Here is a 55,069-nt window from a genome sequence, read left to right as displayed (position 1 = left end):
GTGGACTCTTATTTCATGCCTTATGGAATCGAATGTGATCAGTATAATGTTCTTGGTGAGATTCTGGACATCATGAAATTTAAGAATATCCTGACAGGTGAAGAAATCTGCCAGATGACTATTGAGAGCAATGATATACAGTTTGATATCTGCATCAACAGCAAGGATCTTCTCGGTGAACCGGCAGTTGGACGCCGCTTCAAAGGAACAATCTGGTTGCAGGGTCAGCTGCACTATTAAGTTTTCGAATTTTGAATTAATTCTTGTAATTTCAAAATAAATATAGTAAAATAATGGTTGTGAAACTTTTGGAAGTGTTCAAAATGTTTCACAACCATATATGTCCATATAGCTCAGCTGGATAGAGCACTCGCCTCCTAAGCGAGGGGTCGGAGGTTCAAATCCTCTTATGGACGGGCTTCAAAGCGTTCGAAAATGTTAGCTGGATTAGCTGACAACGAACGCTTTTGTTATTTTCTAATCACGTTCGTGACACGAAATTCCATTCAAAATAATCCATTTCCAGCTAACACAATCCGATTTTTGTTAGCTGACAGCTAATCAAAATCACCGGTTTGCAAACATGGTTTTTCAAGAGTCCAGCTAACATTTGGGTTCCGCTCTGTTGTCACCCCTTATTCGGGGATGTAAATTAGAGAAAAGGCGGGAAAAGAAACAATCTCTCCGAAACCTGCAAACATAAATTAGCTGAAACAGTATTCAATTCTATTAGCTACAGCTAATGGTCAAACAGCAATGTCTGTTTGGAACTTTACCTACAACAAAAGTTCCAGGCAGGCATTTTCTATTTCCTGAGTCCTGGAGGAAAGGAGTCGAGATGGTTGAGGCAAACAGACAATCAGGAGAAAACGAAGAAAGAATCATAGAAATTGAGATTGAACGTCTCCGCCCTTTTAAGGAACATCCCTTTCAAGTAAAAGATGATAGTTCTATTCTTTTATATCTTTTCTCAATACTTCTTTTGGTGGTTCAATCTCTTTTGCCAGTGTATGTTCTGTCAATTCCGACAGAATTTTTAATTTCTTATTTATGAGTGGTCTCATGCAGTTTGGAACGTGTTCCTGATGTGCCCGATGTATTGCCACGCACTCTTTACAATTTCCATGATATCTGCAAGCTTTCAGACATGGACAATGGTCTTTATCTACATATTCCTTCCTGAATTCCGATGCAAATTCTTCCTGGAGTTTTAATCCCTCTGACCGGTTTCCTTTGTGAAATTCTTTCATTGCAGCTATTTCTTTTTCGTTTCCCTCGATTTTCATTTTATTCTCTCCTCGTATAATATCTTTTAGATACATAAATACATGTATCTTAGTTACCAAATAAATATTGTTCAATAGGCTTAGTAAAGCCCATGATATAATTGTCCTAGAGCGTGTTTGAAAAACATTTTGAGTTGTTCATTTTAACCAAATTAATATTGAGACGATGCATACAAAACCCAGAAAATTGGAAGCAAGTTTATCATAACGTGTCGCTATGTTGTGGTCAAGCTATTCGGCGAAACACTTTTAATTTGAGAAAGTAGTTTTCTACTAAATCTCTCTCTTTATAAAGCCACCAATCACAATGACGGTCAAACTTTGCTCCTTTTCTGGAAGAAATCGTTGGTTCTCCACCATGAGAGTAGATATAAATATCATTACGTTGCCCTTCACTAATCATAAAATATACTGGATAGGATATGAGGAACCGGATGATCTTCGAATCACACTGGCAACGATCATGATGGATGTCATCAACGAAGAAGAAATCAATCTGGAAGATGGTATCTTACATCATCAGGAAAATGTAGATCTGCTTCCGGCAAACATTGAGTTTTCCGCACTGGAAGTGACGATGAGAAATGTTATGAGCAGAGAAATGATCATGAAAGAATATATCGATGCGATAAGATCCCGATACGATTATATCCTGATCGACTGTATGCCGAGCCTTGGTATGATGACAATCAATGCACTGGTTTCCTCTGATTCTGTTTTGATACCAGTACAGGCCGCATATCTGCCTGTTAAAGGACTTCAACAGCTGATCAAGACCATTCTTACAGTAAAGAAAAGACTGAACCGAAAACTGGCGATTGAGGGCATTCTTGAATTTAAGGAGGATATGAAAATGAGCGAAAACAATGATTTTATTCAGTTACCACCACTAAAAAAAGATACACCATCCGCTGTGGTAGCATTCATCTGGGAGTACATGAAAATACCGGAGAACTCAAGAGAAAAAGTTAAGGATATGATCAAAGAAGTACATGAAAATGGCATGAAATTAGATTATAAAGAGCCAAAACTGTATGATGTTGTTTCAAAAGAAGAAATCGCTGAATTTGAAGAGGTCATGCGTAAAACCATAGCTGACATTGTATCAGAAGCCAGTGGTGTTGCCTGTTGGGTATATGTGCAGAAATATGTGAAGCATAAGACCTTGGATGAGATGCTGCAAGAATGGTCAGGAGCAGGCCAGTTTATTCTTGCTATGGATACTTGGTTTGAAAGACTGATGGCGGATCAATAGAAGCTGTGATAGAATGAAGAAAACGATTTGATGTGCAAATCGGAACTTTTTGAGGAGTTTTGAGGAGATAGATATAAAATGACCTTCCAATTAGTTTGTATAGAACCAAAAGAATTAACGCAATACAAGTCGGATATGCAGGAAGCATTTCAGAAAGGTTTTGAAGATGTTTTCGGGAAAACAGATGCTGTTATTCTGCCTGAAAAGGACATTGACCAGTCGGTGAATGCGGAGGGTTCTGCTGTCTATAAAGCTGTTGTCGATGGAGAAATGGTGGGCGGTGCAGTTGTTATTATCAATGAGAGTACACAGCATAACCATCTTGACCTGCTTTTTGTAAAGAACGGAGTTCAGAGCAATGGTATTGGTAAGAAGATATGGTTTGAATTGGAACGAATATATCCGAACACGAAAGTATGGGAAACCTGTACGCCGTACTTTGATAAGCGCAACATTCATTTTTATGTGAATGTCTGCGGCTTTCATATTACAGAATTTTTTAATGAAAAACATCCTATGCCAGATACACCGGACGATTTTGTTGGTGATGGCAATGAGGGAATGTTTGCGTTTAAGAAGCAAATGCGTTTATGAACTTCCAGTTTGTTGAACTGAATCCGAAAAGCATTAGGGCGCACAGGAGATAGAATCCTTTGCGTAAAAGACTAACGAACATATTTAATGAAACATCGGAACCATCTTCTTTTTGTTGTTTACCTATAATAACGATTGGAGTAGTCGATTATAGACACTGCAATCAAAAAAATCTGAAAATATATTTATCAACATTACATAAAAGTGTGTAGATGCACATAAAATGGGAATACATATTAAAATTCAGGTCATTCTGTGATAGAATCTCATTACTAAAAAGTGTGCAGATGCACGGAAATGGGGAGTGTAACGATGGAGATTAAAAGAGACGCTTACCTACAGCAGCTGATCGAGCGAAAAGATAATGGAATGATAAAGGTGATTACCGGCATTCGTAGATGTGGCAAATCCTTTTTGCTGTTTACCATCTTTAAGAGATACTTACTGGAGAACGGCGTTGATGTTGATCATATTATTGAGATTGCATTGGACGGTATTGAAAATGAGGAACTAAGAGATCCTAAGGTGTGTTTCAAGTACATCAAAGATGCAATGAAAGACGATGGCAAATACTATCTGCTTCTTGATGAAGTGCAGTTTATGTCACAATTTGAGGAAGTGCTGAACAGCCTGCTCCGCATGAGCAATATTGATGTATATGTCACCGGAAGTAATTCCAAGTTCCTGTCCAGCGACATTGTGACCGAGTTCCGTGGCAGAGGTGATGAGATTAGAATCTATCCTCTCTCCTTTGCAGAGTTTTATTCTGTCTATGACGGCGATTATGATGATGCCTGGGATGACTACATGATCTACGGAGGATTGCCGCAGATCGTAAGTTTCCAGAGCGAACGACAGAAAGCGGACTATCTGAAGAACATCTTTGCAAATGTCTATCTGAAGGATGTTATTGAAAGAAATAAGATTCAGAACGTGGATGAGATTGGGATTCTGGTTGATGTGCTTGCATCTGCAATCGGCGTACCGACCAACCCTTCAAAGATTGCCAATACCTTTGCCAGTGAGCGCCAGATGACTTATGCTAATAAAACCATCTCCAAGCATATCGACTATTTGACAGATGCCTTTTTGATTTCCAAGGCAAGCCGATACGATATTAAGGGCAGAAAGTATATCGGTGCAAATCTGAAATACTACTTTACGGATCTGGGACTGAGAAATGCACGTCTGAATTTCAGACAGCAGGAGCCTACTCATATCATAGAGAACATTGTTTATAACGAGCTGCTGATCCGTGGCTACAATGTTGATGTGGGTGTCGTGGATATCTTCGATAAGGATAAAGAGGGCAAACGTGTTCGCAAGCAGTTGGAGGTTGACTTTGTGGTGAATCAAGGAAACCAGAGATACTATATCCAGATTGCATATGACATGACTTCGGAAGAAAAACAGACGCAGGAGTTCAATTCTCTGCGTAATATCCCGGACTCTTTCAAGAAGATCGTCATTGTAAATGGCAGCAAAAAGCCTTGGAGAAATGATGAAGGTTTTGTCATCATGGGAATGAAGTATTTCTTGCTGAATGCGAATAGTCTGGAATTTTAAGTCGATTTGAGTTGTTGCTGTGGTGTTGTTCTATTTCAAAAAAGAGTGAAATGATATAAATAAGGCCAGCCGATGTGGTAGCATTTATGTGGGAGTACATGAAAGTACCGGAGGATTCAAGAGAAAAAGTTAAGAATCTGCTTAAAGATGCAAATGAAAATGGAGTAAAAATAAGTCATCAGGCACCAACACTGTATGATGTTGTTCCGAAAGAAGAAATTGCTGAATTTGAAGAGCTTATGCGCAAAACCATAGCTGACATTGTATCAGAAGCCAGTAGAGTTGCCTGTTGGGTGTATGTGCAGAAATATGTGAAGCACAAAAACCTAAACGAAATGCTGCAAGAATTGCCAGACGTAAGTCAATTCATCCTAGCTATGGATACCTGGTTTGAAAAACTGATGGAGAAATAATCTGGGAAAGTAGTTTAAAGTTTACATGTTATGATCATGTATGAAGTTGGAACAAAATAAAAGAATTGTGCTCTACTATTGTTTAAGAAAAAAACTCATTGACATATTTCAATCTATTTAGGAGGATAACAGGATGATATTAAAGTTATTGAAATAAAAACTTACTAAATTTCTGATTATCTTTTCATAAGTTGGTAAATGCCGATATATCCCGTATTTTAGGGCTTTATCGGTATTTTCTTTTTGGAAGATACCTTGCATAAGCTGGCATTTACCAGCATGAAAATGCAACCAAAAGTAGTAAATGAGTAGTAAATATAAGCTCCGATATTAACAAGCCAGTCTTTCCAGTTCTGCTTTTGCAGATTGAAATGTACCGTGTGCATAATAGCCAAGTGTCATGGTTATGTTAGCGTGTCCCATAAGATATTGCAGGGTGTTTGGGTTCATTCCTCTGTTTGCCATATTCGTACAGTAAGTATGTCGGAATGAATGTGGTGTGATGTTCGGTAACTTGTCCGTGTGATACTTGTTATACTTCTTAATTAGTCCTCGCACCATGCCCTCATAGTTTCCTGCAACTTTAGGTAAGCCCTCACGGTTCAAGAATAGGAAATTGCTATAACCACCTACAATCAACGGTTGTGCCTTTCCTCTGTTCTTTAGTATTCTTTGGATTGCTTGATAAGCCCGTTCTGTCAATGGAAGTTCTCGTTTTCCGTTTTTGGTCTTTGGCGTTTCAATATAGTAGCCGATTTCGCTGTCTTTCAATAACTGGTGGTCTATATTGAGTATTCTGTTCTGCATATCAATATGCGTCGTTAGTCCGCAAAATTCAGAAATACGAAGTCCCGTTTCCAGCAGAAGCACAACCTCATCATAATACTTGCTGTAAATCTTATCCTTTTCCATAAAGGCAAGCAGGCGTTCTTCCTGCTCTGGTGTAAGGATAACTTTCTGCTCCGTATCATCTTCCAGAACATCACTTAGCTTAAATTCAAACGGGTTCTTTCTGATACAGTCGTCTTGTATCGCCATGTAAAATGACGCTTTCAAGGAACGCTTGTAGTTATCAATCGTTTTATAGGCGTATCCTTTTTCGCTCATTCTGATAGCCCATTCTTTAGCGTCCGACTGCTTAACAGTATCAATCGCCCTCATACCCAATGGGTCATTTTTCAGAGCGTTCATAAGATACTGTCGTCCTTTTTCAGTAGCCCTCTTGATGTTCTTTCTTTGGCTGTTCTTCTTGTCGTAGAGCTGGCAGACTGTCATTTTACCGCCTGCTGTATCGATACCGTCGTTAAGGTCTTTTTTAATCTGTGTTTCTTTTTCCCTCAACGATATATCATCACGCTTTCCAGCAGGTGTCTTGTCTGTCGGTACAAGTTTCCAAGAATAGATAAATTGTGGCTTTCCGTATATATCGGTATATTTATAAACGTATCTTCCGTCTTTTCGCTGGCTCTCTCCATTACGCAAATTGCGATTTTTACTGTCTTTTCGTTTTACATTAGACATAGTGTAAAGCTCCTTTCCGTCATGGAACGAGCCGTGATACGCTATATTTATTATACCATATCTACGGCTCAATGACATTAGATTTCGTCCAATGTATCTATGATTTTTTCAAATTGTTTTCGCTTAATCTGAATACGGTTGCCGTTCACGATAACCCAGCCAGCGTCAAGATTTTCTTCGGCTAATTTACGCAATTTCTTTTCGCCAATGCGGAAGTATTTGGACGCTTCTTCAACCGTCAGCGTATATTTTTCCCAAATAGGCACATCAGTATTGTTCATAATCTATGCACCCCCCTTTACTGTGTGTCGTTTTTTACAAGCAGGCAGACGGCTTTGGAAAGCTCCATTAGTATCTCAACTATTCCCATTCTTGTGGGCAGAACCGCACCATGCGGACGTATCATTATTCTGTGAGGATAGGTCGTGGCAAAACAACTTTTCCAACAGTCGCTCTCGGATCACTGCGTGGGTCGCTCGCTTTCTTTTGAAAAGGTCGTGGCGTACAGTCCCCGTGGCTCGCCATCTCACAAACGTATCTGTCTGCTTTATTCAGTTGTCAAAGAGCTGTGGTGAAAGCGTGTTGCTTTCATATAAAAGCAGGTGGCAGAGCAGGAAAGAGGGGGATATTAAATCATGCTCCGCTAAAAACTGCTTATTCTTCTGGTTCTAAGTCCATATCTTCAATATCAAAACCTAAAATCATTTTGATAAGTGCTTCTCTGATACGTCCTTTTAATTCCATATCTACAACGATATAAACATTGCCGTATTCATCATAAAGTGAACGCAAACAGCACTTTGATATGTAAGGGTCATAAAATGCCAGTAATTTTTCAATCGCTTTTTCGTTTCCGTCCATAGCTGATGAAATCAAGTAATAAGACGGTTTCTTAAATAACTGTTTCATTTTCTAATGTTCCTCCTTGAGTATTTTTTTCATAGTTTCCAAAGCGTGATGTCGGTTTCTAAATACACCGCTTTGCGTGATTTTCTGCAAGTTGGCAATTTCACTTTCTGTCATTTCCAAGAAGTAATACATCAACAGAGTATTGCGTTTTCTTTCTGGAAGTTTCTTCAAGGCTTCTGCCAATTCATCATCAAGGACACGAATATCAATGCCACATACTGAAAAGATTGTATAATCTGTTTCGTAGTCGTCCCAAACAGCCATTTTATCAACAAGGACATCTGGCAATTCGCTGAAAGATATTTCTTTATTCTTACGACGGTTTAATTCCTTGTAATAATCTTTCACGACACTACGGACAACTTTCTTTAAACAACTTTCAAAACGACATTGAACTGTTTTCTGGAAGTCAGACGGTTTCATCAATCTCACCTCCTTTCCTTTATGATTTGAAAAGTGTTTATCCCTCTTTCCGCACCATATAAGGACAGCTAGGTGTGATTTAATGACCTCTTTTGAAAAATTTTTTAAATTTTTTCGGGTATGAAAAAAGCCCGCACAAAACATATAGTCTGTACGAGCCTTTAAAGCTAAAACATAGTAATATTGTATCATTAAGAATCACAAATCACAAGTGATTTGTGATTAATCACTTGTGATTTGTGATAAGTGATTTGTGATTAATATATAAAAGCCCTCTTTAAAGGGCTTTTCAGACTGTAGACAAAGCCCTGCTTTTGCAGGGTTTTGCTATTTTGTTGGAACCGCTTTTCTGATATAATAAAAATCAGAAGGGCGGTGTTTTTTATGATGAGAAAAAATGCAGATAAAAAAAGAGAACAAATGATGATGTTCTCCATGGATGACATGGTACCTCAAAACCATATGCTGCGATTGATTGATAAAGCAATCAATTGGAACTTTATTTATGATCTGGTTGAAGAAAAATATTGTCCGGATAACGGTCGCCCCAGTATGGATCCGGTCATGCTGATAAAGATACCATTTATCCAATATCTCTATGGAATAAAAAGCATGCGCCAGACCATAAAAGAAATCGAAGTAAATGTTGCATACCGCTGGTTTCTCGGACTAGACATGTTAGATCCAGTACCTCATTTCTCCACATTTGGAAAGAATTATACCCGCCGTTTCAAAGATACAGACCTTTTTGAGCAGATCTTTTCAAAGATTCTGGAAGACTGTATGAAATATAAGCTTGTAAATACAGAACAGATCTTTGTGGATGCAACACATGTAAAAGCCTGTGCAAACAGTAAAAAAATGCGTAAGCGGGTTGCGCACGAACGGGCTCTCTGGTATGAAGAGGAATTAAATAAAGAGATTGAAAAAGATCGTCTGGCACATGGAAAAAAGCCGTTAAAGAAAAAAGATGATAACCAGCCGCCAGCATCCGGTGGAAGCGGAAATGATAAAGATTCTATATCTGAAGAACTTCCTGAAGATGTGAAAACACAAAAATGCAGCATCAGCGATCCGGAAAGTGGATGGTTTCGAAAGGGTGAACATAAACATGTTTTTGCATATGCAGTAGAAACTGCCTGTGATAAACATGGCTGGATCCTCGGATATACAGTACATCCTGGTAATGAGCATGACAGTCGTACTTTTAAAGCATTATACGATAAGATATCTAAACTGAATCCACAGATGGTAGTTGCAGATGCAGGATATAAAACTCCGGCAATCGCCCATCAGCTGTCGGAAGATGGAATTCAACCACTTTTTCCGTATACCCGTCCCAAGACCAAAGAAGGATTTTTCGGAAAACACGAATTCGCATATGATGAATACTATGATTGTTATATATGTCCGGGAGCACATATACTGACATACAGTACAACAAACAGAAATGGATATAAAGAGTATAAAAGCTGCGGTGAGCATTGTGCTGAATGCCAATATCTTTCAAAATGTACAGAAAGCAAAGATCATGTAAAACTGATCACACGTCATGTATGGGAAGAATACATGGAAGTAGCAGAAGACATTCGGCACACGATCGGAAACAGACAGATCTACCAGTTAAGAAAAGAAACCATAGAGCGGATCTTCGGTACAGCGAAAGAACAGCATGGATTTCGTTATACGCAGTATGTAGGAAAGGCGCGGATGGAAATGAAAGCCGGGCTTACCTTCGCATGCATGAATTTGAAGAAGCTGGCAAAGATACTGGAAAAACGTGGCTGGAATATAGCCGGATTTTTGTTGATTTTGAAGAAAATAAAAAGAAAAGAAGTTTTAAAAGAAAAATGGTGCTGGATATAACACCCAACACCAAGTTTGTCTACAGTCTGAAAAGCCCTCTTTAAAGGGCTTTTATGTTTATTTTGAAAAAGAGATAAAATCAATATATCCCTTTTCCCCAATTTTTACAACGGCATTGTAGGGCTTTTTCTCTTTGTTTTTGATTCCTTTTACCAGGGTTTCTTTTCCCTCCAGTAATTCTTTTACATTCGTTTTGGTTAGTTTTTTCTTTCTAAAATGTTCAGCTAAAGTAAACTTACATTCAGGATAATTTGAACAACCATAAAACGATTTTTTTAATACAATATTGTTGCCACACTTAGGACATTTTCCTACAAGCGCTCGGGACCTCTTTAGCTTCTTGGAAGCTGTCAGTAGTATATCTAATAATTTATCTCCATTCCCTTTAGTAACGTGTAACTTTCCAAATTTAAAAAAGCGACTCATAGAATTATTTCCTCCCGTTAAATAATAGATAACTATTAAAAATAGACAATACTTGCTCATAAGTAATGGTACTTAAATTGTTTACTTTGGCGTGTTTCATTGCTTGATGAAACTGATTTTCAGTAAACAGTTGACGATATTCTCGATTGACCCATTTTGAAACAAAGTACGTATATAGCTTCCAATATTTATCTGGAACATCTGTGGTATGGCGGGTAAGTTTTATTAAGACACTGTTTACTTTTGGTTTAGGATGAAAGCATTCCGCTGGCAGCTTAAGCAATTGCTGAATCGAGACTTGAGTGTGCAAGAGCAACCCTAGTGTTCGGTGAATATCCAAGGTACGCTTGTAGAATCCTTCTTCAACAATCAGATAGATGTCAGACGCACGGCTTTCAAAAACCACTTTTTTAATAATTTGTGTGCTTAAATGGTAAGGAATATTCCCAACAATTTTATACCTCTGTTTGTTAGGGAATTGAAACTGTAGAATATCTTGGTGAATTAAAGTGACACGAGTATTCAGTTTTAATTTTTCTGACGATAAGTTGAATAGATGACTGTCTAATTCAATAGACGTTACCTGTTTACTTATTTTAGCCAGTTTCGTCGTTAAATGCCCTTTACCTGTTCCAATTTCGTAAACGGTATCGGTTTCTTTTAAATTCAATTGTTTTATTATTTGGTTGAGTACTTTTTCACTCGTTAAAAAGTTTTGAGAATATTTTATATTTTTGTTCATGTAATCACTCCTGAAGTGATTACATCTGTAAATAAATACAGAAGTTAAACGATTTGTTTGTAATTTTAGTTATCTGTTTAAAAAGTCATAAGATTAGTCACTGGTAGGAATTAATCTAACGTATTTATTTATCTGCGTAATCACTGTTTTTAGTCTGTTTCAAAACAGTAGATGTTTTATCTACATTACGCATTTGGAATACCAACATGACGAATCCCTCCTTCTTAATTACAAATTTTTAGCATCTAATTTAACTTCAATTCCTATTATACAAAATTTTAAGATAACAGTCAAGAACATATCTGCACAAGTTGTAGATATACCATAAATGCTGATAATCAACATGATTACGCTTACCATCAAATAAGTAAGTGTTTCTTGCTTATTAAAATTATCCATAGTACAACGTGAATTCCAGAGAAAAAGAGAAATCGCACCAAGAATAATACTTAAAACAAAAATGACATTTCTTTTTTTACTGTCACGGAACATTTTCTTTTCATTTTGTTTGTCAAAATAAAGAAAATCACGTATCGTCATTTTACTTATTCTTCTTAATAGATTAAGCAAAACCAAAACATAAATAGTTAAAAAATAAATTATCAATAGTCCAATAGAAACGAAATTCAAAGAAATAAAGAGAGTTTTTGGAATACCCAGTAAGTTTACAATTACTAACGACACAAACTGGCTGAATAAAAAGCCAATAGGAATAGCTAATACAAATGCTAAAATTCCCAACAGTATATTTTCAATTACAACTAAGTGGGCAATTTCTTTTTTCTTAATGCCAAGAAGCATATATGTTCCTAATTCTTTACTTCTTTTTTCAAACATAAATTTCGTTGTATAGTTGATCAAAAAGCATATCACAAAAATAATAAGAATATTTACAGCGAACAATGAATTCTTAAATGCATCCATACTGGAACATAACTTTACAATTTCATCAGAATTTGCCACCAAATTAAAAGCAAATATAAGAGAAAAGGATGCAGTAACGGTTATCAGATAAATCAAATAATCTTTAATATTTCTTTTTGTATTTCTATACGCTAACTTACCTAACATTTCCCACTTCACCTCCGAGCAAGGTTAATATATCCAGTATTTCATTGAAGAAATCTTTTCTGCTTTTTTCCCCTCTGAAAATTTCATTGAATATTTTACCGTCTTTCAAGAACAAAATACGTTCACAGAAAGACGCACTAAACGGGTCATGTGTTACCATTAAAATAGTAGCCTGCATTTTCTTGTTGATTTCAGACATTGTTTCCAGTAATAATCTGGAAGCTTTTGAGTCCAAAGCTCCCGTCGGTTCATCAGCTAAAATCAGTTTCGGTTCATTGATTAAGGCTCTAGCACAAGCACAACGCTGTTTTTGTCCGCCAGAAACTTCATAAGGAAATTTCGATAAAATATCACGAATACCCAATTTATCGGCGATAGCATGAACTCTTTTCTCAATATCAGTAGGGTTCTGTTTGTTGATAACCAATGATAAAGAAATGTTTTCTCCAATCGTTAAAGTATCTAAAAGGTTGAAATCTTGAAAAATGAACCCTAAATTTTCACGTCTGAAATCAGCAAAATCTTTATCCTTGATTTTGGTAATATCTTGATTATTGACTGTAATGTGTCCGCTGGTTACAGTATCAATCGTAGAGATACAGTTTAATAGGGTAGTCTTTCCAGAACCACTAGCTCCCATGATTGCGACAAATTCGCCCTTATCTACATACATAGAAATACCGTCTACTGCCTTTGTGATATTTCCAGAGTTACCCCCGTAGTATTTTTTTACTTGCTCTAAATTTAAAATGTGTTCCATTAAAAATCGCTCCTTTCTTCCTGCCACATTTATTTGTTTTGGAATACAATTAAATTATAGCAAGGGCAGTATTCAATTACACTTACAGTTTTGAAAGTAAACAGAGAGTAAAAGAGCCGTGATAATGCAGATCACAATTTTGTGAAGCATTTCCACGACCCTTTTATTATAATTTTGCCTTTGTCTTTTTCGTAATGATATAAATATATTCTTCTGGTGTAGGGCGTTTATTCCCAAAATACTTTTTGAAATTTGCCTGCACCTCTGGGTCGGTGCTATTCATAGCTTCATCAATCGTAGCTTCAATATCCGCCCGAACATCAGCCAATGATACACCGCCAGCTTTTGCACCAGCTTTCAATGCCTTTTTTATATCTCTTTTGTTCAGTCCTATCATATTCATACCTCAATTCTACTTTTTAAAGCTAATAAGTTTTCCATTGTATTTTACAATGATGAATATGATATAAAACACTCCTACAACAATCAAAATAAGACCTATGTAATAGCCTAATTCAGAATGAGAGATTAAATTGATAATCGGCATAACAAGAATACCAATACTAACCAGTAAAGTGCCTATTCCTATTTTTTTTGTAAACACCTTTTTATCTTTAGGGTCAAGTTGTGTATAATGATAACCATGTAATAAAGTAATATTCTCTTTTATACCTATTTGATAAGATGTAAAAAGTAAAAACAATCCTATAACTATTTCAACAATCAATTCCTCTAATTCCATAATCGTTCTCTCCTTTAATCAAAATAAAATAATTCTTCAAATTTTTTATCTAAAGCTATACAAAGCACTAATGCCAATTTTGCTGTTGGATTAAATTGTCCAGTTTCAATAGAACTAACTGTATTCCGAGAAACCCCGACTAGTTCAGCTAATTCTGTTTGTGATAATTTTTTTTCTTTTCGTACAGTTTTTAATCTGTTTCGCAAAATTAAATGTTCGTCCATTCTATAAACCTACCATTAAAAATTTATAAAAGTAATACCCCATAAATAGAAAAAAGAATAAAGCAATAACAAATTTGGATTTATTTTTTGAAATATGTGCTTCATAACCCATAGAGCCAAATGCCACAGACCCAATAATTGTCATTATGTCATAGTAAGGTTCTTTACAAACTGCTTTAATGAAAAGAATTAAAATGCAGATAAATAAAACAAACATTAAGCCAAAAGATTTCCCTTGAAGTTTAATATGTTTTTCGTATTCATCAAGATATAGATTCTCTTTTTTGTTTTGTGATAGTATTTTTTCTTTATCCATTATATAACGCTCCCTTCAAATAATACCAAGTACACTTGTCATTTATATTATAGCATTCGGTCATTACAAGTCAATATTTTTGCACAGTTTTCTTGTCGTTTTGTAAAAGCGTGCAAATCTGATAGGAAATGCACGCTATATCATTTATCCTACAATCTTCCAGTTACTATCCTTATGTAGCACAAGCTCATACTGCGATACCTGCGTCGCTTTTGTCTGATTATCAATGAATTTTACCGCAACCTTGACTTTCACATTGTCGCCGTCCTTTATAAAGATAGGGTTTACCAGTTCAGAATAAAGGTAGTCCCTGCCGATAGGTTCAATCACATTTCCCAATACATAGTAAGCAAGCTCTTTTTCCGTCGCTGTTGGGTACAGCTTAAAGAATGTTTCCAGAAAAGCGGTAGCGTCATTTACCGTATCAGCGTCCACGCTTGCGTCTGCTTCTGGTGTCTTAGGCTCATAGTCTGATTTTTCAACTGCTGGTGCAAGGGTAGGGTTTTGAACGATTACCATATCCCCGTCTGCGTCCACATAGACTTTTACAGTATAGGTTGCTTTCACATTGCTTGTCTGTTCTCCCTCTTTTATCTGCTGATCTACTTCGTAGGTAGCAGAAAAAGTGTCCGCTCCCGATTGCTCGATATGCCATACAATCACATCTGTAACCGTGGAGCTGGTCGGTATATCGGTTCTAATGGTGTCTACATTTAAGTCCTGCAATTCCTTTGTCAGATAACCGCTGATTGCCTGCGTCCTTGCTTCGATAGCTTCTTTGCTGTTATCCCATGTGTAATAGGACTTCGCAAAGTTTTTCACGAAATTTTCTATCCCGTTGGTGTCCTGCAAGCAAAGTTCAATGATTTCTTTTTCATGGGTGGTGTGCTGGTCGATAGCCGTAAAATTCTTATACACCCCAAAGCTCACGCTTGCGACAAGCACCACCCACAACGCAATCACGGTTTTCTTATGTGTGCCTACCTTGACAGTACGCACCTTTTTTTCTTTTGGTTCTTTGATAGTTTCTGTCTGTTTCTTATTCTTCTTAAACATATTTTTCAAGTCCTTTCTATTGTTTTACTCGTCCTGCACCGATTAAGTGCTGTTGCCAGTAACTACTACTTAGGTCTGCATATCCTATCGGGTCGCCTGCGTGGTACATCTGTGTCGGCGAAACAAGAATACCGACGTGTGTTACATACGAACCAGCGTTATAGGTGGAATGGAAAAACACCAAATCGCCTGCTTTTGCCTGCGAGAGTGGCAGATGTTGGGTTGCGTCATACTGTGCTTGTGCTGTTCTCGGTAAGGAGATACCAGCTTTTCCATAGCACCATTGCGTCAATCCCGAACAATCAAAGGAAGTATTCGGGTTACTGCCACCATACACATACTTCCAGCCTTGATATTTCAACGCTTCATTCATTACCTTTTGTGCCAGTTCTCCCGATACCTGCGGAACTGCTAAATACTGATTGACTACTTCCACATAGAACATATTTCCATAGCCATACCGCCAGCCCCCATTCTTAGCAACGGCTATCGGGTTGGTGTAGGTTACTTTCTTTCCACCCGATTTCTCACGGGCGAAGCTCTCTGCAAGATTAAAAGTGTGTTTTTTTCCTTTTCCTGCCACATATCCCACATAGCCACCGCCATAGTTATAAGACTGTATCGCTACATTCAAGTCGTCGATACCTTGATTTTTGCAGGAAGAAAGCAGGGACGCAAAATACTTACACCCCTGCTTGATTGAGCTTTCCGTATCTAAGGAATTAGGCGGTAAACCAAGACTTTCCGAACTCTGCATAACATCTTCTGCCGTACCGCCACTTTCTACTTGAATGATAGCAAGTAACACATTGACATACTCGGAGATACCGTTTTCTCTGGCGTATTTTTCTACCATAGGCTGATGTTTCAAGACTTCTGCGGATAGGTTCATACCCGTAATGCCAGAAGAAAAATTGCTGTTCTCGTCGTCGCTGTCCGCACTAATGAGGACGCCAAAGAAAAGCACCAGAGAAAAGAGGATAGGAAACAGACTGCCAATGATAGCGATATGTTTCAGTTTCATTTTTTCTTCTGTCCTTTCTTCGTTACAAGGTTACGGGTTTTCTCTATGGTCTGCTGGTTCTTCTGGACGCTCTGGGTCTGCTGAACCTTTATCCTGCGGTCTTTGGTGTCATTCTGGCGTGTTTCCTGCGATACCACTTTTTCTACATTCTGCCTATGTACTGTCTGTGTAGGCTGGGGTGCTTTCTTATCAGAAGCACCAGAAGATAACGGACGCTCTTTGATAACATTTGTCTTGACTGGCTCACTTGCTTTCGGAGTTGGAGCTGTGGCTGGGCGTTTGACTTCCTGCATTTTTTCAACACTCGGCTTTGGAATGGTTGAAGCTGTGACTGGTCGCTCATGGGGACGGGTAGCTCCCGTTGTCGCTGATCCGTCAGCCTTTCGCTGTACCTGCCTTGCTTCTTGTGCCTTTTGAAGCTCCATACGTTTGTCAGCGATATTTTTCTTACGCTGTTCCTGCTTTTCCAAGCGTCCCGTCTGTCTGGACTGCTGTTCCTGCACCATGCCACGCTTGAAGTCGGACACGCTGGACTTTGCCTTTTCCTTTGCGGAATACACCGCATAAGCGGTCTGTGTCGGCATATCCTTGATATTCTCTTTGACAGCGTTTGCCTTGTCTTTCACTTTATTTTTCGTATCTAAAACAGCACCGACTTTTGAACCTGCACGCTGTCCCATGCTGGAAGTGGTATTGCCCCGATTTTCTTTAGAAGCCGTATTTTTTCTTTCGGCTCTCTTGCCAGCAACGGCACTTCCAGCCACCGCACCAGCTACACCGCCCGAAATACCGCCAGCACTTACCGCCCTTGCAATACGGTGTTCCATACGCCTAGCCCGATGTCGCATAAACAGATACGGTCTGCGGAATATGCGTCGTCCCATGCTTTGACTGTCGCCAGCATTAAGTGAGAACATACTCATTAAGTCGCCCAGCTTCATGTAGATACCAGCGAAACATACTATCTGCAAGAACGCCACCATAAAGAATGGGTAGTCTGTGGAAATGTTGTAAAACATACTGGAAATACTAAATGCCACCGTTACAATGAGCGTTATTCCTGCCCGTGTCATTATGGTATTAAATACTCTCACGATTGCCTGCTTTGCCATGCTTTCATAGCTCGGTATCATGGAAAGTAAAAAACTGATAGGTAAAAACATTGCAAAGATAATAAAAAGTATCTGGCTGAACAACATCATGCCCGTAAGCAAGAATACAAATATCGTGATACCCAAGTTAAAGAACAAGAGGAAGAACACCATACCCAAACGGTTCACGACCTGCGGTATTGTCAGATTGTTATTGTCGTTGTCCTCGATTTCTGTTTTCACGACTTCCTCTCTGGTTTTCCCGTCCTCGTCCTCTGGACTTGCCGATACGAGAGCTTCTACACGGTCTGTCCCGATTTCTTCTGCGTTGCTGTTCCCGAATTGAAGCAAGAGCCACGGCTGTTCCACTTGAATAGAAAATAGGCTGTCCCGTATCAAGTCCACGCTGTCCTTACCCTCGCTGTCGGAGTTAGGGAGCATGATTTTTGTTCCCAAATCCAAAGAAGCGGTACTGATGTCTGATGAAAATTCATTTATCTTCTTGATATAGTCGGGAGCATAAGCAATAAATGAAGCGGACAGCACGAACACCACCACAAAGTTGATAACAGCGTGAAGTGCTTTGCTGGTTTCCCGTTTTATCAGTCCCGTATAAGCAACGTACATTCCCACCACTAAGATAATGAGAAGCAGGAAACCAACATAGAAGCCCGTAGAAGAAAAGCCGTTCTCGGTAACGCCTGCAAGGGTCTGTATGCTCTTTCCGATACTGTCTGCCATATCATTGATGAAGTCCAGCTTATAGGCTTCCTGCACCACATAGCCCGTTGCATTACTCAAATACAAACTGATAGTCCAGACAAAGTTGGTAATGCAGTACAGCCCGTATTGTACCGATTTTCCGATACCGTCGAGCCAGTTCCACGGAAGCCACGACCAGCTATTATCGACGAAAAAATCAAGCTGGTAGTTGGAAAGGGGATATTTTGAATAAAGATTTTCTGCGTTTATGGTATCGTCTACAAGCCCCGTCGCATGAGCCACCGTCCCCAAAAGTGAAAGCAGGATAAGGGAGAGTGCCACCACGAACAGAGCCATTTTGAGAAAGTGGAAAATCTTCTTTTTTGTGAACACACCTTTTATCCTTTCTTTCATCACTCCACCTCATTTCTCTGTACGGGCGGTCTGGTATCAAAGGCGTGTAGCAGTTCTTCAAAGACTGGGTGTATCTGCACCACACCGACACGCCCGTATAAGTCCTGCAATAAGCATTGTCCGTTCTCCAAATCACGCAAGCGTTTCTGGTTGTTCTCATCGTCCTTGTCGATACCGAAAAACTCTAAGGTCTGCTTTATCTCGTTTATATCCGTGCTTCTAAATGCAAACTTTAAGCCGATATTGTTTTTCAGACTTTCCTTTGACACGTCATAGGCAGACTGGGTAACGAAATAAACGCCTGCCTGCATAGCTCGCCCAGCACGAACCAGCTTATTTGATAAGGTTTCTCCTTGTGCCACATTTAAGAACGCCCACGCTTCGTCTAAATCGACAATCTTAAAAATGCTTCTGTCCGAATGGATAAAATCAAGGGCAAAGGTACTAATCACAATCAGCATAGACACAGACAACAATTCAATGGTCGTGTATTCTTCAAAAGTGGTATCTTTATCTGGCAGTACAAGGTCGGCTACTTGAATGATATTGAGCTGATTATCCAGACTGATAGCATTTTCTACCGTACCGTCTGAAAACAGCAGGTGTGCAAAGTCGTAGTCCGTGAAGCTGTCGATATGGTCTGCGATATTTCTTGATATGGGCGTATCTTCACGGCGTAGCTCGTCTATCACATGGAGCAAGCCCCGACTGTCGCTCTGGGTAACGGAGCGTACTGCCTTACGAAGTACGGGGAATTTTTCGCCGTCCCTTGAAGAAATACCCGTAAGGAATGTTAAGATGTCGATTGCCAGACTTTCAGCGTCTTTTACATTCTTCATAATCACAAACGGGTCAAGAAGCCCTGCATTGTCCTTATCGCTGGTAAGATTTACGATATTGATTTCATGTGCAATCTCTGGGAGCGTTTCTTTCCAGTTACCACGCTCACTTTTAGGGTCTAACAGAAGTGCTTGACCGCCAAACAGCACCGCATAATATACCAGAAGATTGTTACAGAACGATTTCCCACCGCCAAGCGAACCGACAAAAGCAGACGCTAAAGCGTTGGTAACTGTACCTTTTACACCTTGACTGGCAAGGGACGGTTGCAGGTACACATTTCTTCCCGTATCAACAGAATAGCCCATATAGATACCCGTAGTTTCTCCTAACTGCTGTGTCGCACCAAAGCCAAGCCCAGCTAAAAAATCTGATTTTACATACTGCACATAGTCATTGATATATCGCTTGCTGGCTGGTAAAAATTCAGAATGAAGCCCCAGCATATCCCCAGCAGGACGCACCAGCTTTACATTGAGGTCGTCGTAAAAGTCCTTGACTTCATCACAACGGCGTTTCAGCTCGTCAAGATCGGGTGCAGACACCCGTATGACGTAGCTTAACTTATACATACTTTCTTTTGTCTGGTCTAAATCAGTTTCCAGCTCGTCCACGCTGTCTAAAGCGTCCACCACATTTGAGCTGGTTTCACTTCCTGCTTGATAGGCGTGATTATCAAGGTCTTTCAGTTCCTTTTTCTTGTTGCGGACGGTCGTTAATGCTTTCCGATTTTCCACGATTTCTACATTCATGCTCGTATCAACGGGGAATGTGAATTGCTGTTGCTGGAAATAGAAGATTTCAGACGACGGAAAATCAAGCTCTCCTACAATCGCATTGACGGTAAAATAGGACACATAGCTTTCCTTGTCCTCATGTTCCAATCGTAAATACCGCTGGCTTTCCTCAATCACACACCTTGTCGGACGGATAAGGTCGTAGTATTTTATCAGCGTCTCTTTGTTCAATTTTTTCTTTGGTAGCTGGTACTCATAATCTTCATAAGCGATACCGTCCCTGCCGTAAAGATGTTCCATGAGATACCCAAAATCATGGATTTCCAAGCGACGCACCTTAAAGCGACGGGAGATTTTATTTTCCAGTAACTTTTCCATTTTTATGTAACGGTTGATTTCATCATTCGGCATGGAAACAAAATCATTCATCAGCGTGTGGTTCACTTCATGGAGAAATTCTGTGAACGTCAGCCACACCGATTTTTTGATGTTCTTCAGATTGAGCTGTTCTTCCGTAACCATGAGCTTAAAGCCAAGAAAAAAGCGGTAGTCCACTTGATTGTCCCCAATCATAGATACTAACGCTTCGGTCTGTTCGTCTATCTTCTGGCAGGCAACTTCCTTTAATTTTCCAGTTACCAGCTTCTTTGACTGTTCCTGCATACTGCGGATTGAGCTTTCTGTGGCAATCTGCAACGCATGAATTTTACCCTCACGGGACTGTGCGATAAGCTGTCGGAAACTGTCATGCACGATAAATTTCTGCTCTGCGGATAGAAAAGAATAGTTGTATGGTATCAGCTCATAGTAGGCGAACACCTCATTGTCCTTGTTCCAGACAAGGTTATTGTCAATATATTTTATCGGGAACATAGTTCACACTCCTTACTGCCGTGATTGTTTCATTCAATATCTGCTTATGCAGTTTTACGGCTTTTCCTGCATAAGTGATTTTTGGTCGCAGGGCATAGGTTATCTGTGATTTCAAAAAGCTGTACGGCTTCTTTCCGTCAAAGGTTTTCTGCGACATGAACCAAGTGAGAGCAACGGGAATACCAAAGTATTTGAGAAATGCTCCCTCAATCATGGAAAGTGGGGGAATATCCCCAAACAGAATGATGATAAATTCCGTAATCACAAACCATGTAATCTGTGTAAAAGTAACGGGAAAGGGTAAGTTAAAGTCATTGATTGCATACAAGACTTTTTCCACGTTCCAGATACCCGTGTAGCTTTTAATCTTTTTCAAGTTCTTTCAGCTCCTTTCAAAATAGAAAAGGACAGCCATTTTCAGACTGTCCCTTAAAGAGAAATACGCTGTCAGTAGCAACAATGCTTGTCGCTGATCTTCCAGCGTTAATATGGTATCTCGCACATACCTCGGCTTGTTTCAATAAAGCAACCGCCCATATCCAAATCTCGCCCGTAGGCTTCATAGTCAATGTAATTCTGTAAGCTGGGTGGAATGTCCCCAAGTGCCTGCAATTCGTCTATGTAGTAGTAGGCAACATCTGTCATGGTTTCACAGTCGGGATAATAGTAAATATCGTCCTTATGTTCCACGACTTCTTCCAGCGTCCCATAGTGGCTGATAAATTCGTCCAGACACTCTACAATATAGTCGGGAAGTTCCTCTATCATTTCATACATCTCATTGAGTTCTTCAATGGAAACATACTCGCCAATCGCAATGGGAAAGTTGTCGGTATCATGGATAGCGTATTCCTCATACTGTTCATTCAAGCCGATTTTTTCTTTCACATCTTCCTCGTCAATGGGGAACGTGAACCAAGCACCGACTAAATAGCCCTCATTGTATTTGCCAAGATTAGCAATATAAACCGCCATATCATCAATCATAAGCACCACCTCATTTCCTACTCTGGCAGTTCAAAGATACCGTGTTCTGTTACTAAAAATTTCCCGTGTTCCTGCAAGTGAGAAGCGTAGGCTTCAAAGTCAAAGTAGTATTCTTGACAGTCCTCGGATAAATGCTTGAACATCGGGTCGTTCATCAGCTTTTGCCTTGCAACATCTATCATGCTTTTACAGTCGGGATAAACAATAATCACGTTCCTGCAAATATAAAGTGCTTCTAAATTTTCAAACACCGTAAGTAGTGATACATATTCTTCCTGCATATCACTTGAAAGCTGGCGGTACATAAAATCTAATTCGTTGAGCTGGTACACGCTGGTGTGTTCGTGGACTTCATCAGCATAAGGCAACACCTTTTCGATAATACGATAATCCCCACTTTCTGCACCGATACCTAACTTTTCTTCAAACTCGGCAACATCTATCGGCAGGTCGAACCAGTATGATATTGTTTCTTCGCCAGTTGTTCCTCTCGTTTCCACCAGCACCCTTGTTTCCTGCATTGTTCCTCACGTCCTTTCTGTTGCTTCATCACATCTTTTAAGCTCTGGTACGACATACCAAACACATACTTTGAAAAATCTTCTAACTGTTTTATATCATAATTCGTAAGCGGTAATCGCTTCATTTCATGCCACACTTTACGCTTGTAAGAGGGCAGGTTAGAAATATAATCACAGCCGACGTTTGCCTGCATATCCTTAAAAATATCGCTCATTTCATCACTCCAATCTGATTTTAGGTAAGAAAAAAGCAGTCAATCCTAAGACTAACTGCTTTATGTATATGGATATAATTTGATTAAGTTTTAAAACCAGTTTGTTTTTTCATCTCTAAATTGAGGGTTATCGCTGTGTTGATATGGATTATAGTTATTCAGATTGCAACCATATTCTTTTAATGATTTGATTTTGTTATCTTCTGTCCATTCAATTAAGGAAATACCGTCAAATTCTTCAACGCTTCCCGTATTCATTTCATTTTTAAAATACCATTCTACGACAGTTTGATTTTCTTTATGAAAGAACTGTTTAATATCCCAAATAATGACTTTACCACGAGTATTCCATTCATTAAACCAATGTTTTACTGTTTTAAGATTTTCATATTTAGGACACCAGCTTTCCGTATAAACAACATCTTCTGTAAAAATTTTATCTATTCCTAAGTCTTGCTGTTTCAACCACATATCAAACCATAAACGAATAATTTTTTCTCTCTCATTCAAAATAGAACACCTCGATTACTTCTTTTTTCACATTATAGCACCCATACATCAGCCCCACAATAAAATTTTATGCACCGATAATCTTATTGAACAGCTCTAACAGTACATCTTTCACACCGCCAGCATTGAATACCAAGCCGACAGCAATCAAGGCAACTACCAAGAAACCGATAAGTTTTGAAAACTCACGCTTGAACCCTAAGTAGATACCGATAACCACAATCGACATAAGCACTAAGCTCTGTGCGTTGCTTAAAAACCATTGATACAAATTTTGCCCGAAATTCATGTTATTTGTCCTCGCTTTCTTTTAATTTCTTCATTTCATAGTCAGCTCCTTTGCCAACACTTAAAATACACATCAAGGCTACGCCGATACCCGTTCCAACAGATACCAGCAGGAAGTCTTTCAATAATTCCCACATTTTTTCATCACTCCTAACTTTCTACTAAATCTTTTGCAGGGGTCGTCTGCTGTTTGATTATCATTTCATGCTTTTCTGTGAGCTTTGCCTGCTGTTCGATAGTTTTCATGTAGTCTGTTCCGTTTCCCTTATCAATCCTTTTCAGCATTTTCAAGGTCGGTGCTACCTGCCGTTGTACCCACCGCAATGTACGGTCTAAGGTGTAAGGCTCTGGCTTTGTCGTCAGCTTCAAGCTCTGTCTGTTATCGCCGATAAACCACGCCCAGCGGTCATTGAGTTTCCAGTCATTTTTTCGCTTGTCTGCTTCTTCATCAACAAACCGCACATACTGGTTGATGATAGAAAAGGCAGTCTGCTCTGCGTCATAATAGGTCAGCAAATCTCGTACTGCATAATAGGCACGTTCATTTCTAAGCCGTATCTCAAAACGGTTGATAATGTCGGCTTCTTCCAGCGGTGTCCCTAACTTGACGTACTGCTCATAGTCCTTTTCATAGATACAGAAATACACATCTGATTTTAGCGAACCAAGATAAAGGGTGCGTCCCATATATTCTCTGTCGTCCTCTCTATGCTTGATAAGCTCGCCCGACTGATAAAACTTATAACTTCTGGACTTTCCGATATATTCCCGTTTCCTGCATTTTTCCGCAAGCTCTGGAATATCCAAAATACCCGTATGGTCGTTGATAGCAAGGTCGATACGCTTCATCACGCCACCGTCTATGAGTGCGTCCATGAGAAAGTCATACCAACTTCTTTGTTGTGCCAGCAGGTAACTTTCAAACTGTCGGCAACCACGCCCCTTTAACTCTAAAAGGACACCTTTTTCTTCGTCAGCCGACGTATAGATAAAGATGTCCCCTAAAGAATAATGCTCCGTATAACTGTAATGTCCGTAATCTTCATGGAGCATATAATTGATATTCAGTTTTAATATATCTTTGATGATGTGCTGTATATCCAGCGTGGGAAAACGAATTTTCACATAATCAAACAGCATGGTAAGCGGTACTTCTGGATTGAACCTTGCCAGTTCCTTATGCAGAGTTTCCAGAAGTTCCTTTGACGGCTTCATTTTTCCACTTTCTATCTTGTTGAAATATTCCCTTGTGATACCAGAAGCCACCGCCAGCCTGCCTTGTGAGATACCGTAAGCAATCCGTTTCTCCCGTAATTCTTTTATCCGTTGTTCTTCATTCAGAACCATACCCCCAATCTGTAAAGTGTGAAGTTTTTTAAGGCGACTTCACAGCCGATTTTTGCTAGAAAACCATGCCAGAAGCCTTATGTTTCCTATGTTTTTTGTCTATTGTCTATTTGCAAACGTACCCCTCTGTTAGATACCGAGGGGTTTTACCTGCTGGCGTGGCTTACGCCACACCAGCAACGGCTAGTCCGTGCCGTCGCCTTTCGCTTCGCACGTCGCCGTCCCCTCCTGCCTTGCGTTATTCGATTACCAGCGTGAACGCTTCTGGATCATCAACAATGTTGTATGAACCGAGCGTGTCCGCTGTCTGCGTGTATCGGAAGCGAAACAAAGGCTTTTGTCCTTTCATGGAAAAACGGGAACGGTACACCGTACCATATAAAGCGTTTGGCTTTGCCACATCATAGCTGAACAGGATAGAAGTAAAATCATTCTCCCTGCATTTTTTGATGATTTCCTCTGCACATTTTTCTTTATCTGTTATGATAAGACGGTTGAGCGTAAAGGTAACGTGTTCCTCATGGAAGTTTTCTGATGAAGTCCTCATACTTCCTGCTACATCAATCTCACGTCCCCATTGCAGATAGGAAACCGCCAATCCTAGCACAAAAAGTACCGTGATTGTTATGATTTTTCTCTTTTTGCACATACTGTTACTGTCCTTTCTTGTAGGGTGTATTATAATACAGTCTACGGTAATACATCTTATTTATCAATACAGTTGTATCTTATAATTCAAAGAAAAGACGAGGTACAGCGTATGCAGGTATATATTGATTTAGAAAATCTTTTGAAAGAGAAGAATATCAGCAAAAACAAAGTCTGTGAAGCGTGTAAATTACAGCGGACACAGCTTAATAACTATTGCAAGAACAAAGTTTCCAGAATTGACCTCACAATCCTTGCAAAGCTCTGTGATTTTCTGGAATGTTCTCCAAACGACATATTGAAATTGAAGTAGGATTGTCAGTTTTCGTTGCTTGCAGTCCTTTTTTCTTCCAGCCTGCCGATTTCTTGTAGAAAATCATGTCCTTTCGGAACTAAAGGCGTGTAAAATTCGCTGATAACGCTTGTCCCCACATCACAATAGCCACGCCCCTTGATACGCTTCTGGAAAAACTGCTTTTTCACATCTGAACCAAACAGCATACCGTAACCTAATTCGCTGATACGCCCAAGTCCCACACGGAAATTGAAGTTATCTCTGATACCGTCCGAGAAATACTTTGCGTCTGGACGCTGGCAGGCAACAATAAGGAAATAACCTGCTTGTCGTCCTAACATAACGATTTTCTTTAACTGGCTAAGTAAGCTCACGCTTTCTTTCGTCCCCAGCATTTCAAAAAATGCTACATATTCATCAAAGATAAGAAAGCAGGGTGGCAGTCCCAAATAGGCGTAGTTTTCGCCCGTCTTATAGTTCGGGTGTCGCTTCATTTCCTCACTTCGCTGTACCATGCCCTCATAAAAGGCATTGACGCAAGCTATCATTTCTTCTTTGGTGTGATACACATTTCCCATAACCGTCCCTAAGTCTGCAAGGTCAGCGTTCTTCGGGTCTAAGATGTAAAGGACAGCGTTGGTATGTAGTAAGGCTTCAATGAGCGTCAGCAGAAAATAGGTTTTACCGCCACCAGTTCCACCAGCAATCAGAGCGTGAGGGAGTGCGTCATATTCCCAGACAAGATTTTTCATCAGTCTAAGACAGCCGTTTTCTGCCCGTACTTCATCAATGGTAATGCGGTTCGCTATCATATCATAAAGCAGGGTATATTCGATATAGCCGTCATGCAGGGTCTTGTCGGTCAGCTCACAATACAAGCCACTTTCCAATTTATCCTCTAACCGTAAAAGCTGGTCTTGATATTTTCCTAATGTAATTTCACAGCGGATATGAAGCAGTCCTTTTTCCATTTGATAATAAATCTTTGGAAACCAGACGATTTTTTCCCTTGATCTGCTTTGCAGGTCAGTAAAAAAAACGCTGTCTTGTACGGTATCGGCTTCATACCACTTGTTTTCCAGTACCATTCTTGCCAGCTTTTGACGGTGCAGGAGCTTCTTGTAACTGTCGTAACAGAAACGGTAATACAGAAAAGCGACCAATGCACAAACACCAGTCGCTATCAGTATGGTTATGAAGTTGTAAGGGGAAAGCGTCAAGCCGTTGTCTAATAGGCTGAAATGCTCCCAATCGGTACGCATGAGCTGTCCCATGTTCAAGAGTAGTAATACCGCTAGGAACAGAAACAAAAGCGTACCAGCACAGAAACGATACACTAAGCCTTTGTCGCTGGCTCTGATACGCTTTCCCTTATAGTTCAGTATGTTCATAAGCACTCCTTATCCGTTTATTTTTTTGGCTGTCCCTGCGGTGTATGGTTCTGTGGGTTGCCTGCGTTCTGATTATTTTTGTTCTTCAACACAATATCCTCTGCCTTTACATACCAGTCCACATCTGCACCCATATAGGTTTTTCGTGATACCGTATCAGCTACGGGATTGACAAGCTCTACAACTGCATTGTACGGAAATTCCCTTAACGGTACTTCTGGCGGTACGGACACGGGGATAATTCCACCATGCAGACTGCACTTCAAATCATAAATACGCTTTTTAAGCTGGGTACTCGGTGTCCCGTCCTCATTCTGCAAGAACACATCACGCACCGCTGTAAATTTCAATTCTCCAAATGTTTTCTCTTTGTCGATAACAAAACCGTTTGATAATCTCATAAATTCTTCACTCCTTTACTTTTCTTCAACTGTTACAATATCATCAGCAAGCAACACATAATCGGTATGTCCCATATCCCCGATTGCGTAACCTCTGCCGTATAGCTTCGGATTGACAAGTTTTACTTTCTGTTCATATTTAAACTGCTTTTCGCCAGCCTGCACAGGAATTTCCACCACAACATTTTCCCCTCTCTGCACATCTGAATAAAGGTTGTAGCTTCTTCTTGCGAAAAATCTGCGGTTATCCTTATCTCTGTCAAAAACATGGTCGCTTTCGCCTGCAAATTCAAGAGTTCCAAAAGACTGTGCCATATCTGGCACGACATATTTCATTTCCATAGTGTTTTACCTCGTTTCTTTCTATTTTTGATAAGTTAATTGATTGTGATTTCTTATTCTGGCGGTTAAGGAAGTACCAGCAATCCCACAGATAGTAAAGGGTAAATTGTATGCTTACGCACCCTTGACTATCCGTGTGCTTGCAAGTAAGTAGCAGACAAGCCAGAATAAGCGGAAGTCTGCCGTTTTGACAGCTTCGGCGGAGAGCGTGATTTTTCTTTCATCATATCGTTACCGCCTTATGATTTTTTCGCTTTACGGCGTTTGTAAAGATATGTTCCAGCCATTCCAGCACCAGAAGTCAGAAGAAGTGCAAGCAGTCCGTAAAAGTTGGTACTGTCGCCCGTTTTTGGACTGTCTGTTTTCTTTGGTGTATCGGGTGTCTGTGGTGTTTCTGGTTTCTCTGGTTCTTTCGGTTCTTCGGGCGTTTCTGGTACTTCTTTGATAGTAACCGTCTGTCCGTCGTCCTCAATGTCCTTGTGTTCCGTAACCTTTTTCGGTTCATCTGGATTGCTCAAATCATACAATTCTTCAAAGGTTACAAGTTGTTTACCGCCAAGAGAAGAAGCGTCAAAGGTAAAGGCAATCTCTACTTTCATGCTTTCTTTATCAGCGATAAAGGTATAGTCATTCTCTATACGTTTGCCGTCAATGATAAGCTCCGCATTTTCTTCTTTCAACATCTGCCAGCCTACAAGCTGATACTTTGTACCGATTTCTAAGCCCTCTAAAGTAACCGTATCAATGATTGTAACGTCTTTTCCTGCTTCAATCTCTTTGTTGCCGTCCTCATCAGTAGCAGTCGTATGTATTTTGATGATACGCTCTGTAATTAAAACAGTCTGCCCGTCGTCCTCAATGTCCTTGTGTTCCGCAACTTTTACGGGTTCATCTGGGTTGCTCAAATCATACAATTCTTCAAAGGTAACAAGGTTCTTGCCACCTAAAGCAGACGCATTGAATGTATAAGCAATTTCCACTTTCATAGCTTCATCATCAGCGACAAAGGTATAGTCGTTTTCTACACGTTTTCCGTCAATGATAAGCTCGGCGTTTTCTTCTTTCAACATTTGCCAGCCTACAAGCTGATACTTTGTCCCTTTTGTAAGTCCGTCTAATTTGACAGTATCTACAATCGTGATTTCTTTTCCTGCAAGGATTGTCTTTTCGCCGTCCTTGCTGGTTGCTGTGGTATGGATTGTGATTTCTTTTTCGTATTCATCAGTCAAAGTCCCTAAATCAATCACACGGTTATTTCTTGATACCACGATTTCAAAAGGTGAGATAAGCTCAAAGCCCTTATTGCTTTCACATCTCAATTCTTCAATGATGTAAGTATCATAAGGCAACGCACCTTTGCTGTCGTCTGGTTCAGAAGTTCCAAACCATACACCGTCCTCGCTTGTTTTGCCTGCGTTGGTATTGTGCTTATGACTAGCCCAGTCAGCAGAAGTGGAGAACTGCCCGTTATCATCAGTTACCACGATATGACTTTCGCCCGTCGTCTTGCTTGTGATCCTAAACGGAACATCAGCAAGACGCTTGTGTGTTCCTGCACCGATTTTTACGCCCTCAATATCGCCACGTTTCACTTGATTGTAGATAGAGTGTGCTTTGTCGGTTAATTCTACGATTTTTCCATTCTCTGTGATTGAAAAGTCAATCGGCTTTGCACCGTCTGTCAAATATCCGTCGGGTGCTTCACTCTCAACGATACGGAAGTTTCCATAAGGTAAAAGGTCGGCAGAAGTAGAAGCGATACCCTCAATATCCGTATGGATTGTTTTTACCACTTCATTTTTCTTGTATAGCTTGCCCTCAACCAATACCGCATTATCATTTAAGGAAATGATGTCAAAGGCAGTATCTTTCAAGGTCGCACTTCCTTGTGGCTTTGTATCGCCCGTTTCTAAATCTCGTTTCTGGATTTTCACACCGCCACGAATGACTTTATCTGATACAGAAAACTGGTTACTTCCAGTCAATACGGCAAGGTCGCCGTCCTCGGTAATCTGTGTTACATATAAGCCTTTCATCTGTTCGGACTTGTCGCCAGCCTGCATATATGCACCCTCTAACAAGTAGCCGTTTGGAGCTTTTGTTTCCTCAACGGTTAGCGTTCCTAAAGGAAGAACCGCTTTTCCGTCCTGCATATAGAAGCTGTCGCCAGCTACTTTGTATGCGTCATCTAATTTTGTAACATAATGGATTGTGCCGTCGCTGTCCTTTTCAGCGATTGTCTTTGTCGTCCATGTACGAGTAGCTTTTTCTGGAAGATTGTTCTTGTTGTAGTAACCGTCATAATATTTCCATGTAAACTCCGTACCCTCTAAAGAAGCGTTCCCTTGTGGGTTGTCTTTCTGCGTTTCCATGTCGATTTTGAAAAGCTCAATCAAGGTGTCTGTTACTTTCGGTGTATCAGATACATTCAAGGTTGCTGTTTCGCCAGCTTTGATTGTCAATGGATAGACCGTTTTATCTACTTTATATCCTGCTGGTGCGGATAATTCCTTGATATAGACCGTTCCTGCTTTAACCTCTACAATCTCTGTATTGCCGTTACTATCAGTCGTAAGGGTGGCAAGCTGTTTCGTGCAGTCTTTATCAGAAAAGACACCGTAAGTTGCACCAGCGATTGAGTAAATCCTGTTGTTCTCTGTAATGCTGGCATTACTGGAAGATTTTTTCAATGTGGCATTTCCGACGTTTAAGTTCGCCCAGAACTGTCCTAGTTCCTGCCCCTCGCCAGAGTAGATATAACCGCCACATTCATAACGTCCTTTATTCTCTTTGACAAAGGCTTTTGCCCCTGCAAATACTTCGTCCTGCGTTACCTTTGGGATTTCATCATAAGAAGCTCGCACGTTGTCGCATTGCCAGCCCAGATGAACGCTTAATCTCTGCCAGACCACAAGCTGTCTTAAAAGGTAGGCGTGATTGTTGCTTATTCCGCTGTGGCTGTCTGTGTACTGTTTCACATATTCAATGGATAAGGCAACGTCGCTTATCTGGTCGGCAGTCATGCGTGAGCTTGCGTCAGCTCTGGTCTTATAACCATTTTTAAAGTCTGTGTTAATGTCGATACAGTAAGCGTCCTCGCCCTCGACGGTCAAATGCCCCTCGTTAAAGGTAGAACCAATCGAACCGTCATTCATTACTTTTTCAACGATACCGACACGCTCATTGGATTGCGTCCAGTATTGCTTACTTTCCGCATGAACGGGTGTACTCGGTAAGGTAGTAACGACAGTCGCTAGGGCTAGTACGCCCGTGCATAATCGTTTCAATATCTTTTTCATAAATCTAATGCTCCTTTCATTTTGGGTAATAAAATAGCCGTCCATAATGAACGGCTGGAAATAGAAAAGGAACGTCATTTTAGGCGTTCCATAGTCTATAAAAATTCAATTTTTTGTTGTTTCAATACTGATGTGCTGTACCATATCTTTGCATATCTAGGAAAACTTGCGTATCAAGGCTCATTCGTTAGTAGTAAATAAGTAGTAAATTGATGTGTTTGTTTCCTTGAAAATGCTGATAGATACTGTGTTTTAGCGGATAATCAGATTTTTATTGTGTTTTTTAGATAAAAGATTATATAAAAAATCCAAAATCGAATGGTTATCGAAGCTATCATATGATTGTTGAAATACCAGTATTTTTGCTAAGGGTAAAACACCTATGCGTGTAGAATTACAGATTCGAACCAATGGTATGGATTTCTGGGCAACATTGGAACATCAACTTCGCTATAAAAAAGGAATTGAAGAAATGCCTGGCTATGATGAGATAAGTGAAGAATTACTTCATTCTGCAAGAGCTATCATTGAAGCAGATAATGAAATGCAGAGAATAAAAGACAAAATTGGTATGTTACACGAAATTTAGGGAGAAAACTGAGCAAGTAGGAAGGTGGAATATATATGAAACAAGATACTTTAGAGGGCAAAGCAAAAACAAAAAATGGGGTAAAACGGCTGTGTTTTTCCATAATCTGCATTCTTCTGGAAGTGATTTTTATTATTACTATCGTAACACGCTTGAATGAATATGCAGAAATCATAAATTTATTTACAAGGATTTTGAGTGGGATCTTGGTTTTGGGATTGTACGCATCAAATAAGACATCCTCTATGAAAATGCCTTGGGTCATTTTAATTCTAATTTTCCCAATTATGGGTGTAGGCCTATATTTGTTGATTGGTTTGAATGGTGGCACACATAAAATGCGTGAGCGGTATGCAGAAATTGATAGCAAATTGTTACCAATGCTTCCGGACAGTCAGGAGTGTTTGAGCAAAATAAAAGAAACAATTCCGAAAGCAGGAAATATAGCAAGTTACATACAAAGAAATTCGCAGTATCCAATCTATCAGAATACGGATATTGTGTATTTTGATGAAGCAGTGAAAGGATTAGAGGCACAGCTTAAGGATTTGGAGAAAGCACAGAAGTTTATCTTTATGGAATATCATGCGATAGAAGACGCTGAAGCATGGCATAAGATTCAAGATGTTCTGGAAGAGCGAGTAAAAGCAGGTGTGGAAGTTAGAGTATTCTACGATGATATGGGTTCTATAGGCTTTATTAACACAGATTTTGTGAAAAAGATGGAGGCAATAGGAATTCATTGCCGTGTATTCAATCCATTTATGCCAGGTTTAAATCTGTTTTTGAACAATCGTGATCATAGAAAAATAACAGTTATTGATGGAAAAGTCGGATTTACAGGTGGATATAATCTAGCAAACGAATATTTTAATTACACACACCCGTATGGACAGTGGAAAGATACAGGTATTCGTTTAGAAGGAGATGCTGTTCAGTCGCTTACGGTGACATTTTTGGAAATGTGGAATGCAGTAAGTGATAAGGATGCTAATGATTCTGATTTTAGTAAATACCTTTTCCACTATGATTATGCGGCACAGCAAACTGGGTTTGTTCAACCTTATGCAGACAGCCCTATGGATAATGAGCAAGTAGGAGAAGAAGTTTATATCAGTATGATAAATAAAGCTGAAAAATATTGTTGGTTTATGACTCCATATCTAATCATAACAGATGAAATGACGCATGCGTTATGTCTGGCTGCTAAGCGCGGGGTAGACGTAAGAATTATCACACCTGGTATCCCTGATAAAAAATTCATTTATAATATAACTCGTTCTTTTTATCATGGATTAGTTAAACATGGTGTTCGTGTTTATGAGTGGACTCCTGGTTTCTGTCATGCAAAAATGAGTGTGGCAGATGACTGTATGGCAACTTGTGGAACAATTAATCTGGATTATCGAAGTTTATATCACCATTTTGAAAACGGCTGTTTTATGGCAGATTGTCAGGCAGTTGTGGAAATAAAAAATGATCTGATAAGAACGATGGGAGAATGTCGTGATGTGACAGACCAATATCAAACCGGACGAAGTGCATATTTGCGACTGGGACAATTATTTATGAGATTATTTGCTGGATTGCTATAAGAATCTGATGAAACGACCTTTCAAAAAACAGTTGATTTAGAAGTTAACTGTTTTTGAAAGGCCGTTTTTGCTATATCTAACAGTCTGTTGTACAAAGAAGATTTTGCATGGATGAAAAAACAAACCTTGTTGAGGTTAAATTGAGATTGACTTTGTATTGTATAAGTATGAAATAAAAAGGAATCAGGTGATGTACAATGAAAAAGCATAAAATATGTAAAATCCTTCTTGTTATACTGGCAATTTTTTTATGTGTGGCTTTTTATGAATTGCTCGGAATCTGCGTTGCATATAAAAAGCAGCCGGAAGTGTCCAATACAACCAAAAAAGAAACAAAAAATGAGTCATGGAACGAATGCAGTGAAAATACAGAACGGGCAGTAATCATAGAAAAGAATCCAGAAGCGCTTTTACAAAGAGTGCGTTTGATCAAGAATGCAAAAAAGGAAATTATTCTTTCTACTTTTGCATTTCAATCCGATGAAAGTGGAAAATTGATTTTAGGAGCACTGCATGATGCGGCAGACAGAGGTGTACATATTCGTCTGTTAGTAGATGGAATGGAGAGCTGGATTGATATGGAAGGAAATCCGTATTTCTATGGATTATCTTCCCATGAGAATGTTGAAATTAAACTGTATAATAAGGCCAATCCGTTGAAACCGTGGAAAATGATGGGTAGAATGCATGATAAATATTTGATTGCAGATGGAAAGAGATATATTCTTGGGGGAAGAAATACATACAATTATTTCCTGGGTGATTTTCCGGGACATAAGAACTATGACAGAGACGTGTTAGTGGTTTGCGATGAACCTGAGAAAGAAAATTCAGTTAACCAGTTGTCAGAGTATTTTGAAACCATATGGAATCAGGAAGACAGTGGTTATTTTCATAACAATAAAAAACTGGCAAATAGAAAATCTGTAAAGAACGCAGTTTTAGAGCTGCAGAACGGCTATCAGAAATATTTTGAAGAGAATAAGGAAAGAATCTGCGATACCGATTACACGGACGAAACTTTTGAGACAGAAAAGATTGCATTAGTGTCAAATCCTATCCACACAGGTTCCAAGGAACCAGTAGTCTGGTATCAACTGGGAGAACTAATGAAAAATGCAAAAGAGCGCGTGAAAATTCATACACCATATATTATCTGCAATGATATGATGTATAATACATGGAAAGAGATTGCGGAGAGAGTTCCGGATTTTTCTATCATGACCAATTCGGTTGCCAACAATGGAAATCCGTTTGGTTCTGCTGATTATGCGAGAAACAGAAACAGAATTTTAAATACAGGAATTGATATCTGGGAGTATGAAGGCGGCTATTCTTACCACGGAAAAAGCATCCTGATTGATGATGATCTATCCGTAATAGGTTCCTTTAACATGGATATGAGAAGCACGTATCTGGATACGGAACTGATGCTTGTAATACGTAGCAAAGAGATTAATAAACAGTTGGAAGAAGGCATGATGGAATATGAAAGAGTGTCCCGCCAGATATTAGAAGGCGGAACTTATAATGATCCATATCATGTAGAGCCAATCGAATTAACAAAGAAACGTCAGAGAAAAATATTTTTGGTACAGCATCTGCTTGGATGGGCAAGGTATCTGTTTTAATAAGGAGGAAGGAAAACGTGTTTCAAATATTGATTGTAGAAGATGATAAAGAATTAAGCCAGCTATTCCAAAAAGTGCTTGAGAAGAATGGATATCAAGTCAAAAGTGCATCGGATGGAGCACTGGCATTAGAAATATTGGATAAAGAGTATATTGATCTGATCATTTCCGATATTATGATGCCGGTTATGGATGGTTATGAACTGGTGTCGGAACTCCGTTCAGCAGGATATCAGATACCGGTACTTATGATCACTGCGAAAGGTTCCTTTGATGATATGCGCCAGGGATTTCTTTCGGGAAGTGACGATTATATGGTAAAACCGGTAAATGTGAATGAAATGGTTTTAAGAGTCGGAGCACTGCTTCGCCGTGCACAGATACTGAATGAACACAAAATTGTGATCGGTTCAACAGAGTTTGATTATGATGCAATGACGGTTACAACTGATAAGGAAAGTCTTGTTTTGCCTAAAAAAGAATTCCTGCTTTTATATAAGCTTGCAGCTTCGCCAGGCAGAACATTTACAAAACAACAGTTGATGGATGAAGTATGGGGATACGAGACGGAGGCAGACCCACATACGATAGAGGTACATATAGGAAGAATCAGAGAGCGTTTTAAAGATAACCCTGATTTTGAAATCGTAACAATGCGTGGAATTGGATACAAGGTGGTGAAAAAATAATGGAACAAAAGAAAGAAAAAGGATTGCGGATCCGATCCTGTCTGACTGGTGCAATCTGGCTGGCACTTGTATTTTCAACAGTCATATCTGCTTTATTATTTGCTTTTTTGAATCATTTTTTTAATCTGCCGGGCAGCATACCTGTGCTTGGCTGGCTTTTGATTTTCAATACATTGATTGCAGGGCTGATCACTTCCTTTATTAATGCAAAGTTACTGGAACCAATTACCAGACTTAGTAAAGCAATGAAGGAAGTTTCTCAGGGAGATTTTGAACAGCATTTGGAAACGAACAGCCGTATAGCAGAAGTTGGAGAATCTTATCAAAGTTTTAACGTTATGACAAAAGAACTTCGTGCAACAGAGGTGCTGCAGATGGATTTTGTATCTGATGTTTCTCATGAGTTTAAGACCCCGATTAATGCCATTGAAGGATATACAATGCTGCTTCAGGGAGAAGAACTGTCTCCGGATCAAGAGGAATATGTAGAAAAAATCTTATTTAACACCCAAAGACTTTCCGGATTGGTTGGTAATATTTTGCTGTTATCCAAGTTAGAGAATCAGAATATACCAATGAAAAAAACAGAATATCGTCTGGATGAACAGATCCGCCAGGCATTTCTTTCATTGGAAACAAAATGGACAGAAAAAGAAATTGGTTTTCAGGTAGAATTGGAGGAAGTTAAATATACTGGGAATGAAGGACTTTTTATGCATATCTGGATAAATCTTTTGGATAATGCGATTAAGTTCAGTCCTTCAAAGGGGACAATTACGATGTTTCTGAAACAAGAACAGGATTCTGTTAAGTTCATTCTGGAAGATGAAGGACCAGGAATAGAGGATGATGTAAAATCCAGAATATTTGACAAGTTCTATCAGGTAGATGGATCTCATAAAGCAGAAGGAAATGGCCTAGGTCTTGCACTTGTAAAACGGATTGTAGATAGTGCCGGAGGAACAATCAAAGCAGAAAAACGTGAATATGGTGGATGCAGATTTGTTGTAGAGCTTCCAATACAGAAAGATGAGGCCATATAAGTTTAAGAAAAACAGATAGAGGAGGAATTACATGACATTTTATCAGGAGTTGCAGTTAAATCAGGCAGGTTCTAAAAACCTGTTGAAAAAGAGTGAAACACTAAAAGAAAAATTATATCATATGTGGGTATATCTGGTGAAGATAGCTGCTACAATGGCATTTTGTTTTTTCTTTGTTAGTATTTTCAGTATCCTATTTGGAAATGAGAACAGCATTGTAGGTGTAGTAGTCTTATTATGTCTCATGGTGTTTAGAAATGCGGATCTGGGGATCCACACCGGACAATCTACGATGCTTTTGGCTTTGTTCTTTGTAATTATGACTGTATGTCCGCATTTAGCAAATCAGTTTTCACCGGTATTGGGAATGCTGTTAAATATTGCGGCACTGGCTGTGTTGATTCTGTTCGGATGCCATAATCCATTCATGTTTAATCAATCTACATTGGTTCTTGGGTATCTGCTGCTATATGGTTATGATGTTACGGGAAAAAGCTATCAGATGCGATTAGTCGGAATGGCTTTAGGTGCAGCACTTACCTGCTTCGTATTTTATCGAAATCATAAAAACAGAACCTATAAAAGAAATCTGAAAGATTTGATACAAGAATTTGATATCACTTCTTCCAGAACAAAATGGCAGATATGTCAGATTTTATGCGTACCGATTGTCCTTTGCATTGCAGAACTTTGTAATATGCCACGTGCAATGTGGGCTGGTATTGCGGCCATGTCCGCGATTTTGCCGTTTATGGAAGATATGCACTACAGAGTCCGTAAAAGGATTGTCGGAAATATTGCAGGTGTTATATGTTTTACAGTATTATATTTTCTGCTTCCTTCGTCAATCTATGCATATATAGGAATTCTTGGTGGAATCGGTGTAGGATTTTCAGCACAATATGGCTGGCAGGCAGTATTTAACACATTTGGTGCTTTAGCCATTGCTGCAGAGACTTATGGACTACAAGGAGCGGTTAGTCTTAGAGTGATTCAAAATGTTTTTGGTGTTGTGTTTGCTTTAGCATTTTGTGTTATATTTTATTGGTTTATGTCTAAAAAAAACGGTTCATGCGGGACTCAATGTACGCTTTAATGAAGAAAAACAGATTACTTCTGATAACGAAATTCAAAAGTGGGCGAAACAGATTGTAAAATAGTACTCTTAGCGGAACTAATCAGGTGATAGGTAACATTTACTTCAGGATCAGTTAAGGGAATTCGTTTCCGTCCTTTCAGAGTCTGCTCTGAGCCGGGTGCTTTACTGCTGGAAAAACATAATAATGTGGAAGTCCTGACCAATTCTTCAAACTCAAATTCATCTGTCTGTATCAGAAAGCGGGATGCTGGCATTTTGCTCTTTACCAGATTTGTCCAGAAACCGATTTCATCACGAAGAAGGCAGTTAAAACCGTTAAGCTGTGAAAGACTCAGCTGAGAATATTCTGCCAATTTGTGTTCTTTCGGGATACAGACATAGAGCTGCTCCTTAAGATAAGGGATGCAGAGAAGATTTTTATCTGAACAGGCCTGTGGCAGAATACCGATATCAGCATTGCCGGAACTGGCATTTTGAAGGATTTCATCCATATTTGTCAGTTTTGAGGAAATAATATTATCAGGAAATCTGCGAGACAGTTCAGGCAATAATGACCATAGAGGTACGGGAGCGCAGGAATGAATGGTAATCGTATGCTGATTGCGTTCAAATGTCTGTACGGTCTGAACTGCTTTTTCAGACTCGGAAAGCAGAGACCTGGCCTGCTCTACCGCAACTTTACCGGTGGCAGTTAATTCGATACGGTTTTTACCACGATGAAAGAGCGGAACACCAAAAGCATCTTCCACATCATGCATGGTTCTGGTAAGTGTCGGCTGGGAAATATGAAGTTTATCTGCAGCAGCAGATAAGGTACCACAGTCTGCGTAGGTTACAAACTGGTAAAGATCGGATAAGTCTAACATTTAGATACCCCCCTTTCTATTCATAATATGAATAGCAGATTCCAGAATTGATATTGTACACATTCATTTTAACAGAATATAATTTGAGTGTAAACAGAAAACAAGAAATATCATATTTCATAAAATGAATACAAAGGGAGGACGAAACGATGGATTATGTTACATTAAATAATGGTGTGAAAATGCCACAGCTTGGCTATGGCGTTTATCAGACTCCCACGGAAGAAACAGAGAGCTGCGTGCTTACTGCAATCAAAAACGGATATCGTAGCATTGATACTGCTCAGGCATATGGCAATGAAGAAGGCGTAGGTCAGGCAATTGTAAAATGCGGTCTGCCAAGAGAGGAACTTTTCATTACCACAAAGATCTGGATCAGCAATGCAGGATATGAAAAAGCAAAGGCTTCGATTGAGGAATCCTTGAAGAAACTGAAAACAGACTATGTGGATCTGCTTTTGATTCATCAGCCATTTGGCGATTATTACGGAACATACCGTGCAATGGAGGAAGCCTATAAAGCAGGCAAGGCACGTGCAATCGGCGTTTCAAACTTCTATCCGGATCGTTATATCGACATTGCACATTTTGCAGAAGTTGTTCCTGCGGTAAATCAGGTGGAAACACATGTGTTCCAGCAGCAGAAAGTGGCTCGTGAATATCTTGCAAAACATAATACACAGATTATGAGCTGGGGACCGTTTGCAGAAGGAAAAAATGATTTCTTCAATACTCCGGTACTGAAAGAGATCGGAGCAAAATATGGAAAGAGTGTAGCTCAGGTGGCACTTCGTTTCTTGCTTCAGAATGGCGTTGTTGTGATTCCAAAATCAACGCACGAAGAACGAATGCAGGAGAATTTCAATGTATTTGATTTTGTACTGACAGATGAGGAAATGAAGCAGATTGAAGTGCTTGATACTGGAAAGAGTTTGTTCTTTTCCCATTATTCACCTGAAACGGTGGAATGGTTTATGAGTATTGTGTAACAAAGTAGCTTCATAAAGGCAAAAGCGTATTGTGGTTTATACGACCGGCAATACGCTTTTGCTGTATAATAGGATTAGAAAATGAGGGAACAGAATCATCCGAATGTGATCAAAATTATGAAAAGACCGACAATCTCAGAAAGTGAGGACGCTGGTGGGACGATATAACACAAGGGAAACAATAAGGGAAAGTTCACCTGCGATAAATCCAGTGTTTCAAGGACTTACGGAGAATTTGATAATAAAATATAACAGTTATTAAATCGTTTAAAACAGGTGAAATCTCAATCGAAGTTTGTCTTGCTGTGTTCAAATCACAAAAAGGTCATCGTTTCACGATTATGGTAAAACGATGATCTTTTTTATTTCTTCCAGTAACAGATTAGCAACAGGAGTGAATATTTGATATTTTTTCCATATAACATACATTTTTGTATGGAGGGGCGGTGTAATCGGACGGAAGCATAAATCACTTTCTGCATTTGTTTCTACTAACTTGTCAAAGGTAAGCTCAACCCCCAGCCCTTCACGGACAAAAACGGCACCGTTATTGCAGAGATTAAATGTCGCTAATATATTAAGTCGGTCAAGGTTATCGGAACACCAACGGGGTAAATCCATTTTAGCAGACTGTTCCGAACAAAAAATAGGAATATCCAATAAGTCATCAAAGATAATAGCCTCTTTTGTGGCTAATGGATTGTCCTTTCTCATCAGAACACCCCATGTATCGTATTCAGGAACTTCAAGATAATTGTATTTTGATAAATCTGGCGGTTCTACAATAAATGCCATATCCAGAAGACCACGGTCTAATCGTTCCGTTACCTGTTCGGTATCACCGCTGGTAACATGATAATGGATATTGGGATAAATGCTGCTTAACTTTTTTACAGCACGGGCAAGATACTTTACAAGATAAGATTCTGCACAGCCAATATAAATATCACCGCCTGTGATATCATCCATTGCCTGAAATTCGTTTGTGATTTTGTCAGCCAAGGCCAGTAAATCTTCTGCTCTTTTTCGTAGAAGCATACCCTCATCAGTAAGACTGACGCTGGTGCTGCCACGCTTAAATAATTTTTTGCCAAGTTCTTGTTCCAGATCCTTCATCTGCTTAGAGAGCGTTGGCTGTGTAACATGAAGTCTTTCAGCAGCCCTTGACATATTTCCTTCACGTGCAATTTCAAGAAAATAGCGAAGTACACGAATTTCCATAGTACAACCTCCAACCTTTTTTATTATCCTATACTCAAATGATATTCCTGTCAAGAATATCATGATATGAATTATAAATATTAGATATATCACTTGAAGAATGTATAATTAAAGCAGGAGGTGCAGACAGATGGCAGAAGCAAATGACAAATATGGAAGAATTTATCAGAATCTTGTGGACGCAGGCTGTAATCAGAAAACTATCCAGCGTTGCATGAAACTGGCACAAGAAAACAATGTAGAAGCGCTGTTATCACAGTTGTATGTGTATAGAAAACATTTAATAGAATAGACACATAATTATCAGGAAAACATAGATTGCCTGGATTATTTGATCTACTCGTTAAAGAAACCTAATGAAAATAAGGAGAATGTAAATGACAGATTATAAAATTATTCAAACAATTAACGGACCGGAAGATGTAAAAAAATTGTCTATGGAGCAGCTGGAGGAACTTGCTTCGGAAATCAGAGAGGCATTGTTTAACCGGTTGACTAAAATCGGCGGTCACTTTGGTCCAAATTTCGGTATGGTGGAGGCAGAGATTGCCATGCATTATGTTTTCTCTTCACCTAAGGATAAGTTTGTATTTGACGTATCTCATCAGAGCTATCCTCATAAGATTCTGACCGGAAGAAAGAATGGATATATTTCCGATGAGCACTTTTCAGAGGATTCCGGTTATACAAATCCGGAAGAAAGTGAACATGACTTCTTCAATGTAGGTCACACTTCGACTTCAGTTTCTTTGGCTACGGGTCTGGCTAAAGCGAGAGATATAAAAGGAGATAAAGAAAATATTATTGCAATTATTGGTGATGGCTCCCTCTCAGGCGGTGAAGCACTAGAGGGATTGAATGTAGCCGGATCAGAGATTAACTCCAATCTAATTATTATAGTAAATGATAATGAGCAGTCGATTGCCGAAGTACATGGCGGAATGTATAAAAATCTTGCCGAACTAAGAGAGACAGGCGGAACTGCTTCCAATAATCTCTTTAAAGCGTTTGGATTAGATTATATATATGAGGAAAACGGCAATGACATAGCATCACTAATTTCCTTATTCCGCAAGGTGAAAGATATGGATCATCCAATCGTAGTCCATATCCATACACAAAAAGGAAAGGGATATGAGATTGCTGAAAAAGACAAAGAGGGATGGCATTGGTGTATGCCATTTGACCGTGAAACAGGCAAACCTACAATTTCTTTTGGAGATGGAGAAGATTATACATCTATCACTGCTGAGTATATTCTGCAAAAAGCAAAAAGTGATTCTGAGTTTCTTGTGATTACTCCTGCTATGCCGGGCAGTGCAGGCTTAAATCAGGAGCAGCGAAAGGAGCTGGGATTGCAGTATGTGGATGTAGGGATTGCGGAGGAACAGGCGATTGCCATGGCATCTGGTGCTGCAAAAAACGGTGCGAAACCGCTTGTGGTTACTAACACAACCTTTATTCAAAGAGCGTATGACCAGATTTCCCATGATGTATGTATTAATAATAGTTCTGTTACGATTCTCTTAAACTACAATTCTTTTGACAGTTTGACAGATGTTACGCATCTTGGAATTTTTGGACTGGCGGCTTACACGAATGTTCCGAATCTGGTAGTGCTTGCACCTACCTCAAAAGATGAATACCTTGCTATGCTAGATTGGGCAGTTGATCAGAAGGAACATCCGGTTATGATTCTCATCCCCGGAAATCAGGTGACCTATCGTGAAGCAGATAAGGATTTTAACAGACTGAATCATTTTAAAGTGGAAGAAGCTGGTGAAAAGGTTGCAATTCTGGCACTTGGTGATTTTTATCAGCGTGGTGAACAGCTCAGTGCAAAAATAAAAACAGAACTTGGCTTTACGCCGACATTGATCAATCCTCGTTTTGCTTCTGGTATTGACAAAGAATTACTGGAAAGTCTTTCCGAAAGACATCAGATGGTAATAACCATGGAAGACGGTATTTTAAGCGGCGGCTTTGGCGAGAAAATAGCTTCCTTCTATGGTAGTTCTGATATGAAAGTGAAAAATTACGGACTTGATAAGAAATTTTATGACCGATATGACCCAAATGAATTACTGAAAGAGGTTGGTATGACACCGGTTCAGATTATTGCGGATATTTGCAATCAGATAAAATAGAAATTGGGAGGCTGGAAGTAGTGACACCAGAATTGTAATTCCGGGTTCAAGCAATCCTGATCACATCATGGAGAACACGCAGTTGTATAATTTTGAATTAACTGACGAAGAGATGGAGCAGATTGAGGCTTTGGAAAAAAATGAGAAGCATGACTGGTACTAAAATTGAAGAATAAAAAGATAAGGTGATGGAAATGAAGATATTAGTATTAAATGGAAGTCCACATCCACAGGGAAGTACAAAAGATATGGTTAATGCATTTAAGAAAGGTGCTGAGAGTGCAGGACATACCGTTGATGTGGTGGATGTATGCAAAAAGAAGATAGGTGGGTGTTTGGCATGTGAATACTGTCATAGCAAAGGGCACGGTGAGTGTATTCAGAAGGATGATATGCAGGAAGTATATAATCTTTTGAAAGAAGCAGAAATGCTTGTTATTGCATCGCCCATTTATTATCACGGCATATCCAGTCAGCTAAAATGTGTAATCGACAGATTTTATTCTGCGGCATATCCGAGAAGACCGAAGAATTTGAAAAAAGTTGCCATGATACTTAGCTCCGGAGATGCTAATATGTATGAGGGTGCTCTTTTCTCGTTCAAAGGAGACTTTCTGGATTATCTTGGACTTGAAAACATGGGTGTGTTTACAGCACATGGGTCTGAAAACAAGAGCGAGAAAAAGAGAGAAGAACTAAGGGAGTTCGGGGCATCGCTACGTTAGATAAATTCTTGTTTGAAAAATAGAGAAATTGTAAAATTGAAGAAAAAAGAAATGCACAGTTCTTAGCTTATCGGGAGCTGTGCATTTTTGTAAATAAATACTTTTAATTAGCCGATTACGGCGTCCTCTGCTGTAAAATGTTCCAGAGAATTTTCTTTTACCTGAATGCAGATATAAGTAATTCCGGAAATATCGGATGCAAAAAACTGACGCTTTGCAGCAGGTGCGATCTTTAGCCAGTCTCCAGTTGAAAGGCTGATTTCTTCTCCATCAATTATGGCTTTGCCGTTACCTGAAAGAATTCCATAGATTTCTTCATTTTCTTTATGAGAATGAACAAATGGGACATTTGCTCCTGCAGGCAGTTCGTTTAAACTGATTTCTGCACCTGTTAAAGACAACTTTTCATGCAGCTCAATTCGGTTTTCCTTTCCAATAGTTGTTTTTGTGTAATTTGTCATAATAATACCTCCATAGTTGATTTGTAGTTTCTGGTTGCTTGGTATTAGTATAGTGTGAGACACATACAAAAACAAGTACGCACCTTTTTGTAACTGTGCACTCAAAATTGAATGTGTTACAATAGACTCGGAGGTGAGAATTATGCGAGCAAAAGAAGAATTACCGGAATGCCCAGTTGCAACAGCGGTATCTCTCATCGGAGGAAAATGGAAACTGCTGATTTTGCGTAACTTGAAAGAGCGCCCATGGAGATTCAATGAGCTACAACGAAGTATAGAGGGTATTTCACAAAAGGTTTTGACAGATAGTTTAAGACAAATGATGAGTGATGGACTGGCATATCGCCACGATTACCATGAGCAGCCACCGAGAGTTGAATACGGATTAACGGAACTCGGAACAAAAATGCTTCCAATTGTTAATTCACTTGCTGACTTTGGTAACTACTATAAATCACTTATTGAACAGAATTAAGTACGTTAGTATTTGAAAAGCTTGAACAATCGGAATTTGTGGAGAGATTTCCTGAACTTTCCTTATTTTACAGGCTTTTCAGCCCATTAAATAGTGAAATGATATGTATTTTCCCTTATTTTTGCCCTTATGCGGAATCCGCAAGGGAAATAAGGGAAATTTTTAGTTAAGCATTGCTCGCTACTTTATCAAGAAGTCTTGCGGAATCCCGTTTTGCTTTTCTTGTTGAGTGAGCGTAAATATTCATTGTGGTACTGACATCAGAGTGTCCTAACAGTTCCTGTACATCTTTCGGTGCAGCTCCATTGGAAAGCAGATTGCTGGTATAAGTGTGACGCAACTGGTGAAAATGGAAATCTTCAAATCCTTCCAGCTTCTTTGCCACTGATCTGCATACAATGCTGAGTGTACTCGGCAGTTCCAAAGAGCCATCTGGTCGCAGGCAGACAAAGGAGATTTCTTTGTAATCTGTCGGGACTTCCTGTGTTCCGTCAAGATGATAGTATTCATAATATACCCTGTTTTTCACATGCACTTCTTTGTAGTAATTGCGGTGATATAATTCGCCATACTGCATCCGGTTTTTGAGCTGTTCTTTTCTGGCAGCTTTCAGTATTTCAGTCAGCGTATCTCCAAAATCAACAATCCTTACTTTTTTCCGTTTCGTTGGTCCGATAATATTTTTGTGTTTCATGCCGTCGTAGCGGATACTGCGTTTTATGGTCAGGCATTGTTCCTCAAGGTTAATGTCCTGCCATGTAAGACCACAGGTTTCCCCGATACGGAGCCCGGCATAATACGCAATTTGAATCGGAAGAATAGCAGGTGGATTTTTCTTTTCCAGATATTGGATAAGCCGTTCATAATCCTCATGTGAAATCGGCTGTGTACCTTCTTCCACTTCATCATCGGAAAAGAGGTCAACTTCCTCTGCCTGCTTTTTCAGCTTAATATACTGCATCGGATTGAAACTGATTAACTGTTTTGGAAATACTGCAAAACGGAATGACTGCTGTAACACTGCGGAAAAAGAATGGATATAATCTTTGCTGTATCCCTTTTTTACTTTCCCGTCTGGAAACTCACCACCGAATGTAAGCAGATCAAGAAATGCCTGTAAATGTTCGGCAGTAACTGTTTTCAGTTTGCGGTCTGCAATCGGGTGTTTTTTGATACATCGGATTGCACCAAGATAATTTTCCACTGTACCGTTGCTGAGTGTCCCAGTTTTCAGTTCTTCTTCTGCCCACATATCCAGAAGTTCCCCTACGGTAAGATTATCTGCCTTTGCAACAAACTTCTTATCTTCGTAGTCTTCCAGTGCCTTGCGGAGAAGCTTTTCCGTCTCACTTTTACTTTCGGTTCCGGCGTATTCTTTCTGAACCATTTTACCGCTTGCATCTTCTACATAGAAACGATAGTACCATTTTTTTCCTTTTTTTCTAACAGATCCTTTTGCCATAATCGTATGTCTCCTTTCGATATCAGACAATCGGAACTGCTGAAATGCTTCTTGCGTGTAGGCATCTTATGGACAAGTCCATAAGCCAATTCGCCGCTCGTCAAATCTGTAAACAGCTTGACTCGCTTGCGCTCATTGTATCATAACTCCGATTATCTTACTATACCGATTCAGAATCGTCATACATAACTTCGGATAAAAGATTTGCAAGCCTTTGTTCTGCCGCTTCCGGTTTCTTTGAATAGAGCCTTACAACATCTGCCATATCATTAAATGCGTTGACAGTATGTGTGATCTCCCTGAGAAACATAATCTCATTATATTCATCTTTCGATTCAAATCCCATTACTTTGGCAATGTCCGCATCTTTGGTACTGCCTTTGTAATTTTTACAGGCGAACTGAAACGAATCCAGAAACAGTTCATATTGCTTTAACATTAACAGCAGTAAGTCTTTAGAAAAAGCGTCTTCTGTTTTATTGAGGTCAAGAGGAAACTGTTTGAGAATGTCGCCCATCGCATCACGAATCTGCAATTCTTTCTTATCCGTAATATCAGTTTCATATTCATCGGTTTCCCCTTTGAGCCATTCAATCGATACATGAAGTGCTTCCGAAAGACCTTCCAGTACCATCTTTTTGGTATTGTCAATCGAACCATTCTCATAACGCAGGATTGTGGAAGCGGTAACTCCCATCTTCTCTGCGACATAAGGCTGTGTCAGATTTAATTCCAGACGGCGCTGTTTTGCCCTGCTGCCAATCAGCTTGCGTAGTTCTTTATCTTTCATGCTGATGTGCCTCCTTTTTCGGTATGTCATTACTATACCACGCAACAAAATATATTGCAATATGCAATTTTAAGAAAAGCAGAAAAATTTCATAATGCTTGACAAAGCAATATAAACACGCTATACTGACAGCACAAATGAAATTGCATAATGCAATTCGAAAGGAGGTGGTCATATGACGCAAAGAAAGATTGCCTTATCTATTGAGGAAGCTGCTGATTATACGGGAATTGGCAGGAACACCCTGCGAAAGTTGGTAGAGTGGAAGAAACTTCCGGTATTGAAGGTTGGGAGAAAAGTCCTGATCAAAACGGATATGCTGGAACTTTTTATGGAAGCCAACGAGGGCAGGGACTTGAGGGATAAGGGAAATGTGAAAGCAGTCACAAGAAACGGTTCAACTTAAAAAAGCGGTTCCCGAAGAAACCGCCAAAGGTTCTATCAGACCGGAGTCATGATATACCTACACGCAAGCAGATTATACCATGTACTTCGTCTGACAGACAACAGGAAACTTATGTTTGGAAAAAAAGAAAGGACGATGATATTTATGGCAAGATCAACAAAGAGTTATGAGGAGCGTATGCTCCAGTTGGAAAAGAAAGAACAGGAAAGCCTTGAGAAAGCAAAACAGTATGCAGCACAGAAACGGGAACTGAAGAAACGTCAGAAAGATGTGGAAACCAAAAAACGGACACACAGGCTCTGCCAGATTGGCGGTGCAGTGGAATCGGTACTGGGTTCTGCGATTGAGGAAGATGATATCCCAAAGCTGATCGGCTTCTTAAAAAGGCAGGAAGCAAATGGGAAATTCTTCTCAAAGGCAATGCAGAAAGAGCCAGTTGCAAATACGGAGGAAGTGTAATGCCGGAGGGAGTGGAGTTTCCATTCCCTTCATTGCTTTTTTATGAAGGGCGCACTTATGGACAACCAGAGGTCGTCCGTATAAGTTTGCCACAGGTGGCAACCGGTCTGCGCTTACGCTTGCCGGGCTCGTTCCGTCGGCGGGGCTTTCAGCCAGACCTGCTCATGCCGCAGGAGGCACTCTTCGCCAGAGGGGCACATTCCATGCAGGCTGTTATGCACAGGGCACTCTTACGCAGAGGGTGCTCCGGCAGATACCATTTTCTTTTAGGAAAAACGTTACCTGCCGGAAATCAAAGCCGGATACGGCAGAATGGGGGAAACGGAGCATGGCGATTTTTCATTATACAGTAAAGATTGTTGGACGCAGCAAAGGAAAATCCATCATATCGGCGTCTGCTTATCTCAATGGCGATGTGATGAAAAATGAAGAAACAGGCAGGATCAGCTACTATACTTCAAAAAAAGAAGTCGTTTATACCAGCCTGCTGATGTGTGAAAATGCACCACAGGAATGGCAGAATGTACCTGCTGAAAATATCAGACGGTTCCAGAAATCTGTCCGATATAAAAGGGCAGATAACCAAAATGCTGCACTGGAAAAATTCAAACTTACTTTTCAGAAGCAGCGTTTATGGAATGAAGTCTTGAGGATAGAAAAAAGTTCAGATGCACAACTCGGCAGGTCATTTGAGTTCTCACTTCCGAAAGAATGGAGCCGACAGGAACAGATTGATTATACAACTGAATATATTCAAAAGACCTTTGTAGATAAGGGAATGTGTGCGGATTGGAGTATCCACGATAAAGGAGATGGTAATCCCCATGTGCATTTATTGGTGACGTTGCGACCATTCAATTCAGACCACTCATGGGGTAACAAAGAAATCAAGGATTGGGAGTTTGTCAGAGATGAAAATGGAAATATTGTGGTGGATGAATCCCATCCGGACTGGTGGCAGGATAAAAAGAACCCTGACCGTCATGGAATCCGAATCCCCGTACTTGATGAAAATGGAGTCCAGAAAGTCGGGACAAGGAACCGCAAACAGTGGAAACGTGTATTAACCGATGCTACCGGGTGGAACAATCCGAAAAATTGTGAGCTATGGCGGAGCGAATGGGCAAACGTCTGTAATGCACATTTGAAAACGGAAAATCACATTGACCATCGTTCTTATGCAAGGCAGGGAAAATTAGAGATACCGACGATCCATGAGGGCGCAGATGCCAGAAAAATTGACGAGAAATTTCAAAACGGACAGACATCCTCTACTTCATGGAAAGTAGAGGAAAACCAGATCATAAAAAGACAAAATGCACTGCTGGATAAAATACAGATTTCTTTTGGAAAAGTATCCAGTGCATTAACACAATGGAAGGAGCGATTGCGTGACATTAGAAGAAAGCCGGGAAGTCATTCCCATGATGGAGACAATGATAAACCAGATCGAGGAACAGCAGAATCTTATGGCAGAGATGGTACAGGAATTGCAGGAACGGGACAGGCAGCTCCTGTCTTTTCAGGAGCAGAACCAGAGTTTAAAAAGCTTAAACAGCGAATTATCCAGGCTGCTAAATCTTTTGCCAGATACAGAAGAACTGCTCTCACAGATCGAGCAACAGAAAACCAGAATCGAACAGTTGGAAAACGAGAATCAGCAATGGCAGGAATTAACGCAGAAGCTGAACAACGAGAACAGCTTATTGCAGAAACAGAACAGCGAATTGCTGACCTTAAACAGCAGATAGAGAAAGCGAGGGAGATCGATGAGCGAATGCAGAAACTTAGAGAACGTCGGGCAGGTGGAAGAACTTCTGCTGATGACCGAACAGATGCAGGACGAACTGGATCAGAAAGACCAGACAATCCAGGAACTAAACAGGCAGCTAAGCGAATCGCTGACCTTGAACGAGAAATTGAACAGCGAAAACAGAGCCGAGAATATCGAAGCATTGCGGACAAGATTAAGGCAAACAGAGGAACGATTGACCAGCGAGACAGACAGCAGGAAAAGAGCCGACGCAGAAGCCGTGGCATGGAAATTTAAGTATGAAAAAGCAGAGCAGGAAAAACTTTATGCACAGACACACCAAAAGACGGTAGAGGTAGCTGTTGAGAAAAAAGTGCCTTATGAGAAATGTGAAAAATGTGACCGTACTGCTTACCGGAAAGCAAAAGAAAAATGCGATAGCCGTAAAAGCCAGTTAGAAAAGAAATATAAAAATATGACGATTGGTTATGAAAGTATCTTGTTTCTACTGGCATGGTACAGCATAACAACAACACTGTTTACTGCGATTCTTTCGCCGGTTTTCCTTAACGACTGTATCGTCTTTTTCGGTGCGTTAGGAAAAGGAATGGGAAGTTTATTTCGGGAGTTTGTGACAGGTGCAGACTCTTTCGGACAGTTAAGCAGTGGAATACCTAACAGTATTCTTTCCGGGATTGTGTACTGGCTGATTGCCGGTACTGTCATGGCAATTTTATTCGTAATAACCGGGTGGCTGATAATCGGGATTGGTTATCAGGTAGGAAAAATCTACCGGAAATATTGTTGGGATATCATCAGTATCGTGGTAGCGATAACGAGTACAGCTGTTGTAATTTACTTTGGAGAATGGATTAAAAACGCTAATCCGATAAATCTTATTGTATTGCTATTACTGTCGCATATTATTTATATTGGAATCAGATGTTATGTGAAAGACTGGATGGAAGAACGAGGATATTATTAAAAGAGGACAGGGAAATTTCATAATCTTCCTGTCCTTAGTAAGGGACTATTGATTGTTTATATAAAGAAAAAGTATATAAATAAATCTTGACAATTAGTACGAACTCGGACTATAATACAAAAGTCCGGATTCGTACTAATTTAAGGAGGAAAAAGATGAGAAAAGATAATAATATAATAATACAGTTGCAACGATATTATGCTTTATGGAAAGAATGTACAGCAATGTATGAGGAATGGTCAAAGGATCAGGGACTGTCTTCAAATGGAGTTTTTGCTTTGCATTCATTTTATGAAAGTAATGGAAGATGCACGCAGAAAATGATAAGTGAAAAATGGAATATACCTAAGCAAACGGTAAATACGATACTAAAAGATTTTCAGAAAAAAGGATACATCAATATGGTATCTGATGATTCAGACAAGAGAAATAAGCTGATATGCCTCACAGAATCAGGAATGGAATATACGAAAGATATCATAGAAAAACTGCACTCAAAAGAAATATATGTAATCGAAAAAATGGGATTAGAGAATATAGAAAGTCTTAATGATAATACAGAGCTGTTTATCAGACTTTTCAAGGAAGGAGATTGTAAGAAAAATGAATCATAAATCATTATTTTTTAAATATGTTATTCCATCTATTATAGCATTTGCATTATCAGGAATATATGCGATAGTGGATGGATATTTTGTAGGCAATACCATAGGAGATGCTGGACTTTCGGCTATTAATATTGCATATCCGATTGAGGCTTTGATTCAGGCTCTTGGAACAGGAATTGGTATGGGAGGAGCTGTTTATTACTCAATTAATGCAGCAGAAAAGAAAGGAAAACGGGCAGAAGAATTTATTGCTACAAGCTGGTGGCTTCTTGTAATAGTAAGTGTTATCAGTACCATAATTATTTACTCCTTTTCGTCTAAAATTTTAGGATTGCTTGGAGCAGATGGAATTATATTAACAAATGCGACAGATTATATCAAAATTATAGCACTTGGAGCAATATTGCAGATTCTTGGAACTGGAATGATGCCATTCATTAGAAATTATGGAAACTCTTTCTGGTCAATGTTTGCGATGGTTGGTGGATTCATAACCAATATTGTTCTGGATTTTATCTTTGTATGGATATATGAAATGGGCATGAAAGGTGCAGCCACAGCTACAATAGCCGGACAGGGTGTGACTGCAGCAATTGCAATCATATACGCATTATATAATAAAAAGTTTTATGTGTATGTATCCTTAAAAAATGTAAAAGAAATGTGTGGCGCTATATTCAGAGTAGGTCTTGCACCATTTGGGCTAGCATTGACTCCTAATATTTCATTGGTGTTTATAAACCGATTCTCCGCTTCTTATGGGGGAGAAAAAGCTATTGCAACTTATGCATGTGTATCCTATATTATCTGTATCATATATCTCATATTGCAGGGCGTAGGTGATGGAAGTCAACCTTTAATGAGCCGTTTTTATGGTGAGAAGGATCAAGAAAGCCTGAGAGGAGTTCAGAGAATGGCATACATTTTTGCAATAATTCTTGCTGTTTGTGGTGGAATTATCATGTATGTAAACAGAGCAAATATTGGAGGGGTTTTCGGAGCTTCTTATGAAGTAAGTATTGAGATTTCTAAAATTGTACCTATATTTTTAGTGTCATTACCATTTGTTGCGATTACCAGAATAGCGACAGCTGGATTTTATGCTACTGAAAAAAGTGGATTGTCATACATTCTTACATTCATTGAACCAGTATTGATGCTGATATTTATGCTTGTTTTACCACCTTTATTTGGTGGACAGATTATGATATGGTGGAGTACGGTATTGGCACGTGTTTTTTCAGCGATTCTGGCATTCATACTAATAAAATATTGCGAAAAGGGAGATTTGCAATATGGAATACAGAAAATTTAACAATCAGATAGTAGCAAGAATAATCTAGGTTTATCTATTGTATTTTTAAGGACAGCCTCATAGCAATAGGGCTGTCCTTTTAAAATTATGAAGCTAATTTTTAATAAATTCTAGTAGATTTTGATTGGAATAATCATAACTCTAATGAATCTTCAGCATCTACCCACATCTGTAAATTCCCATCAAGATATAACCTTGCATATTCTAATGGCTCATCGATTGCAAGCGATGTCAAAGCACAATCAGATCCAGGTGTGGTTCTTAAATTTTTTTCTGCTTCCCAACAATCAATACGGAGTATATAGCCCGTATTAGTATATACATCAATGCTGTTGCACTGTGGATTGTATTCTGCAAATATTGTTCTCATCGTATCCCATCTCCTTATCATTTAATCAATCAGTAGTAGCAAAAATTAAGAAGCATTTCAATCAGTTCACCATGTCACTTTTATTTTGTGTTATACTGTCTTATAGATTTTTCTTGCCCTTGTATTTGCCCTTATCAGAGTGCATAAACACTGATGGGACGATATAACACAAGGGAAATAATAAGGGAAAGCTCACCTGCGACAAATCCAGTGTTTTCAAGGGGTTGCGAAGAATTTAATAATAAAATATAACAGTTATTAAATTTCTTAAAACAGGTGAAATCTCAATCGGAATTTAACGAGGAGGTAATGATTATGAGTAGAAATATAAAAGGTGGTTTTTTAACATTAAGTAGTGTTGTTGGTATTGTAGGAATGATAATAGCGGCAATGCAAAATCCAGCAACTGCATGGGTAACGCCACCTGGAAGAATGATTATAAGTATTTTAGAAAATGGATTATTGATTCCTACGGTTTTATTCCTTGTTCTTTTTATTTATGGATTGTATATTCTCCTAACGGAGAAAAACGATTGAGCAATACCGGTTTGTCGAATTAAGAAAACCGGTATTTGTGGAGAAGGAATTCTGTAATGAGATTTTTTGAAAATACCCGTAAGCCACAAGGCTTCGGCGGAAAATTGATGACGAAGATGATGAACAGCGGTCACGCCAAATTATCGCAATGGGGATTCTCAAATATCTCCGCGAAGTCTGATGCTGAAGTTCTTGACGTCGGCTGTGGCGGCGGAGCAAATATTGCGGTCTGGCTTGATAGATGTAGAAATGGCCACGTGACAGGAATGGATTATTCTGAGGTTAGTGTGGCAGAATCTCAAAAATTGAACGCCCTCGCCATTAAACAAGGGAAATGTAATGTAGTTCAAGGAGATGTATCTGCTATACCCTTTTCTGATGCGACTTTTGATTATGTTTCTGCCTTCGAAACAGTTTACTTTTGGCCAGGATTAGTAAAATGCTTTTCCGAGGTCAACCGTGTGCTGAAAAGCGAAGGCATATTCCTGATTTGTAACGAGAGTGACGGAACGAATGCCGCAGATGAAAAATGGACAAAGATGATCAATGGTATGAAGATTTACACATCTAAACAACTTGTTGCCGCTTTGAAAGAAGCGGGTTTTACAGAGATCAAAACGTATTCAAATGCAAAAAATCATTGGATAAGTATTGTTGCAACGAAATAGCCAAATTCAAGTTTGTTGAATTAAAAATGAAATAAAGTTCCAGTAATCATAGAGTGTATGGATTCAATTCCATATGCTCTTTTTCTTTACCTAATTTCAGGAAAAATGCAAAAATCTAATGTTACGAGTTTCTTACGAGTGGCATTAAAAAAAACATGCAAGAAAACTCGTAAGAAAAAAAGTAAAAAAATTTGCTTTTGACCACTGTAAAACATGCTCTGAGCGTTTCGTTATATGAAGGAATAATTTTTCTTTCATATTTCAAAGAAAAGAGGATAAAGAAATGTCAGAAAAAAGATGTTATACAGTTCAAGAGTTACAGGAAATCTTAGGAGTCAGTAGACCTACTATTTATAACCTTTTGAAGAAAAAGAAATTCCGGTGGATCCAGTTGGATGGCGGAAAGTATCGCATGCTTTGAAACAGAGTATGGTGTATCTGGAATGGTACGAGAAAAAAAAGATTCCTATGAACCAATTTTTATCAGAGGAACAGCTGTTGGGGTAGTGCTTTGTATACTGGCAGTGATTCCGACAATTATTGCCGAATCTATGGAAGCGTCCGACTATTACTGTGGTCTTTCCGTTGGATTACTGCTATTCATACTTGCAATAGGAGTGAATCTGTTGGTTCGTGTTGGGATGGTAAAAAGCAGTTACGATACCCTTCTTCAGGAAGGCGAATATACAAAAGAAGAAAAACTGTTTAAGAAAAAGACTGACACGTTTTCTGGTGTATATTGGTGCTTGACTACAGCGATTTACCTTGCATGGAGCTTCTGGACGATGAGCTGGGATATTACATGGATTGTATGGCCGGTTGCTGGTGTTTTGTTTGCAGCATTGCTTGGTGTGGTGAAAATGGTGTTAAAGAATGGCAGTGAAACTCAGCACTATATTTAAGATGAAGTTAAGTTTTTTTCGCATATTATACGCATCCAGAAATTCAAGTTTACAGAACTGAATCAAAAGAGCTCGAAGGAGCTCTTTTTCCTTTTTTATAATAGTATCATTATGGTATAATAGAGACATTAAAATCGGAATTTATAAAGGAGAATATTGATGAAACTATTTTTATGTTCGCACTTTTCA

Annotated in this window: 65 protein-coding genes, 1 tRNA gene and 1 pseudogene (1 of these 67 cut by a window edge); 30 read left to right on the top strand and 37 right to left on the bottom strand. The window is 39.3% G+C overall.

What is annotated here, in order from left to right:
- Both DWX61_RS13065 and DWX61_RS13060 read left to right on the top strand, forming a co-directional pair.
- A protein-coding gene (locus tag DWX61_RS13065; protein ID WP_059086529.1) for a DUF3881 family protein crosses the window boundary here: on the top strand, positions 1–240 show its end. Its footprint begins 636 nt before the window's first position; the window shows 240 of its 876 coding nt (coding positions 637–876); its start codon lies beyond the left edge, outside the window; it ends in the stop codon at positions 238–240.
- Positions 241–342: 102 nt separating this feature from the next.
- Positions 343–416: transfer RNA gene (locus DWX61_RS13060), tRNA-Arg, on the top strand.
- A gap of 534 nt (positions 417–950) precedes the next feature.
- Here DWX61_RS13060 and DWX61_RS13045 read toward each other — a convergent pair.
- Together DWX61_RS13045 and DWX61_RS19360 are read right to left on the bottom strand one after the other, a co-directional pair.
- Positions 951–1,286, bottom strand: coding sequence for an LPS biosynthesis protein (locus DWX61_RS13045; protein WP_118393538.1), 336 nt, complete (start codon positions 1,284–1,286; stop codon positions 951–953).
- 138 nt (positions 1,287–1,424) lie between these two features.
- Positions 1,425–1,584 (bottom strand): annotated as a pseudogene (locus DWX61_RS19360) (IS5 family transposase); the annotation flags it as partial.
- 60 nt (positions 1,585–1,644) lie between these two features.
- Between DWX61_RS19360 and DWX61_RS19695 the strand changes: the two are divergent.
- The 4 genes from DWX61_RS19695 to DWX61_RS13015 all read left to right on the top strand — a co-directional run bounded on the left by DWX61_RS19695 (position 1,645) and on the right by DWX61_RS13015 (position 5,114).
- Positions 1,645–2,541 (top strand): AAA family ATPase, encoded by an 897-nt coding sequence (locus DWX61_RS19695; RefSeq protein ID WP_330673288.1) that lies wholly within the window; start codon positions 1,645–1,647, stop codon positions 2,539–2,541.
- 78 nt (positions 2,542–2,619) lie between these two features.
- Positions 2,620–3,135, top strand: coding sequence for a GNAT family N-acetyltransferase (locus DWX61_RS13025; protein ID WP_118516149.1), 516 nt, complete (start codon positions 2,620–2,622; stop codon positions 3,133–3,135).
- Positions 3,136–3,447: 312 nt separating this feature from the next.
- Positions 3,448–4,701, top strand: a complete 1,254-nt coding sequence (locus DWX61_RS13020; protein WP_118625681.1) for an ATP-binding protein — start codon at positions 3,448–3,450, stop codon at positions 4,699–4,701.
- A gap of 98 nt (positions 4,702–4,799) precedes the next feature.
- Positions 4,800–5,114: a hypothetical protein gene (locus tag DWX61_RS13015; protein WP_330673289.1), complete on the top strand. Its 315-nt coding sequence runs from the start codon at positions 4,800–4,802 to the stop codon at positions 5,112–5,114.
- Positions 5,115–5,444: 330 nt separating this feature from the next.
- Here the strand turns inward: DWX61_RS13015 and DWX61_RS13010 are convergent, their stop codons facing one another.
- The 4 genes from DWX61_RS13010 to DWX61_RS12990 all read right to left on the bottom strand — a co-directional run bounded on the left by DWX61_RS13010 (position 5,445) and on the right by DWX61_RS12990 (position 7,967).
- Positions 5,445–6,635, bottom strand: coding sequence for a site-specific integrase (locus DWX61_RS13010; RefSeq protein WP_003062094.1), 1,191 nt, complete (start codon positions 6,633–6,635; stop codon positions 5,445–5,447).
- A gap of 77 nt (positions 6,636–6,712) precedes the next feature.
- Positions 6,713–6,916 carry an excisionase gene (locus DWX61_RS13005; RefSeq protein WP_002322728.1) on the bottom strand — a complete coding sequence of 68 codons (204 nt, stop codon included), beginning with the start codon at positions 6,914–6,916 and terminating at the stop codon, positions 6,713–6,715.
- 373 nt (positions 6,917–7,289) lie between these two features.
- Positions 7,290–7,544: a helix-turn-helix domain-containing protein gene (locus DWX61_RS12995; protein WP_002322727.1), complete on the bottom strand. Its 255-nt coding sequence runs from the start codon at positions 7,542–7,544 to the stop codon at positions 7,290–7,292.
- A gap of 3 nt (positions 7,545–7,547) precedes the next feature.
- Positions 7,548–7,967, bottom strand: a complete 420-nt coding sequence (locus tag DWX61_RS12990; RefSeq protein WP_003061815.1) for an RNA polymerase sigma factor — start codon at positions 7,965–7,967, stop codon at positions 7,548–7,550.
- A 384-nt stretch (positions 7,968–8,351) separates the two neighbouring features.
- Between DWX61_RS12990 and DWX61_RS12985 the strand changes: the two genes are divergently transcribed.
- Positions 8,352–9,833: an IS1182 family transposase gene (locus DWX61_RS12985; RefSeq protein ID WP_117559173.1), complete on the top strand. Its 1,482-nt coding sequence runs from the start codon at positions 8,352–8,354 to the stop codon at positions 9,831–9,833.
- A 57-nt stretch (positions 9,834–9,890) separates the two neighbouring features.
- Here DWX61_RS12985 and DWX61_RS12980 read toward each other — a convergent pair whose 3' ends face one another.
- From DWX61_RS12980 to DWX61_RS12870, 21 genes are all read right to left on the bottom strand, one after another.
- Positions 9,891–10,259 carry a topoisomerase C-terminal repeat-containing protein gene (locus DWX61_RS12980; RefSeq protein WP_463666824.1) on the bottom strand — a complete coding sequence of 123 codons (369 nt, stop codon included), beginning with the start codon at positions 10,257–10,259 and terminating at the stop codon, positions 9,891–9,893.
- Positions 10,260–10,263: 4 nt separating this feature from the next.
- Positions 10,264–11,001, bottom strand: coding sequence for a 23S rRNA (adenine(2058)-N(6))-methyltransferase Erm(B) (gene erm(B) / locus DWX61_RS12975; RefSeq protein WP_117479738.1), 738 nt, complete (start codon positions 10,999–11,001; stop codon positions 10,264–10,266).
- A gap of 124 nt (positions 11,002–11,125) precedes the next feature.
- Positions 11,126–11,209 (bottom strand): 23S rRNA methyltransferase attenuation leader peptide, encoded by an 84-nt coding sequence (locus DWX61_RS12970; RefSeq protein WP_001814874.1) that lies wholly within the window; start codon positions 11,207–11,209, stop codon positions 11,126–11,128.
- Between the two features lie 20 nt (positions 11,210–11,229).
- On the bottom strand, positions 11,230–12,072 hold the full coding sequence (locus DWX61_RS12965; protein WP_003060411.1) for an FtsX-like permease family protein: 843 nt from the start codon (positions 12,070–12,072) through the stop codon (positions 11,230–11,232).
- Positions 12,062–12,832, bottom strand: coding sequence for an ABC transporter ATP-binding protein (locus tag DWX61_RS12960; RefSeq protein ID WP_003061398.1), 771 nt, complete (start codon positions 12,830–12,832; stop codon positions 12,062–12,064). Before DWX61_RS12960 ends, DWX61_RS12965 begins: the two co-directional genes overlap by 11 nt.
- 166 nt (positions 12,833–12,998) lie before the next feature.
- A complete protein-coding gene (locus DWX61_RS12950) occupies positions 12,999–13,229 on the bottom strand; it encodes a hypothetical protein (protein ID WP_003060191.1) in 231 nt (76 codons plus the stop codon).
- 15 nt (positions 13,230–13,244) lie between these two features.
- A complete protein-coding gene (locus tag DWX61_RS12945; protein WP_003061243.1) occupies positions 13,245–13,574 on the bottom strand; it encodes a DUF3784 domain-containing protein in 330 nt (109 codons plus the stop codon).
- A 14-nt stretch (positions 13,575–13,588) separates the two neighbouring features.
- Positions 13,589–13,798 carry a helix-turn-helix transcriptional regulator gene (locus DWX61_RS12940; protein WP_007286202.1) on the bottom strand — a complete coding sequence of 70 codons (210 nt, stop codon included), beginning with the start codon at positions 13,796–13,798 and terminating at the stop codon, positions 13,589–13,591.
- 1 nt (position 13,799) lies between these two features.
- Entirely contained in the window at positions 13,800–14,114 is a 315-nt protein-coding gene (locus DWX61_RS12935) for a DUF6442 family protein (RefSeq protein WP_003061887.1), read from the bottom strand.
- 144 nt (positions 14,115–14,258) lie between these two features.
- A complete protein-coding gene (locus DWX61_RS12930) occupies positions 14,259–15,170 on the bottom strand; it encodes a conjugal transfer protein (protein WP_003062215.1) in 912 nt (303 codons plus the stop codon).
- Positions 15,171–15,186: 16 nt separating this feature from the next.
- A complete protein-coding gene (locus DWX61_RS12925) occupies positions 15,187–16,194 on the bottom strand; it encodes a bifunctional lytic transglycosylase/C40 family peptidase (RefSeq protein WP_003059774.1) in 1,008 nt (335 codons plus the stop codon).
- Positions 16,191–18,401, bottom strand: coding sequence for a CD3337/EF1877 family mobilome membrane protein (locus tag DWX61_RS12920; RefSeq protein ID WP_003060083.1), 2,211 nt, complete (start codon positions 18,399–18,401; stop codon positions 16,191–16,193). Before DWX61_RS12920 ends, DWX61_RS12925 begins: the two co-directional genes overlap by 4 nt.
- A complete protein-coding gene (tcpF, locus tag DWX61_RS12915; RefSeq protein WP_003060327.1) occupies positions 18,401–20,851 on the bottom strand; it encodes a conjugal transfer ATPase TcpF in 2,451 nt (816 codons plus the stop codon). The genes DWX61_RS12920 and tcpF overlap by 1 nt, the downstream gene beginning before the upstream one ends.
- Positions 20,829–21,227, bottom strand: coding sequence for a conjugal transfer protein (locus DWX61_RS12910; RefSeq protein ID WP_003061368.1), 399 nt, complete (start codon positions 21,225–21,227; stop codon positions 20,829–20,831). Before DWX61_RS12910 ends, tcpF begins: the two co-directional genes overlap by 23 nt.
- 107 nt (positions 21,228–21,334) lie before the next feature.
- Positions 21,335–21,838, bottom strand: coding sequence for an antirestriction protein ArdA (locus tag DWX61_RS12905; protein WP_002323345.1), 504 nt, complete (start codon positions 21,836–21,838; stop codon positions 21,335–21,337).
- A 17-nt stretch (positions 21,839–21,855) separates the two neighbouring features.
- Entirely contained in the window at positions 21,856–22,359 is a 504-nt protein-coding gene (locus tag DWX61_RS12900; protein WP_003062492.1) for an antirestriction protein ArdA, read from the bottom strand.
- 305 nt (positions 22,360–22,664) lie between these two features.
- Positions 22,665–23,084, bottom strand: a complete 420-nt coding sequence (locus DWX61_RS12890; RefSeq protein WP_003060053.1) for a nuclear transport factor 2 family protein — start codon at positions 23,082–23,084, stop codon at positions 22,665–22,667.
- A 67-nt stretch (positions 23,085–23,151) separates the two neighbouring features.
- Complete coding sequence (locus DWX61_RS12885; RefSeq protein WP_003060793.1) at positions 23,152–23,373, bottom strand: hypothetical protein; 222 nt, start codon at positions 23,371–23,373, stop codon at positions 23,152–23,154.
- Between the two features lies 1 nt (position 23,374).
- Positions 23,375–23,509, bottom strand: a complete 135-nt coding sequence (locus DWX61_RS12880; protein WP_003061156.1) for a DUF3789 domain-containing protein — start codon at positions 23,507–23,509, stop codon at positions 23,375–23,377.
- 13 nt (positions 23,510–23,522) lie between these two features.
- Complete coding sequence (mobT, locus tag DWX61_RS12875) at positions 23,523–24,719, bottom strand: MobT family relaxase (RefSeq protein ID WP_003062030.1); 1,197 nt, start codon at positions 24,717–24,719, stop codon at positions 23,523–23,525.
- A gap of 238 nt (positions 24,720–24,957) precedes the next feature.
- Positions 24,958–25,368: a hypothetical protein gene (locus tag DWX61_RS12870; protein WP_117565083.1), complete on the bottom strand. Its 411-nt coding sequence runs from the start codon at positions 25,366–25,368 to the stop codon at positions 24,958–24,960.
- Positions 25,369–25,479: 111 nt separating this feature from the next.
- Between DWX61_RS12870 and DWX61_RS12865 the strand changes: the two genes are divergently transcribed.
- Entirely contained in the window at positions 25,480–25,680 is a 201-nt protein-coding gene (locus tag DWX61_RS12865; protein WP_004612745.1) for a helix-turn-helix domain-containing protein, read from the top strand.
- 5 nt (positions 25,681–25,685) lie between these two features.
- Here DWX61_RS12865 and DWX61_RS12860 read toward each other — a convergent pair whose 3' ends face one another.
- The 4 genes from DWX61_RS12860 to DWX61_RS12840 all read right to left on the bottom strand — a co-directional run bounded on the left by DWX61_RS12860 (position 25,686) and on the right by DWX61_RS12840 (position 31,095).
- A complete protein-coding gene (locus DWX61_RS12860) occupies positions 25,686–27,053 on the bottom strand; it encodes an FtsK/SpoIIIE domain-containing protein (RefSeq protein WP_117565081.1) in 1,368 nt (455 codons plus the stop codon).
- Positions 27,054–27,070: 17 nt separating this feature from the next.
- Positions 27,071–27,454, bottom strand: a complete 384-nt coding sequence (locus DWX61_RS12855; RefSeq protein ID WP_117565080.1) for a YdcP family protein — start codon at positions 27,452–27,454, stop codon at positions 27,071–27,073.
- 15 nt (positions 27,455–27,469) lie between these two features.
- Positions 27,470–27,796 carry a YdcP family protein gene (locus DWX61_RS12850; protein WP_117565079.1) on the bottom strand — a complete coding sequence of 109 codons (327 nt, stop codon included), beginning with the start codon at positions 27,794–27,796 and terminating at the stop codon, positions 27,470–27,472.
- A 239-nt stretch (positions 27,797–28,035) separates the two neighbouring features.
- A complete protein-coding gene (locus tag DWX61_RS12840) occupies positions 28,036–31,095 on the bottom strand; it encodes an SrtB-anchored collagen-binding adhesin (protein ID WP_117565078.1) in 3,060 nt (1,019 codons plus the stop codon).
- Between the two features lie 382 nt (positions 31,096–31,477).
- Here DWX61_RS12840 and DWX61_RS12835 point away from each other — a divergent pair, with 382 nt between their 5' ends.
- From DWX61_RS12835 to DWX61_RS12810, 6 genes are all read left to right on the top strand, one after another.
- Positions 31,478–31,684 (top strand): RelA/SpoT-related domain-containing protein, encoded by a 207-nt coding sequence (locus DWX61_RS12835; RefSeq protein ID WP_502696294.1) that lies wholly within the window; start codon positions 31,478–31,480, stop codon positions 31,682–31,684.
- Positions 31,685–31,719: 35 nt separating this feature from the next.
- On the top strand, positions 31,720–33,279 hold the full coding sequence (cls, locus tag DWX61_RS12830; RefSeq protein WP_055166960.1) for a cardiolipin synthase: 1,560 nt from the start codon (positions 31,720–31,722) through the stop codon (positions 33,277–33,279).
- A gap of 197 nt (positions 33,280–33,476) precedes the next feature.
- On the top strand, positions 33,477–34,910 hold the full coding sequence (locus tag DWX61_RS12825; RefSeq protein ID WP_118625677.1) for a phospholipase D family protein: 1,434 nt from the start codon (positions 33,477–33,479) through the stop codon (positions 34,908–34,910).
- Positions 34,889–35,599: a response regulator transcription factor gene (locus tag DWX61_RS12820; RefSeq protein WP_044024695.1), complete on the top strand. Its 711-nt coding sequence runs from the start codon at positions 34,889–34,891 to the stop codon at positions 35,597–35,599. The genes DWX61_RS12825 and DWX61_RS12820 overlap by 22 nt, the downstream gene beginning before the upstream one ends.
- The gene (locus tag DWX61_RS12815; RefSeq protein WP_118625675.1) at positions 35,599–36,642 is read left to right on the top strand and encodes a HAMP domain-containing sensor histidine kinase; all 1,044 of its coding nucleotides are present in this window, start codon (positions 35,599–35,601) and stop codon (positions 36,640–36,642) included. The genes DWX61_RS12820 and DWX61_RS12815 overlap by 1 nt, the downstream gene beginning before the upstream one ends.
- A gap of 31 nt (positions 36,643–36,673) precedes the next feature.
- Positions 36,674–37,738: an FUSC family protein gene (locus tag DWX61_RS12810; protein WP_118516154.1), complete on the top strand. Its 1,065-nt coding sequence runs from the start codon at positions 36,674–36,676 to the stop codon at positions 37,736–37,738.
- A 14-nt stretch (positions 37,739–37,752) separates the two neighbouring features.
- On the opposite strand, the gene DWX61_RS12805 is transcribed toward DWX61_RS12810, so the two are convergent.
- Positions 37,753–38,607 (bottom strand): LysR family transcriptional regulator, encoded by an 855-nt coding sequence (locus DWX61_RS12805; RefSeq protein WP_118516155.1) that lies wholly within the window; start codon positions 38,605–38,607, stop codon positions 37,753–37,755.
- 149 nt (positions 38,608–38,756) lie between these two features.
- On the opposite strand from DWX61_RS12805, the gene DWX61_RS12800 reads away from it, so the two are divergent.
- Complete coding sequence (locus DWX61_RS12800) at positions 38,757–39,596, top strand: aldo/keto reductase (RefSeq protein WP_118625673.1); 840 nt, start codon at positions 38,757–38,759, stop codon at positions 39,594–39,596.
- Positions 39,597–39,935: 339 nt separating this feature from the next.
- Here the strand turns inward: DWX61_RS12800 and DWX61_RS12795 are convergent, their stop codons facing one another.
- The gene (locus tag DWX61_RS12795) at positions 39,936–40,817 is read right to left on the bottom strand and encodes a LysR family transcriptional regulator (protein ID WP_118516157.1); all 882 of its coding nucleotides are present in this window, start codon (positions 40,815–40,817) and stop codon (positions 39,936–39,938) included.
- A 130-nt stretch (positions 40,818–40,947) separates the two neighbouring features.
- Between DWX61_RS12795 and DWX61_RS19350 the strand changes: the two genes are divergently transcribed.
- The 4 genes from DWX61_RS19350 to DWX61_RS12775 all read left to right on the top strand — a co-directional run bounded on the left by DWX61_RS19350 (position 40,948) and on the right by DWX61_RS12775 (position 43,689).
- Positions 40,948–41,109, top strand: coding sequence for a hypothetical protein (locus DWX61_RS19350; protein ID WP_243119256.1), 162 nt, complete (start codon positions 40,948–40,950; stop codon positions 41,107–41,109).
- 85 nt (positions 41,110–41,194) lie between these two features.
- Positions 41,195–42,964 (top strand): 1-deoxy-D-xylulose-5-phosphate synthase, encoded by a 1,770-nt coding sequence (locus tag DWX61_RS12785; protein WP_118625671.1) that lies wholly within the window; start codon positions 41,195–41,197, stop codon positions 42,962–42,964.
- Between the two features lie 31 nt (positions 42,965–42,995).
- Entirely contained in the window at positions 42,996–43,127 is a 132-nt protein-coding gene (locus tag DWX61_RS12780; protein ID WP_118625669.1) for an aldo/keto reductase, read from the top strand.
- 31 nt (positions 43,128–43,158) lie between these two features.
- Positions 43,159–43,689 carry a flavodoxin family protein gene (locus DWX61_RS12775; RefSeq protein WP_182434002.1) on the top strand — a complete coding sequence of 177 codons (531 nt, stop codon included), beginning with the start codon at positions 43,159–43,161 and terminating at the stop codon, positions 43,687–43,689.
- Between the two features lie 107 nt (positions 43,690–43,796).
- Here the strand turns inward: DWX61_RS12775 and DWX61_RS12770 are convergent, their stop codons facing one another.
- A complete protein-coding gene (locus tag DWX61_RS12770; protein WP_117495883.1) occupies positions 43,797–44,150 on the bottom strand; it encodes a cupin domain-containing protein in 354 nt (117 codons plus the stop codon).
- 142 nt (positions 44,151–44,292) lie between these two features.
- Between DWX61_RS12770 and DWX61_RS12765 the strand changes: the two genes are divergently transcribed.
- Positions 44,293–44,625, top strand: coding sequence for a winged helix-turn-helix transcriptional regulator (locus DWX61_RS12765; protein ID WP_118516162.1), 333 nt, complete (start codon positions 44,293–44,295; stop codon positions 44,623–44,625).
- Positions 44,626–44,791: 166 nt separating this feature from the next.
- On the opposite strand, the gene DWX61_RS12760 is transcribed toward DWX61_RS12765, so the two are convergent.
- Both DWX61_RS12760 and DWX61_RS12755 read right to left on the bottom strand, forming a co-directional pair.
- Positions 44,792–46,087, bottom strand: a complete 1,296-nt coding sequence (locus DWX61_RS12760) for a tyrosine-type recombinase/integrase (protein WP_009321335.1) — start codon at positions 46,085–46,087, stop codon at positions 44,792–44,794.
- Between the two features lie 160 nt (positions 46,088–46,247).
- Positions 46,248–46,877, bottom strand: a complete 630-nt coding sequence (locus tag DWX61_RS12755) for a helix-turn-helix domain-containing protein (RefSeq protein ID WP_009243739.1) — start codon at positions 46,875–46,877, stop codon at positions 46,248–46,250.
- A 175-nt stretch (positions 46,878–47,052) separates the two neighbouring features.
- Here DWX61_RS12755 and DWX61_RS12750 point away from each other — a divergent pair, with 175 nt between their 5' ends.
- The 6 genes from DWX61_RS12750 to DWX61_RS12720 all read left to right on the top strand — a co-directional run bounded on the left by DWX61_RS12750 (position 47,053) and on the right by DWX61_RS12720 (position 52,403).
- Positions 47,053–47,283: a helix-turn-helix domain-containing protein gene (locus DWX61_RS12750; RefSeq protein WP_002578307.1), complete on the top strand. Its 231-nt coding sequence runs from the start codon at positions 47,053–47,055 to the stop codon at positions 47,281–47,283.
- A 144-nt stretch (positions 47,284–47,427) separates the two neighbouring features.
- The gene (locus DWX61_RS12745; RefSeq protein ID WP_002578306.1) at positions 47,428–47,742 is read left to right on the top strand and encodes a DUF3847 domain-containing protein; all 315 of its coding nucleotides are present in this window, start codon (positions 47,428–47,430) and stop codon (positions 47,740–47,742) included.
- A 328-nt stretch (positions 47,743–48,070) separates the two neighbouring features.
- Positions 48,071–49,792 carry a MobA/MobL family protein gene (locus DWX61_RS12735; protein WP_109214826.1) on the top strand — a complete coding sequence of 574 codons (1,722 nt, stop codon included), beginning with the start codon at positions 48,071–48,073 and terminating at the stop codon, positions 49,790–49,792.
- A complete protein-coding gene (locus DWX61_RS12730; RefSeq protein WP_009243742.1) occupies positions 49,731–50,480 on the top strand; it encodes a DUF6040 family protein in 750 nt (249 codons plus the stop codon). Before DWX61_RS12735 ends, DWX61_RS12730 begins: the two co-directional genes overlap by 62 nt.
- Positions 50,481–50,635: 155 nt before the next feature.
- Positions 50,636–51,094 carry a MarR family transcriptional regulator gene (locus DWX61_RS12725; protein ID WP_118085447.1) on the top strand — a complete coding sequence of 153 codons (459 nt, stop codon included), beginning with the start codon at positions 50,636–50,638 and terminating at the stop codon, positions 51,092–51,094.
- Positions 51,084–52,403, top strand: a complete 1,320-nt coding sequence (locus DWX61_RS12720; RefSeq protein WP_002595210.1) for an MATE family efflux transporter — start codon at positions 51,084–51,086, stop codon at positions 52,401–52,403. The genes DWX61_RS12725 and DWX61_RS12720 overlap by 11 nt, the downstream gene beginning before the upstream one ends.
- 133 nt (positions 52,404–52,536) lie before the next feature.
- Here the strand turns inward: DWX61_RS12720 and DWX61_RS12715 are convergent, their stop codons facing one another.
- The gene (locus tag DWX61_RS12715; RefSeq protein ID WP_009321643.1) at positions 52,537–52,794 is read right to left on the bottom strand and encodes a DUF6061 family protein; all 258 of its coding nucleotides are present in this window, start codon (positions 52,792–52,794) and stop codon (positions 52,537–52,539) included.
- 294 nt (positions 52,795–53,088) lie between these two features.
- Between DWX61_RS12715 and DWX61_RS12710 the strand changes: the two genes are divergently transcribed.
- From DWX61_RS12710 to DWX61_RS12695, 4 genes are all read left to right on the top strand, one after another.
- Positions 53,089–53,310: a hypothetical protein gene (locus DWX61_RS12710; RefSeq protein WP_044960621.1), complete on the top strand. Its 222-nt coding sequence runs from the start codon at positions 53,089–53,091 to the stop codon at positions 53,308–53,310.
- A gap of 56 nt (positions 53,311–53,366) precedes the next feature.
- Positions 53,367–53,978, top strand: a complete 612-nt coding sequence (locus DWX61_RS12705; protein WP_008704955.1) for a class I SAM-dependent methyltransferase — start codon at positions 53,367–53,369, stop codon at positions 53,976–53,978.
- 283 nt (positions 53,979–54,261) lie between these two features.
- Positions 54,262–54,399 (top strand): helix-turn-helix domain-containing protein, encoded by a 138-nt coding sequence (locus tag DWX61_RS12700; protein WP_118625665.1) that lies wholly within the window; start codon positions 54,262–54,264, stop codon positions 54,397–54,399.
- A complete protein-coding gene (locus DWX61_RS12695) occupies positions 54,374–54,880 on the top strand; it encodes a hypothetical protein (RefSeq protein ID WP_286188082.1) in 507 nt (168 codons plus the stop codon). Before DWX61_RS12700 ends, DWX61_RS12695 begins: the two co-directional genes overlap by 26 nt.
- Positions 54,881–55,069: the final 189 nt, after the last annotated feature.

It is taken from the genome of Ruminococcus sp. AF20-12LB, assembly GCF_003478985.1.
Classification (GTDB): domain Bacteria; phylum Bacillota; class Clostridia; order Lachnospirales; family Lachnospiraceae; genus Blautia_A.
Note: the sequence above shows the minus strand (reverse complement) of the source record. Positions and strands in the feature narration are given on the sequence as shown.

What these genes read in the sequence shown, in the direction of transcription:
- DWX61_RS13045 (WP_118393538.1), bottom strand. Translation starts at nt 1,286, where the DNA reads ATGAAAATCGAGGGAAACGAAAAAGAAATAGCTGCAATGAAAGAATTT.
- DWX61_RS19695 (WP_330673288.1), top strand. Translation starts at nt 1,645, where the DNA reads ATGAGAGTAGATATAAATATCATTACGTTGCCCTTCACTAATCATAAA.
- DWX61_RS13025 (WP_118516149.1), top strand. Translation starts at nt 2,620, where the DNA reads ATGACCTTCCAATTAGTTTGTATAGAACCAAAAGAATTAACGCAATAC.
- DWX61_RS13020 (WP_118625681.1), top strand. Translation starts at nt 3,448, where the DNA reads ATGGAGATTAAAAGAGACGCTTACCTACAGCAGCTGATCGAGCGAAAA.
- DWX61_RS13015 (WP_330673289.1), top strand. Translation starts at nt 4,800, where the DNA reads ATGAAAGTACCGGAGGATTCAAGAGAAAAAGTTAAGAATCTGCTTAAA.
- DWX61_RS13010 (WP_003062094.1), bottom strand. Translation starts at nt 6,635, where the DNA reads ATGTCTAATGTAAAACGAAAAGACAGTAAAAATCGCAATTTGCGTAAT.
- DWX61_RS13005 (WP_002322728.1), bottom strand. Translation starts at nt 6,916, where the DNA reads ATGAACAATACTGATGTGCCTATTTGGGAAAAATATACGCTGACGGTT.
- DWX61_RS12995 (WP_002322727.1), bottom strand. Translation starts at nt 7,544, where the DNA reads ATGAAACAGTTATTTAAGAAACCGTCTTATTACTTGATTTCATCAGCT.
- DWX61_RS12990 (WP_003061815.1), bottom strand. Translation starts at nt 7,967, where the DNA reads ATGAAACCGTCTGACTTCCAGAAAACAGTTCAATGTCGTTTTGAAAGT.
- DWX61_RS12985 (WP_117559173.1), top strand. Translation starts at nt 8,352, where the DNA reads ATGATGAGAAAAAATGCAGATAAAAAAAGAGAACAAATGATGATGTTC.
- DWX61_RS12980 (WP_463666824.1), bottom strand. Translation starts at nt 10,259, where the DNA reads ATGAGTCGCTTTTTTAAATTTGGAAAGTTACACGTTACTAAAGGGAAT.
- DWX61_RS12970 (WP_001814874.1), bottom strand. Translation starts at nt 11,209, where the DNA reads ATGTTGGTATTCCAAATGCGTAATGTAGATAAAACATCTACTGTTTTG.
- DWX61_RS12965 (WP_003060411.1), bottom strand. Translation starts at nt 12,072, where the DNA reads ATGTTAGGTAAGTTAGCGTATAGAAATACAAAAAGAAATATTAAAGAT.
- DWX61_RS12960 (WP_003061398.1), bottom strand. Translation starts at nt 12,832, where the DNA reads ATGGAACACATTTTAAATTTAGAGCAAGTAAAAAAATACTACGGGGGT.
- DWX61_RS12950 (WP_003060191.1), bottom strand. Translation starts at nt 13,229, where the DNA reads ATGATAGGACTGAACAAAAGAGATATAAAAAAGGCATTGAAAGCTGGT.
- DWX61_RS12945 (WP_003061243.1), bottom strand. Translation starts at nt 13,574, where the DNA reads ATGGAATTAGAGGAATTGATTGTTGAAATAGTTATAGGATTGTTTTTA.
- DWX61_RS12940 (WP_007286202.1), bottom strand. Translation starts at nt 13,798, where the DNA reads ATGGACGAACATTTAATTTTGCGAAACAGATTAAAAACTGTACGAAAA.
- DWX61_RS12935 (WP_003061887.1), bottom strand. Translation starts at nt 14,114, where the DNA reads ATGGATAAAGAAAAAATACTATCACAAAACAAAAAAGAGAATCTATAT.
- DWX61_RS12930 (WP_003062215.1), bottom strand. Translation starts at nt 15,170, where the DNA reads ATGTTTAAGAAGAATAAGAAACAGACAGAAACTATCAAAGAACCAAAA.
- DWX61_RS12925 (WP_003059774.1), bottom strand. Translation starts at nt 16,194, where the DNA reads ATGAAACTGAAACATATCGCTATCATTGGCAGTCTGTTTCCTATCCTC.
- DWX61_RS12920 (WP_003060083.1), bottom strand. Translation starts at nt 18,401, where the DNA reads ATGAAAGAAAGGATAAAAGGTGTGTTCACAAAAAAGAAGATTTTCCAC.
- tcpF (WP_003060327.1), bottom strand. Translation starts at nt 20,851, where the DNA reads ATGTTCCCGATAAAATATATTGACAATAACCTTGTCTGGAACAAGGAC.
- DWX61_RS12905 (WP_002323345.1), bottom strand. Translation starts at nt 21,838, where the DNA reads ATGATTGATGATATGGCGGTTTATATTGCTAATCTTGGCAAATACAAT.
- DWX61_RS12900 (WP_003062492.1), bottom strand. Translation starts at nt 22,359, where the DNA reads ATGCAGGAAACAAGGGTGCTGGTGGAAACGAGAGGAACAACTGGCGAA.
- DWX61_RS12885 (WP_003060793.1), bottom strand. Translation starts at nt 23,373, where the DNA reads ATGAATTTCGGGCAAAATTTGTATCAATGGTTTTTAAGCAACGCACAG.
- DWX61_RS12880 (WP_003061156.1), bottom strand. Translation starts at nt 23,509, where the DNA reads ATGTGGGAATTATTGAAAGACTTCCTGCTGGTATCTGTTGGAACGGGT.
- mobT (WP_003062030.1), bottom strand. Translation starts at nt 24,719, where the DNA reads ATGGTTCTGAATGAAGAACAACGGATAAAAGAATTACGGGAGAAACGG.
- DWX61_RS12870 (WP_117565083.1), bottom strand. Translation starts at nt 25,368, where the DNA reads ATGTGCAAAAAGAGAAAAATCATAACAATCACGGTACTTTTTGTGCTA.
- DWX61_RS12865 (WP_004612745.1), top strand. Translation starts at nt 25,480, where the DNA reads ATGCAGGTATATATTGATTTAGAAAATCTTTTGAAAGAGAAGAATATC.
- DWX61_RS12860 (WP_117565081.1), bottom strand. Translation starts at nt 27,053, where the DNA reads ATGAACATACTGAACTATAAGGGAAAGCGTATCAGAGCCAGCGACAAA.
- DWX61_RS12855 (WP_117565080.1), bottom strand. Translation starts at nt 27,454, where the DNA reads ATGAGATTATCAAACGGTTTTGTTATCGACAAAGAGAAAACATTTGGA.
- DWX61_RS12850 (WP_117565079.1), bottom strand. Translation starts at nt 27,796, where the DNA reads ATGGAAATGAAATATGTCGTGCCAGATATGGCACAGTCTTTTGGAACT.
- DWX61_RS12840 (WP_117565078.1), bottom strand. Translation starts at nt 31,095, where the DNA reads ATGAAAAAGATATTGAAACGATTATGCACGGGCGTACTAGCCCTAGCG.
- DWX61_RS12835 (WP_502696294.1), top strand. Translation starts at nt 31,478, where the DNA reads ATGCGTGTAGAATTACAGATTCGAACCAATGGTATGGATTTCTGGGCA.
- cls (WP_055166960.1), top strand. Translation starts at nt 31,720, where the DNA reads ATGAAACAAGATACTTTAGAGGGCAAAGCAAAAACAAAAAATGGGGTA.
- DWX61_RS12825 (WP_118625677.1), top strand. Translation starts at nt 33,477, where the DNA reads ATGAAAAAGCATAAAATATGTAAAATCCTTCTTGTTATACTGGCAATT.
- DWX61_RS12820 (WP_044024695.1), top strand. Translation starts at nt 34,889, where the DNA reads ATGGGCAAGGTATCTGTTTTAATAAGGAGGAAGGAAAACGTGTTTCAA.
- DWX61_RS12815 (WP_118625675.1), top strand. Translation starts at nt 35,599, where the DNA reads ATGGAACAAAAGAAAGAAAAAGGATTGCGGATCCGATCCTGTCTGACT.
- DWX61_RS12810 (WP_118516154.1), top strand. Translation starts at nt 36,674, where the DNA reads ATGACATTTTATCAGGAGTTGCAGTTAAATCAGGCAGGTTCTAAAAAC.
- DWX61_RS12805 (WP_118516155.1), bottom strand. Translation starts at nt 38,607, where the DNA reads ATGTTAGACTTATCCGATCTTTACCAGTTTGTAACCTACGCAGACTGT.
- DWX61_RS12800 (WP_118625673.1), top strand. Translation starts at nt 38,757, where the DNA reads ATGGATTATGTTACATTAAATAATGGTGTGAAAATGCCACAGCTTGGC.
- DWX61_RS12795 (WP_118516157.1), bottom strand. Translation starts at nt 40,817, where the DNA reads ATGGAAATTCGTGTACTTCGCTATTTTCTTGAAATTGCACGTGAAGGA.
- DWX61_RS19350 (WP_243119256.1), top strand. Translation starts at nt 40,948, where the DNA reads ATGGCAGAAGCAAATGACAAATATGGAAGAATTTATCAGAATCTTGTG.
- DWX61_RS12785 (WP_118625671.1), top strand. Translation starts at nt 41,195, where the DNA reads ATGACAGATTATAAAATTATTCAAACAATTAACGGACCGGAAGATGTA.
- DWX61_RS12775 (WP_182434002.1), top strand. Translation starts at nt 43,159, where the DNA reads ATGAAGATATTAGTATTAAATGGAAGTCCACATCCACAGGGAAGTACA.
- DWX61_RS12770 (WP_117495883.1), bottom strand. Translation starts at nt 44,150, where the DNA reads ATGACAAATTACACAAAAACAACTATTGGAAAGGAAAACCGAATTGAG.
- DWX61_RS12765 (WP_118516162.1), top strand. Translation starts at nt 44,293, where the DNA reads ATGCGAGCAAAAGAAGAATTACCGGAATGCCCAGTTGCAACAGCGGTA.
- DWX61_RS12760 (WP_009321335.1), bottom strand. Translation starts at nt 46,087, where the DNA reads ATGGCAAAAGGATCTGTTAGAAAAAAAGGAAAAAAATGGTACTATCGT.
- DWX61_RS12755 (WP_009243739.1), bottom strand. Translation starts at nt 46,877, where the DNA reads ATGAAAGATAAAGAACTACGCAAGCTGATTGGCAGCAGGGCAAAACAG.
- DWX61_RS12750 (WP_002578307.1), top strand. Translation starts at nt 47,053, where the DNA reads ATGACGCAAAGAAAGATTGCCTTATCTATTGAGGAAGCTGCTGATTAT.
- DWX61_RS12745 (WP_002578306.1), top strand. Translation starts at nt 47,428, where the DNA reads ATGGCAAGATCAACAAAGAGTTATGAGGAGCGTATGCTCCAGTTGGAA.
- DWX61_RS12735 (WP_109214826.1), top strand. Translation starts at nt 48,071, where the DNA reads ATGGCGATTTTTCATTATACAGTAAAGATTGTTGGACGCAGCAAAGGA.
- DWX61_RS12725 (WP_118085447.1), top strand. Translation starts at nt 50,636, where the DNA reads ATGAGAAAAGATAATAATATAATAATACAGTTGCAACGATATTATGCT.
- DWX61_RS12720 (WP_002595210.1), top strand. Translation starts at nt 51,084, where the DNA reads ATGAATCATAAATCATTATTTTTTAAATATGTTATTCCATCTATTATA.
- DWX61_RS12715 (WP_009321643.1), bottom strand. Translation starts at nt 52,794, where the DNA reads ATGATAAGGAGATGGGATACGATGAGAACAATATTTGCAGAATACAAT.
- DWX61_RS12710 (WP_044960621.1), top strand. Translation starts at nt 53,089, where the DNA reads ATGAGTAGAAATATAAAAGGTGGTTTTTTAACATTAAGTAGTGTTGTT.
- DWX61_RS12705 (WP_008704955.1), top strand. Translation starts at nt 53,367, where the DNA reads ATGAGATTTTTTGAAAATACCCGTAAGCCACAAGGCTTCGGCGGAAAA.
- DWX61_RS12700 (WP_118625665.1), top strand. Translation starts at nt 54,262, where the DNA reads ATGTCAGAAAAAAGATGTTATACAGTTCAAGAGTTACAGGAAATCTTA.
- DWX61_RS12695 (WP_286188082.1), top strand. Translation starts at nt 54,374, where the DNA reads ATGGCGGAAAGTATCGCATGCTTTGAAACAGAGTATGGTGTATCTGGA.